Here is a 56997-nt window from a genome sequence, read left to right as displayed (position 1 = left end):
ATATATTCACGTTAACCATTTTTTTACAAATCCAAACAAAAAAGCCCACCTAAGTGAGCCTTCCTAACACATATTCCTACCAAATCTCCTCAGCCCACTCCGGGTGGTCAATGAATGGATTGCGGTTATGCTGGAACTGTTCATAAATGATGTTGTTTCGATTGCGTTCCCAGTTATCAACGGGATCCTCTAAGTGCCATTGCAGCAATACTGACATTTTTCCGTGATAAGGAGCGGTTCCGTTATTCACATTATTGTTCAGTTCAAGCTGAGGCTCACCGCTGTCTCCTTCATAGCGAACCGCCATGTAAAACAGCATACGCGCCACGTCACCTTTTACCGCATCACGAGGTTCCCATGAATCACTATCATAATAGTTGCCAAGAGCTTCAGAATGCTGTGTACCGCCGTTATCAAAATCAAGATTACCGCGGGAGCTGTTCACACTCACATCGGTTGGGCGAAGGTGATGAATGTCAGTGCCAGGACCCATCGTCGTTCCAAAATCACCATGAGATTTTGCCCACACGTGCTCACGGTTCCAATCGTTTACGTTGCCGCCGTTTGTTGTTTTGCTTTGTGAACGGCCAGTATAGAGCAGAATGACGTTATTGCTGTTGTTCGGATCTTGATCGGTTACTTTTAACGCTTCCCAAACTGCAGAATACGAAAGCTCTGTGTGGTCGTCGATGATGTTGTGAAGGGCGGTCTTTAATGCGGCACCCGTTTTCCCTTGAGCTGAATCATAATAGGACTCATCGTATGCTGGCGGATCGGTTGGATCAGTTGGTGGGTCAGTTGGTGTAGTACCCGATGTTTTTTCCATAGCTGTTGGATCTTTTAAACCAGCATGTGAAAAATAGGCAGTTAGATAACCTGTTACTTTAATTGATTGTCCTTTTAAACTAGGATTGGTTTTTAACCCAAACTGCGAACGGAAAGCAGACGGAATCTGAACGTAGACCATGTTTGCCGTGTTTGTTTCAGATGCACTGTCAGCCAAAGCCAATGCATAATCGTTAGGATAATTGCTCGTGACAACTGTTGTTGTCGCAGTTGGTTGTCCCACGACATAACCCTGTACGGTCTTTAAAGAATTGTTTTGATTGGAAATACTTTGAGAAACAGAATACGGACTCGACCAGGTACCGTCGCCAGCAGCCTGAAGAGTAGGGATGAATGCTAAAGAACTTACAACAAGAGCAATCACAACTGAAAAAAGCGAAAGGAAATTTTTGTTCTTGTGCCTTTTCATCATCAACGCCTCCATTATTTTATTTTTTATCCCTTGCAGCACAAACTACTAAATCCTGGTGAAACAGGTTTTATTCTACAATCTTTTTATTAACTTCATTTTACAGATATGTAAATCTACAAAACTAGCTACAAAGGGAGGAACTAATGAAGGCGCAAAAACAGTCGAAATGACCTAGAACATAATCTGATTTTTAATTTCCACTTACTTTCTTACTGCGTAGAACAGTAATAAAACCATCCAATATTTCATGGCTTACCGAAAATCCTTTACGTTGATAAAACTCCAGTGCATCATCATTCCCATTGGAAACATAGATAAAGTAATCTTCTACATCTTCAAATTTACGCAGCCAATTCATAGACATGTTAAAAAGGGTAGATCCGACACCATATTGTCTGTACTCTTTCTTGATATAAAACTGAGACAGGCAGCCGACCACTTCTTTATCAACTGAATTCATATCAAAAAAGGTAGCGAACTCACTCGAATACACTTCCTTCGGGGAAATGTTTGAATAGACATAACCCACAATTTCATCACCATCTTTTACAACTACAATAAAGTTATGCAGGGCCTTATATACAGAAGGAACCATGCGTGTTTCAAAGCTCATCGTGTCAAAGAGTTCAGGAGTTATGCTGGCTTTTGATTTTTGGTAAACCATTAGTTCATTGCAGAGGTCTCGACAAAGCTCCATGTCATGATCAGGAAGAATCTCATATTTTAAATCCATTTTCTTCACCCTCCTTGGAATTCGAATAGTTAATTACGCTATAATTTTATTACATAGAAAAGAGAAAACAAGTATGCAGTAATTTCTTACTAAGTCAGTAAAAACTGATTAAAGGAGTTTCGAGATGAATGATACAGGATACAAGAGGAAAGAAGATTGTCCGTTAACATTCGCACTTACCTTAATCGGGAGCAAATGGAGACTTCCGATCATATGGGCGTTGTGGAAAAATAAAACGCTGCGCTATAACGAACTGAAACGACATGTGGATGGTATCACCAACATGGTATTGTCTCAGTCATTAAAGGAAATGGAAAACCAGGGCTTGGTGATTCGTAAACAATACATGGAGATTCCGCCACGAGTGGAATATTCTTTAACAAAAGCTGGAGAGGATCTTGTTCCATCCCTCAAATCATTGGCAAAATGGGGGAAGAGAATGCAAGGGAAGGTGAAGAACGATGTCTGAATGTCCTCTGTGTAATGAAACGAACAATTGCGCGATTTCACTCGGCAACAAACCTGAGACATGCTGGTGTATGAACGTTACCATCGCTCCACAACTTCTTGAGAAAGCTGCTCCAGAAAGCAACACATGCATTTGCCAAAAATGTGTGGATGAATGGAATGAAAAGGGACGCTTCTGATAAAGAAGAGTCCCTTGTTCTCTATTAAAAATCTTTGTTTGTATTTCGTAATTTAATCATTTTTGACAATAACTCTTTTCCGATCTCCTCTTCAAATTCCCGATATAGGGGCTGCCACCGCTTTGCCCACTCTCGCTTTTCTTCATTTGTCAGGTAATGAATGTCAATAGAAGAGTTATCTTTAATCAAAGAAAGCTGTTCATCGTTCATTTTAAATGACTGTGTTTGATTCCAGCGTGTTGTTTCATCTAGAGCTTCTGAGATGATGGTTTGCTGATCATTCGTAAGTTTTGCCCAGAAATCTTCATTCATGATAACGGCATATCCTAGAAATCCATGATTGCTGATGGTGAGGTCACTTTGAACGTCAAAAAACTTTTTAGAATAAATGTTTGAGATAGTGTTTTCTTCACCGTTCAATTCTCTTGATTCCAACAATCGATATGTTTCATTAAAATCGAGTCCTATTGCTTTGGCACCTACTAACTCGAATTGTCTTTCAAGAACTGGACTTGGCATGATCCTTAGGCGTTGTCCTTTTAAATCAGAAGGTTGAACGATAGGGCCATCATTGGTAGTGATCTGTTTAAAACCATTTGTCCATAATGCTAGACCTTTCATGTTTCTCTCTTCTAAAGATCCAAGCAAAGTCTCACCAATTTCTCCGTTTAAAGCTTCGATAATGCTATCTCGCGTTGGCATCATATAAGGAAGGTCAAGCACTTGCCACTTGGAAGAAAAAGAACTTAGCTTTGTTGTTGCTGGAGCGATCATCTGAACATCACCACGCTGCAGCGCTTCAAGCTCTTCTTGGTCTGAATAAAGACCGCCATTTGGTATAACTTCTATCTTGATCTTGCCGGCTGATTTTTCGTTTACTCGTTGGGCAAACCGCTGTGCGGCAAGGCCTTTTGGGGTATTTTCAGCCACGACATGACTGAACTTAATTACCACTTGTTCACTTATGCCTTTTTGATCATCGTCATAGGGAAGCTTTCCTTCTGACAATTTTGTATGAAACCCGATCCAGACCGATGCTCCCAATCCGGCGAGCAGTATGAGCACAATCCCCATAAACGCTTTCATCATTCATACCCCATATCCGACACTTTTTTAATAGTCTAACATATTGAAGTTGGAATGATACAATAAGGACAAAAGGTATGCGAGGAGGTAAGTCTGAAGATGACGATGAAACGATTACCAATACGGACAAAAATCATGATACTCACATTTGGCATCGTATTTTATGCCATTATGATTGGCGGAATCGTTATTATCGGAAAAATCCTCGACATACAGGAAGAAGAGCTTGGCAAGCGGGCGATGATTACTGCCCGAACGATAGCACAGCTTCCAGAAGTGAAACAATACATACAGAAAAAAGAAGGCTGGAACGAAATAGAGCCAGCTGTTGAAAAAATACGCGTCATTAACGAAGCTGACTATATAGTGGCGATGAATATGGACCATGTTCGTTATTCCCATCCGGTGAAGGACATGCTTGGCACGAAGTCGGAAGGCAGTGACGAAGGAGCAGCATTTGCTGATCATACGTTTATATCAAAAGCGAAGGGTGAGATGGGGACAGCCGTCAGGGCATTTGTTCCTATAAAAAATGATAACTTGGAACAGATCGGCGTCGTAACAGTGGGTCATGTTATACCCGGTTTTAATGAAGTCGTGCATGACCTTATGGATGAGATGACTCTTATCTTTTTACTCGTCCTTTCATTCGGGGTGATCGGCTCATACTTGCTAGCACGTCACTTAAAACAGCAGATGTTTTATTTAGAACCTCACGAAATCGTTAGGATGCTTGAGGAGCGAACGGCTACCTTCAACTCTATGCATGAAGGTGTTATTGCAATAGATAATGGGGAACAGATCTCAATTTTTAATGAAAAAGCGAAAAGTATTTTTTCCGTAACTGGAGATGTGGTAGGAATGCCGATTCGAGAGGTCATACCAGATACACGTCTGCCTGAAATTATTGAACTTAGCCGTCCTGTGTACAATCAGGAAATACGGGTCAGCGGGAAAATTATAATGAGTAACCGAGTACCGATCAAAGTAAAAAACCAAATTGTTGGGGCTGTGGCTATCTTCCAAGACAGAACGGAAGTAGCGAAAATGGCAGAAGAACTGACGGGGGTAAAGGCGTTTGTAGAAGCTTTGCGTGTACAGAACCACGAACATATGAACAAGCTTCATACAATTGCTGGACTTCTACAGCTTGGTAAAATAAAAAAAGCGATGCAGTATGTTTTTCAAATATCAGAAGAAAAAGGTTCACTGACGCGTTTCCTCAATCAGCGTATCAAGAATGAAAGTTTAGCCGGTCTTTTATTAAGTAAAGTTGGCCGTGGGAAAGAACTTGGCATCAAAGTCGTAATCGACAGCGAGAGTCGGCTTGAACAATTTCCTGACCAGCTCGATCAGCATGACTTTGTGATGATTCTAGGGAATTTAATTGAGAACGCTTATGATGCTCTAAAAGGAATGGACGATGCAAGAATTGATGTTTCCATTGCGCAGGACTCAGAGATTTGTGCCATTCTTGTTGAAGACAACGGCAGCGGCATGAGTGAAGAAGTTCAAAATCATATCTTTGAAAGAGGATATACGACAAAAGGGAATTACGGATCAGGCATCGGTTTGTATTTGATTCAGCAGATTGTGGAAAAAGGAAAAGGGGGGATCGAAGTCACGTCTCATAAGAACCAAGGAACAAGCTTTGTGATTACGTTTCCGATGAATGACAGGGGTGAAGATGATGAGTGAGATTACGGTTCTGTTGATTGAAGACGATCCGATGGTACAGGAAATCAACAAGGCATTCATAGAAAAAGTAAAAGGATTCAAAGTGATAGCTACAGCATCAAACGGAACAGAAGGCCTTAAGCAAATTAAGAAGAAGAAACCAGAACTTGTCATGTTAGATATTTACATGCCTGAACAAGACGGGGTTGAAACACTGCAACAGATCAGAGTGGAAAAAATCCAAGTTGACGTGATTGTGATTACAGCTGCCAATGATCTTCAAACGATTCGATCGATGCTACAAAACGGTGCATTCGACTACATCATCAAACCGTTTAATTATGAGCGTATCCATAAGGCTTTGGAAAAATACCGAGCCTATCATTCAACCATTTCACCATCAGGCTCGGTTACACAAAAAGATTTAGACGATCTTTTCTTTTCTGAACAACAGCAGCTGAAGGCTTCCGTCGATCTTCCCAAAGGACTAAATGAACTTACTTTAAAACAAATTCAGAGCTTTTTACAAAATCAAACGGAAGAGAAATCGGCAGAGGAAGTAGCTGAAGGAATCGGAATCGCACGAGTCACTGCACGAAGATACCTGGATTATTTGGTGAAGAACGGAAGCATCACTATGGACATTCAATACGGGACAATCGGCAGGCCAGTCAACCGGTATCTCCTTAAAAAATAGTCGAGACCAAAAAGACCAAAACGTCCAATAAGTTCGTAATATTCTAACAATAGTATGAAAGCGTTATCATTATCTTACAAATGATAACGCTTTTTTATGTGTGAGCTGTGTGTAAATTGTGTGGGAATTGTATGGGGTCTGACCCCGGGTCAGACCCCATACAATTTAAGTTCATTTTCGAATTCGAAAGGAGAAGAATAATGAAAAGGATATTTAAGAACTTAACGTTTCAGGTATTAACGGCTATTGCAGTTGGTGTGCTTGTTGGACTCATCTGGCCGGAAGTAGGCAAACAGATGAAACCTGTAGGAGATACATTTATTAACGCTGTTAAGATGGTTATCGCTCCGATCATTTTCTTAACGATCGTACTCGGTATTGCAAAAATGGGTGATATGAAAAAAGTAGGTAAGGTCGGAGGAAAAGCATTTATTTATTTTGAAATTGTCACAACGCTTGCTCTCGTTATCGGTCTGATCGTTGTTAACGTGTTAAAACCAGGAGCTGGCTTAGACTTTGATAAGCTTGAAAAAGGGGATGTATCACAATACACATCTGAGGAAGGCGGAAAGATCGACTGGATTGAGTTTGTGACACACATCGTTCCGAGCAATATGGTAGATGCGTTCGCAAAAGGCGATATCCTTCAAGTTCTGTTCTTCTCCATTTTGTTCGGTGTAGGGCTTACTGCACTCGGGGCCAGCGGGAAGATCATTATTGAGTTCTTTGAAAAATTACTTAATGTCTTTTTCAAGATTGTCGGTTACATCATGAAAGCTGCTCCACTAGGCGCATTCGGAGCGATGGCGTTTACAATTGGAAACTATGGCCTTGAGTCACTTGTTCCGCTCGGTAAATTGATGATCGCTGTGTATACTACGATGTTTTTCTTCGTTTTCATCGTATTGAACTTGATTTGTAAGATGTACGGCTTTAGTCTTTGGAAGTATTTGAAGTTTATAAAAGATGAGCTTTTAATCGTTTTAGGGACAAGCTCTTCAGAATCTGTGCTGCCACGAATGATGAATAAGATGGAAAAGTTCGGCTGCTCGAAATCAGTTGTTGGTCTTGTTATTCCAACAGGATATTCATTCAACTTAGATGGAACATCGATTTACCTTTCGATGGCGGTTGTATTCTTAGCACAAGTTTTCGGCATTGACTTGAGTTTGACGCAGCAGCTAACGATCATCGCTGTATTGATGCTAACATCCAAAGGAGCTGCAGCTGTTACAGGTGGCGGATTCATAGTCCTCGCTTCAACCTTAACAGCCATGCAGGTTATTCCAGTTGAAGGATTGGCGCTGCTATTGGGAGTTGACCGTTTTATGAGTGAAGCCCGTGCGATTGTAAACTTGATCGGTAACGGAATCGCTACAATCGTTGTTTCAAAAAGTGAGAATGAATTTGATGAGGGTAAAAGTGAAGAAGCAATTCAGGAAATGTACGAAAACAGAAAGATTGCGGTCTAACACAAAACGAGCTTTGGTCAGAACAGACTAAAGCTCTTTCTTTTTGATATGATTTAGAAAAATGTAGGTGGAAGGAGATGACGTATGATTTGTAAAATGCTCAATATCAAGTATCCGATCATACAGGCTGGTATGGCAGGCGGGCCGACGACACCGGAATTAGTCGCGGCAGTCAGTGAGGCGGGTGCTCTAGGAACGCTCGGTGCTGGATACATGACTCCTCAACAAATAAGTGAAGCCATTCGTGATATTCAGGTGTTAACAGAGGCACCTTTTGCAGTAAATTTGTTTCTTCCACAGAGTTACGAAATGGATGAGGAATCTATTTTAAAGATGCAGCAACATTTGAATAAATACCGGTCGAGACTTGGAATTCCAGAATTGAACAAAGTCCCAAAAATAAAGGATCTCTTTGAAAAACAACTAGAAATAGTAGTGGCATCTGGTGTTAAGATTGTTAGTTTTACATTTGATGCACCACAAAAGAGTTTAGTAGATCAGCTTCACGCGTCAGGCATTACCGTGATTGCTACTGCAACAACAGTAAAAGAGGCGGTAGTGCTGGAATCTTGTGGGGTGGATGTAATCGTCGCGCAAGGAAGTGAAGCAGGTGGTCACAGAGGGACATTTTTAGATGTTAAAAATGAAGCAATGATTGGAACGATGGCCTTGGTCCCACAAGTTGTTGACGCGGTGAGCTGTCCTGTAGTTGCCGCTGGTGGCATTATGGATGGCAGGGGAATGGCAGCAGGACTGACGTTAGGTGCATCCGCCGTTCAACTCGGTACCGCATTTTTAACTGTAAAGGAAAGCGGTGCGAACGAGATTCATAGACAAGCGATTTTAGCGAGTTGTGACACAGACACGAAAATCACAAAAGCTTTTTCAGGCAAAAGTGCGAGAGGGTTTAAGAATGAGATGATGCTAGAGTTGGAGACTCATGGTGGTGTATTGCCGACGTATCCCGTCCAGCACGTTTTAACTTCTGATATTAGAAAAGAAGCTGGTCGGCAAGGAAATAAAGAGATGATCTCCATGTGGGCGGGGCAGGCATCGGCGTTAGCTCAAGTGAGATCAGCAGGTGAGTTGGTGGAAAGTCTTGTGGAAGAATTTGATGGTGCGCTCAGGAAAGGGGCATTGAAATTAAACCAAACATAAACTTAGCGATGTCGATTATGTCTGAATTTGTAGACTTGTGGATATTTCAATAAAACTTCTGGATATGTGCACCAATCTCGTGGAATGAAATGCGATTCATGTTGATTCAACAGAAAAACTTTTGTCTTCATTCTTTAGAGTTAAGCCAAACGGAGACAGATCTGGTCTTTATTCATCCATTTCAGAATAAGTTTTGTATAAGCCTTACAAAATTTAAGGAATGGGGTGGAAATCATGGATTTTATGACCGATTTTGCGCCGTATGTTGGTTTAGCTGTGATTTTATATGCGATTCGTCAGACAGAAAGATTTTCTAATAAGTATATTCCCATAGTGGCTGTCGTGCTGGGTGTCTTATACGCCTTTTGGGAAGCGGGCGGTGCAACACCAGAAGCTACATTGGTCGGATTGAAATATGCGTTGCTCGGGATAGGCACGGTCGCAGGGATTAAATATTCTATAGAAAACAAACTAACAAAGTAAGGAAATGTAAGGCAGTGCTGTTTTAATTGGCATTGCCTTTTGTTATACAATAAACGCAAAATACATAAACAAATATTATACAAGTGTTTAACATATATCATATAAGGGTACTGTAAAAATAATCTAGTATAAAGGGTGATGCTGTTATGAAATTGAAAAGAGACATTGAGGGAAATGTATTAGAACAAATATTAAAAAAAGATCCCAAAGCCTTAAAACAAATGGTCCATTCATACAGCACATTACTTTTTCAGGTTGCCTTCCGAATTACAGGGAATAAGCGAGCCGCTGAGCAAGTTTTATGCGAAGTATTTCGTGATCTTTGGGAGAACCCCGTTCATTATGAGAAATCGAAGGATAGTTTCCTATCAAGCTATTTAATAAAACTTTGCAAATTAAAGTGTGTAAATCGAGAAGAGTTACACATCACAAAATTATTATCTAAAAAGTCTAAAAATTATATTGCGAATAATGCAACCATCTGATAACATTAAAATCGCTTACAACTAATGCCCATAGGATAAATGGAAAATATGCATGATCTGCACATTTTCTATTTCAATATTAATGGTGAATGAACTCTCTGCACGAGTATGTAGAGATTTTAGGCAACATTCTTAAAGGACTTATTTAATGAATAAGTACTTTTGGATGTTGTCTTTTTATTTGGTTTACATTAGGGTAAGTTTCATGAAAGTTTAACCATATTAACTTTTTAGGGGGATGTACGGATGAGAAAGACAAAGAATCGCTGGCTCATTGCGTTATCAGCGGTTGGAATTCATATTTCCATCGGTTCTGTTTATGCATGGAGCAACTTCACGAATCCATTGATTGAAAAGTTCGGATGGTCCGCTTCACAAGTACAGATGACGTTCAGTATTGCAATTTTATTCTTAGGTTTATCGGCCGCCTTTCTAGGTCACTTTGTTGAAAAACATGGTCCAAGAAAAGCTGGTTTACTCGCAGCCATTTTCTTTGGACTTGGTATCGCGGGATCAGGAATAGCAGTCAACTTAGGCTCATTAACGATGCTGTACATATTTTATGGAGTGCTCGGCGGTATTGGTCTTGGTGTTGGTTATATCGCTCCCGTTTCCACACTTATAAAATGGTTCCCCGATCGACGTGGTTTAGCGACTGGACTTGCTATCATGGGGTTTGGGTTCGCAGCAGCAATCAGTTCTCCGATCATGGATGCATTGATTAAGTCAGTTGGAGTAGCAAACACGTTCTTCATTCTAGGTATTGCTTATTTTGCAGTCATGACATTATCATCACTTTATTTGGAAAAACCAGAAGAAGGCTGGCTGCCGGCTGGATTTAAAGAGAATGTAGAAAGCGGCAAGGTGAAGATTAAGAAAGATCTTTCACAGCTTACGGCAAATGAAGCCGTAAAAACAAGACGTTTCTATTATCTGTGGATCATGTTATTTATCAACGTAACGTGCGGTATTGCTATTCTTTCTGCAGCAAAACCACTTGCAGAAGAAAGTATAGGGCTAACAACAGCGGAAGCAGCAGCTCTTGTTGGGGTATTAGGTTTGTTTAACGGTTTTGGACGTATCGGCTGGGCATCAGTATCCGATTATATCGGACGGCCTAACACATACACAACGTTCTTCGTATTGCAGATCGCTCTATTTTTCTTTTTGCCGCAAACATCATCATCGATTCTTTTCCAAGTGATGCTAGCGGTCGTTTACACGTGCTATGGAGGAGGATTTGCCTCTATCCCAGCCTTTATCGGCGATTTGTTTGGAACGAAACAAGTTGGTGCGATTCATGGTTACATCTTAACGGCTTGGGCAGCAGCAGGTCTTGCGGGTCCACTTTTCGCTGCTTGGATTAAAGACACTACGGGTTCGTACGCAAACAGCTTAACGTTCTTCTCAGGCTTGTTTGTTGTCGCTCTTGTCGTCTCAATTTTAGTCCGCTTTGATATGAAACGGCTAGAAGCGAAACAAGAAAAGTCAGTGGCGTAACTTTTAATATGATGAAAATGCAGTGTCTTCATTAACGGGAAGGCGCTGTTTTTTATTAAAACCATATGATTTGATTTTTTATGGTAAAGTTAAAAATGGAACAAAAATACATATCCAAGGGGAAAACATGACAAACAAATCTGTAGAAATCACAGAATTAAACGCAGAAAATTGGTACGAATGCTGTTCATTAGAAGTTGAAGAAAATCAAGCGAGTCATATTGAACCTAATGCTGTTTCAATCGCACAATCAAAATTCGAGCCGAACTTAAAGCCTTATAGCATCCGTTATGGTGGCGAAACAGTAGGATTCCTTATGTTCAATACTGTGGAAGAAGAGCTCGATGGCTATTGGATCTACCGCATTATGATCGATAAGAACCACCAGCAAAAAGGTATTGGAAAAACGGCTGCACAGTTAATGATTGATGAAATGAAAACGAAGCTGAATGCTAAAAGAATTGTTGTTGGATATCACCCTGAAAATACAGGCGCTCACGAGTTGTATAGAAGTTTAGGATTTGTCGATAACGGAGACCGATTCGGAAAAGAAATGGCTGTTGTGCTTGAGGTTTAAAGCATATTTAATGATTTGACGAAAACTTCTGAAATCTTATGTTACCCACAAGTTTCTACTGTTGCTATTCGAATAATTAATGTTGAGTACAAGAGATATATGTAAATGATAGGACTTCATTTTATGAATGGAGTTCTTTTTGTTTGGTTTCATCCATAGAGGGAACGTTTGTTTAAGAAGGAGTGAATATACAGATGAGAAGATCAGAGCGCAACAAGTCAAAAAAGAGAAATGTAGTACTGTTCAGCGCATTAGGTGCCGTTCTTTTAGCTCTATTGTTTTTGCCGAAAGATGCATTACTAATGGGTAATGAAGAGGAACCTGTTAAAGAAAAAGTAAGTAAAGAACCAAAACATAAAGTCGTTAAGCTTCAGCCAGATAACGAGAGTGCATATGAAGAAGATGAGAAAGAAGCTAAAGAATCTGCTGAAGAGGAAACAACGGAGAAACAAGAGCCTTCTAAAGAAATTGGCATAGATCCTGATAAAGAAGCGGATAAAAAAGAAGCGGCAGAAAAAGCGAAGAAAGCTGAAGAAGCTGAAAAGAAAAAGCAGCAAGCTTCTGGTGGCGAGCCTGTTCTGAACAAGCCGATTGGAACATCTCAAAAAGGTCCACACACATCTAGCTATGATGAAGGCAGTGTGGACTGGAACGAAAAACTGAAGGCCATTCGTTTGGCAACTGGACTTGATGAAAATATGACTGTATGGAAAATCGCTAATGGCGGCGGACCACAGAAGTCAGTGGCAGAAGTGAGCCCGAACAAACAGCCAAATGAGAGATATACCGTTAACCTCGAGTGGGTAGATCAAAAGGGCTGGATGGTCACGAGTGTGCAGAAGTAAACTGGTGATATTCTCAAGTGGACAGTAACACTCTAATGTCCTGCAGATGACATCTTTACGAACAGAAAAGCTGGCCTGTATCGTTGCTTTACACGATTACATAGGCCAGCTTTTTTTAGTTTCGCTTATTTGATCCTCGCTTTTAAAAGAAAACGATGCTGTTTCACTTCAAAAAAACCCTTATCTTGAATCATCTTATGAATTGCATACAATTCATCTAGATAATCATCACTTTTAAAGTCGGAAACCTGCCAAGGGATTGCTTTTAAATAATAAAGAAGGGCACCGATATCGTAAAAACGCTGAACTGGATATTCTTCTTTCGCCTCCAATACCTCAAACCCATTTTCACAGAGTTCCTTTTCAGCAAAAGCTAAGCTCCAGTGTGAGAACTCACCATTGATGGGTGCTCCAAGCGCTTCATTTATATCCGTGCAATCCGAACCGCCAACTTGCTGCGTTACAAAAAGCCCATCTCTCGTTAAAACACGATTCACTTCAACAGGAGAATACGATTCGTGCTTATTAATGATGAGGTCAAACGTGTCATCTTCAAATGGAAGCAAGTCATCTTCACCGATTTGATACACCTTCACACCTAGCGGCTCAAGTCGTTCACGAGCGATTGGGACATTAGGCAAATATCCCTCTGTTGCACAAACCCTTGCTGGGAATGGCTGAAGTTTTGACAAAAGCTCTCCGCCGCCTGTACCCATATCCAACATGGACGACACTTTTCCAATCAGCGGAATCACTAAACTGCCATAAGACCATGAAAGCATCCCACTTGCCATACGACCCGAATCAGTAATATAAGAAAAATCCCATCCTGAAAAAGGCTTTTCAACATCATTTACATATACTTCAAATTCTAAATCATGTTTCATACGTGCACCTCCAAAATTTTTTTGACACTGAACGTACTTCTGTTTTGGAGGCCCTCTGCATGAAACGCGGTTTTATATGTCGTGTTCCAAATAATCCATGTTATATAAAATCTCCTTTAAACAAATCTGCATAACTATTTCTACGAGGAAGAATTAAATTCCTTTACCGAAAAGAGGGGTTACTACAATTTTGTCGAAAAGAGACATTTCATAGAATAGTGGAAAGGGATACGTAATATATGATTCTAACTGAAAAGCTAATGTCGTTACTTTTAATTGTGTTCCACCTATGTATCATATTTTGGTGGTTCAGTGACTCAGTTATTCTTCATTCACCATGGGGAATTACTCTTTGGTTTCTGAGTCCTATAATTGGGTTTATTGTCGCGAGAAAGATACCAACTACTCAGGGGAAATTGTTATTCTATACATGTATCATTGTGGTCGTATTAGGAATCTTGGCTTTGTTAATTACATTCATAACAAGTTCCATGCCGTAACTATTCTAGAGGAGACAAAATGAAAAAAATCATACTCTACATCATGATTATGCTAATTATTCTCATTGCTGCTGCTTACACGTTGTTTAAAATCAGCAGTTCAAGAGACTTTCAATTTTACGGTGGATTGGTAACAAAAGCGGAAACAACAGAAAAGGTTGTCGCGCTTACATTCGATGATGGTCCTACTGATAACACCGATGAAATTCTGTCCATTTTAAAAGAGGAAGACGTAAAAGCTACCTTTTTTGTGACAGGGAGAGAAGTCCAAGAAAACTTTGAAGAAGCACAAAAGCTGGTTGCTGCAGGACATGAATTAGGTAACCATTCGTATTCACATAAGCGGATGGTGTTGAAGACGCCATCTTTTATAAAAGAAGAAATTGAACAAACAGATGAACTCATTAGAAAAACGGGGTATGAAGGTACCATTCAATTTCGGCCGCCGTATGGCAAAAAGTTGATCGGGCTGCCTCGCTATCTAGACAAACATAATCGAAAGACCATTTTATGGGACATCGAACCTGAGACGTTTCCGGAGATTGCGGCAGATTCAGAAAATATCGTGAAACATGTCAATGATAACGTTCAGCCAGGCTCCATCATACTGCTGCATGTTATGTATGACAGCCGAGAGGAATCGATGAAATCAGTAAAAGGTATAATCACTGACTTGAAGGCAAAGGGATACACCTTTAAAACCGTATCTGAAATCGTGAAATAAAAAAGAGGAGAGCACTTTATCGAGTGCGCTCCTTTTATAAAATAATTGTTATTTAACAACGAGTACAGGTTGATGTGCGTTAGAAACAACCTTTTGACTAACGCTTCCTAGGAATAGTTTTTTGAATCCGCTATGGCCTCGGTTACCGATGACAATGAGATCGATGTTATGACTATCCGCATATCCACAAATTGTGGCCGGTGGGTCACCGTGCAGTATGGCTGTCGTAGTTTTTATATCAGGATCAACTCTTCCTAAAGCTCTGTTCATCGTCTCTTCACCATGACTTTGCTCCAGAATTTCGGCTTCTCTTATTTCTACAGTCGTGCTAGCTGCGACGCCTGGGTGAACACCGCCATACAATGGAAGAGTCACTTCGTTGGTTACATATAGCAATGTTAACTCGGCCCCCATGTACCGGGCAATCTCATTTCCATTGTGCAATGCCGTAAAACTTCCTTCTGAACCATCAACAGCAATCAGGATCTTGGAATATAACATCATTCGATCTCCTTTCATGCAGATTTGGCAACTTACATCACAAATAGTTACCTTATAAAAACATTACCCCTTGAAATTTTATGTAAACAAATTCCGTTTTACTGTCACAATACACACCCCTTTCTCGTCTTGTTTACAAATATAGAAAGTGGTGATTACATTGAAAAAATATGATGTGGCGATTATTGGTGGCGGAGTTTCTGGATTGGCAGCCGCAGTGTACCTGGCTAAAGCAGGACTATCTGTTGTTATTTTTGAAAAAGGAAAAGAACTTGGAGGTCGGGCTCAAACCGTTAATCGAAACGGTGCACTATTTAACCTTGGAGGTCATGCATTATATAGGGGCGGAGCAGCAGAAGAAATATTACAGGAACTTGAGATAAACGTTTCTGGAAATGTTCCCGATACTAAAGGATATGCCATATGGAGCAATGAACTCTTAGAACTGCCAGATTCGTTAACCAGTATGTTAAAGACAAAGTTATTATCGTGGTCTGGAAAAATGGAGCTTGGCAAATTAATGATGAAACTTCGGAAAATAAATGCCGCATCCATTAAACCGATGACATTGCGAAAATGGGCAGAAACAGAAGTTCAAGATCCCATGGTTAGACATGTGTTTTATGCACTATGCAGGACATCTACCTATGACATTGATCCGGATCAGCAAGCAGCAAGTGCTGTAATTAAACAAGTACAACTAGGAATGAAAGGTGTCTTGTATATAGATGGCGGCTGGCAAACGATAGTAGAACATTTAGGAATGAAAGCTGAAGAAATAGGTGTGGATATCCTGAAAAACAATACTGTTACATCTATAGACTTTAAAGAAAAGCACCATATCCAATTTACTGACGGCGAAAAGCTCGAAGTACCATACGTTATCGTGACAGCGGGTCCAGAACAAACGTTTAAACTTGTTAAAGGAGCTGAACAGAATATTCTACAGAAATGGAAGGAACAGGCCAGACCACTATATGCAGCATGTTTGGATGTAGCGTTAAATAAGCTTCCCAATCCAAACCATAACTTTGCAATAGCTGTCGATCAGCATATATTATTTTCTAACCATTCCAGAGCTTCAAAGTTAAATAATAATGGATCTTCAGTACTACAGCTAATTAAGTATCTGGGAACTGAAAAAAATAGCAATGCTAAGATCAACAAACAAGAGCTTGAAGTAGTCATGGATCTTATGCAGCCTGGGTGGAGAGAGAATGTAATTGCTCACCAATTTCTCCCTCAAATGACTGTAGTCCATGATACCTTCACAGTGAATGACAGCCATTATTTTGGTCCGTCTATTCCTGAGATTCCAGGACTCTATATAGCAGGAGATGGAACAGGACATGGAGAAATGTTGGTGGACGCAGCATTTGCCAGCAGTAAAAGGGCAGCTCATTCCATAATCGAGAAATATGGAGCTCAAAGGGTTCAGAGGGAGGCTTAACGATGAATGAAACGGAACAATTATTTACCGTGCATCGTCCTTTGTTATTTTCGTTGGCATACCGAATGTTAGGAAGTGTGCAGGATGCAGAGGATATTGTTCAAGAAGCCTTTATCACCCTGAGTGAGACAACAACGGAACATATACTAAATTCGAAAGCATATCTTTGTAAAATTGTGACGAACCGCTGTATCGATTTGCTAAAATCAGCAAGAAAACAGCGGGAAACATATACTGGTCCTTGGCTTCCTGAGCCGCTTTTAATAGATTCCAAGGAAGACCCAGCTCAAAATTATTTAATGAAGGAATCTCTTTCCACGGCTTATTTACTTTTATTAGAACAGCTATCAGAAACCGAACGTGCCGTATTTCTGCTGCGGGAGGTTCTTCAATATGACTATGATGCCATTGCGGATGTTGTAGGAAAGAGCCCGACAAACTGCAGACAGATTTTTCACCGTTCAAAAAAAGCGGTTGGGAATCATAGACGATCTGATCAATTAACGCCAGCTAAAGCGCACGCGCTCTCAGAACAGTTTGTTTCAGCGATTATTACAGGAAATGTTAGTAAACTATTAAGCTTGTTAGCGATCGATGCTGCTTTATTATCAGATGGTGGAGGGAAAACAAAAGCTGCTCTATTCCCGATACTTGGTGCAGAACGAATCTCCCGTTTTTATATGGGAATTTTGGCAAAAACAACAGAAGACTTCTCCTTCGAATTTACAACGGTTAACGGGGACCCCGGAATCGTGTTGTATATAGAAAGCAAAGTCTATGGAGTGCTTTCACTTCAAGTACAAGACGACTTGGTTCAAAAGATATATTGGGTAGTAAATCCAGATAAATTATCTCATATCAGCTGACATAAATGGAGGAACACAATGAAACCAATCCTACTTGACTTCCCAACAGAATTCACAACCGATCGCCTGCTTATCCGCATGCCAATGCCAGGAGACGGAAAAGAAATGTATGAATCCTTGACCTCTTCAATCGAAGACCTTAAGCCATGGCTGCCTTTTGCCCACATCGATCAAACTGAAGAGGATGTGGAAGCGAACATTCGCGAGGCACACCTAAAGTTTTTAAGCAGGGAAGATCTACGCCTTCTCGTGTTTTTAAAAGGAACAGGGAAACTGATTGCATCATCTGGATTACACCGTATTGATTGGGACATCCCAAAATTCGAGATTGGGTATTGGCTAGATTCCCGTCACACCGGTAAGGGATACATGACAGAAGCTGTTCAAGGAATCACGAATTTTGCTGTAAATGAATTAAAAGCTCGCCGCATCGAGATTCGTTGTGATACTCGCAACGTCAAAAGTGCAGCTATCCCCGAACGACTAGGATTCAAGCTAGAAGGTGTTCTGCGCAACGACTCATTAGAAATGGGTTCAACTACGAAGCTTCGAGATACAAGCGTTTATGCAAAGGTATTTTAATAGCAGGAGGTTTTCTCTTGATAAAAGCAGTGTTTTTCGATTTGTATGAAACACTCATTACAGAATGGAAAGATGGAAAGAAGAAAGCTACCTATTCTAACGAACTCCTGGGAATGGATTTGAAAATTTTCAAAAGGGAATGGGATAGCCGCAGAGAGCTTCGCATGGACGGAACTTTTCCTGATCACCAAAGTGTCTTGAGGGATATTTTAAGTTCACAAGGGATGTCACCCAATCCAGAGGTTATTGAAAAAGTCCACCAAGGAAGAATTTCAGCAAAGGCGGCCGCATTTCAAGAAATTGATGGAGAAGTGCTAGAAGTTCTCCAATCCTTAAAAGACAGAGGATTGAAGCTAGGTCTTATCTCTAACGCAGCGAGAGAAGAAGTTGTCGCTTGGCAATCGTGCAATCTAGCAAATTATTTTGATGCAGTGATCTTTTCGTATGAAGTAAGAGTTGCGAAGCCAAACAAACAAATCTACAGAATCGCTTGTGAAAAACTGGGTGTAATGCCGCGAGAATCTATTTTTATAGGTGATGGTGGAGCGAACGAATTAGTTGGTGCGGCCGCATGTGGTATGAACGCGTACCAAGCGATATGGTTTTTGCCGGATGCAATCAGTGAAAAGATTACTGGCTTTCCGAAACTAAAAAAACCTTTAGATCTTTTGAAACAAGACAGGGTAAAGTCTACTCTGCGGTAATAGATAGATACAGAAAACTAGCATAGGTCTTGGCCTGTGCTAGTTTTCTTTTTTTAGGTAAAAAAGAACTACAGTAAAAATATGCCATCAGACTCTATTATAATATTTTTCGTTTTTTGCTCTAGTAAGAACTCTTTAACTTTCTGAAAATTCGTATAAATAGTATTGGATAGGTGATAAGATGTTGCTTACTTAGAAGAAAAAAGGAAAATGGAGGAATAACGATGAGAAAAAAGAAGTGGGTTGCGATGGGGATTGCGGCATCATTGATCGCTGGTGCGTTTGGGTCGCCAGCTATGGCGTCATCAGAAAATACGAAGGTAAAAGTGAACAGCGAATCTGGAACACCAGCCTTCTTGGCAGGTAAATTATCAGCACCATCAAAAACATCAGCACAACAAGTACTCTTTGATTACATGAACGGTCATAAATCTCTTTTTAAACTAGGAAACAAAAAAGCAGAAGAGTCTTTCTCGATCTTAGAAAGTACGAAAGAAGACGATGGCAACACGGTGCTGAGACTTCAGCAGGAATACAACGGAGTTCCCGTTTGGGGTTACACGCAAGTGGCGCACATCAATAAAGAAGGAGAACTAACGGTCATCTCAGGTGAAGTGGCTCCTGAATTGGACAAGCAGGCCAATCTCACAAATACAAAACAAATTAGCGGTACAAAAGCTGTGGGAATTGCAAAAGCGGCACTCGGCTTCGATCCTCAATTCGAAAAAACACCAAAAGCCGAAAAAGTGGTGCTGATGAAGGATGGTACGGCGCATTATGCGTATTTCGTAAATCTAAATTTCCTCACACCTGAGCCAGGGAACTGGAATTATTTTATTGATGCAGCGTCTGGTAAAGTCCTGCACCGATACAATGACATGCACGAAGTAACGGGAACGAATACAACTGGAACGGGGAAGGGTGTTCTTGGCGATTCAAAAACACTGAACCTTACATTATCAAGCGGTAAGTACTATATGCAAGATAATACGCGAGGAAGCGGGATCTTTACATACGATATGAAGAACCGTACATTCTTGCCGGAGCTCTTCCTGCCAGGAACTCTTTACAGCGGCACAGACAATGTATTCGACAGTTCGTACGACCAAGCCGTTGTTGACGCTCATTACTTTGCCGGTTTAACGTATGATTATTATAAAAATACGCACGGACGAAACTCCTATGATAATAAGGGAGCGCAGATCAAATCATCTGTTCACTTTAATAAAAATTATAACAATGCGTTTTGGAACGGTTCGCAGATGGTTTACGGTGATGGTGATGGAACAAACTTTATCGCATTCTCTGGTGGTATCGATGTTGTAGCGCACGAACTGACACATGCTGTTACTGATACAAGTTCTGATCTTGTGTATCAAAATGAATCTGGGGCACTAAATGAAGCAATGTCTGATATTTTTGGAACATTAGTAGAGTACTATAACGGCAAGAATCCAGACTTTGAAATCGGGGAAGATGTGTACACACCTGCGATAGCGGGAGATGCACTTCGTTCGATGTCAGATCCAGCAAAATACCAAGATCCAGACCACTATTCGGTTCGTTATACAGGAACGGGTGACAATGGAGGCGTTCATATCAACAGCGGAATCATCAACAAAGCAGCGTATCTCTTAAGTGAAGGCGGCAGTCATTATGGCGTTTCCGTTACTGGAATTGGACGAGCAAAGCTAGGGGCGATCTTTTACCGCATGAACACGGTGTACTTAACGTCATCCTCTAACTTCAGCCAAGCGAGAGCAGCGGCTGTTCGTGCAGCATCTGATCTTTACGGCGCATCTTCACAAGAAGTAACATCTGTGAATCAGGCGTTTAATGCAGTGGGCATTCAATAAGTAGTAGTGAGCTAGAACCAGATTGTGGTTCTAGCTTTTTTCAATAGTTAGCTTTGGAAGAAGGTCGATGATTGTAGACTCGTGGATTGGAGGCTGAAACTCGTGGATTGAGGGCAAAAACTCGTGGATTGGCAGCCGAAACTTGTGGATTGAGGGCGGAAACTCGTGGATTGGCAGCCGAAACTCGTGGATTGCCTCTCATCAGAAGGGCTAATCAATCCGATATAGAATAAGTAAAAGCGATAACTTAGCAAAAAAGGTTAAGAACGAATGGATGTTCGTGGATATGATAGACGTAGGGTAGGTGATGAGATGGATTATGAAGTTTGCATACAGCGGACACTTGATTATATTGAGGAGAACTTGAACGAACGGATCACATTAGAGGGGCTTGCAGAGCTCGCTTGCTTCTCGCCTTTTCATTATCATCGGGTGTTTCAGTTTCTTGTTGGTGAATCCGTTATGGAATATGTGCGGAAGCGAAGACTCTCGCACGCGGCACAGCGTTTATTGCAATCCGAAGAAAAAGTGATTGATATCGCATTTGATCTAGGATTTCAGTATCACGAGTCGTTCAACCGTGCGTTTAAAAAACATTATGGCCGATCACCTCGGGAGTATCGCAGTGCAACGGTTCATCCTGTCTCTCTTCATCAGAAAGCTTACCTGAATATGAACCACTATATGGGAGGATTAAATATGGAAATGAAACTTATTAAAAAACCAGCACTCCACATCATCGGTTATGACTTACGCACACGCAACACAGACGGTGAAAACAATAGAGAGATCCCGAAGTTTTGGCAGCAGTATATTCAAAATAATCTCGGTGTTAAGATTCCTAATCCACTCTACAAAAACCAAGAACTCGGATTGTGCACAGAATACAACACAACAACAGGTGAGTTTGTTTACATGATCGGGATGGAAGTAGCTGAAGGAACACCAGCTCCAGAAGGCATGTCCTATCGAACGTTTCTTGAAATGGAGTATGCTGTATTCACAACACCGAAAGCATCAGAAGAAAACTTCGTACAATCCATTCAACAAACATGGGTGGAGATTTTCTCGAAATGGTTCCCGGACTCTGGCTATGAGCATGACGGCAAAGTCGAGTTTGAGCTGTATGACGAGCGCTGCTATGGGAAAGAAAACAAACAGATCGATATCTACATCCCTGTTGTTAAGAAAGCTGTAAAAGTAAAATAATGCCTTGAAACCCTTTTTGCTAAAGTGAGCAGAGAGGGTTTTTCACGTAAATCAAATGGAATTATGTGTTAAAATAATAGTCGGAAAATTAATAAAATTAATGTTTACAAAAGAGGATGGATACAACGTATGAAATTCACGATTAATCAACATGTTTTGAGTAAAGCACTCTCTGAAGTTGGAAAAGTAGTCACACAAAAATCGCTGATTCCCATTCTCTCAGGAATAAAAATCATAGCGGAAGATGATGGAATTACACTCATAGGAACAAACGCGGATATTATTATTGAGAGGTTCATTCCCATTTCTGAAGCGAGAAATAATGAAATCAACATACATCAAACTGGAAGCGCAGTTGTATCAGCCAAATCCTTTACAGAATTAATTAGAAAGCTTCCTGAATCTATACAATTAGAAGCAATCAATCATCAAAATATACAAATTAAATCTGGGGATATATTCACACAGTTTAATGGGTTTAGTGCGGAAGAATATCCGACGCTGCCCGTAATTGATCAAAGTAACACCATACATATTGATGCTGAAGATTTAAAAAATGCAATTAAACAAACGGTCTTTGCAACAGCCAAAAATGAAACTAGACCTGTACTAACAGGTACTCATTTCACTTTTTCAGGTAACAAGTTTATGGTGGTTGCAACTGATTCACAGCGTCTAGCCTCTATAGTGAAAGATGTGAATACAAAGGGAGAAACTACATTTATCGTTCCAAGTTCCAGTGCAAACGAACTTGTAAAACAAATTAGTGACTATTCAGGTGTAGTAGAGCTTCATTCAGCAGAAGGATATATTCTTTTTAAAACAGACAAGTTGTCACTTTATTCTAGATTAATTTCAGGAACATATCCGAATACATCAAAACTCATCCCAACTGAGCAAAGTACAACCTTGTTTTTGAATAGAGAATCTCTGGTTAAAGGAATAGATCGAGCGTGCTTGTTTGCAGGAGAATGGAAAAACAACAATATCACGTTAACTATTCAGGACAATAAACTTTGTATCTCATCAGGTTCGTCTGAAATGGGATCCATTCAAGAATTGCAAGAAATAAAAGATATGGATGGTGATTCTGATCTTAAGATCTCAATCGACGGTTATTTTCTGATGGACGCTATAAAGACTATAAAAGACGAAGAAATCAAAATAAAATTTAACGGTACAATGAGGCCGATTGTGATTGAATCAACACATGGGAAATCACCTTATCTCCATCTAATATCACCAGTTAGGTCTTACTAAATGGATGGATGCGTCCGTTTATTAACAGATGGTTATTTCTTTGGCACAATCACTGAAATTCTTGTACATCCTGACTATGAAGGAAAAGGAATTGGCAAAGAACTAATGGATCTGGCTTGGGAACTCAGTCCAACCTCGCTTTTTATAGGCGCACAGCCAGGAAAAGAAGCATTCTTTGAAAAGGCAGGTTTTACGAAATCGATCCAATCCTATCAAAAGAAAAAGGAACGCAGAACATAAAGGGGATTATCATGCAAAAACAATTGCCAAAAGTACAACTTAGAGAGCTGAAGATAGAAGATGCAAATGACCGTTATCAGTGGTGTTTAGATCAAGAAGTAACGAAGCATCTAAACATGCCAGATACATTTCCGCCATTTAGTTTAGAAGAAACAAGAAAATGGATTGAACTATGCATCACTAAAGAGAATGAGTATGACCAAAAAGCGATTGTAACTGAAACAGGTAAACATATCGGGTGGATTGACCTGAAAAATATGGATCGCTTAAACAATCATGCAGAATTAGGGATTGCCATTGGAGACAAATCGTATTGGGGCAAAGGTTATGGAATTGCTGCTATGCATGAAATGTTAAGATACGGTTTTTATGAACTTGCACTGAATAAAATATGGCTTAGGGTCGAGATAGATAATGAAAAAGCCATTTCTTCTTACAAAAAAGTTGGATATGTGGAAGAAGGTATTTTACGGCAAGATCGATTAAGAAAAGGCACTTATGTGGATCGCTTAAGAATGAGCGTTCTAAAAGATCAATATTTATCTGTAAATAGTATCTCGTGCACATAAATGACTTATACAAAATTAATACCTGTAAAATTTTTAAAGAAAAATGGAATAATTACTCAATTTGAGGTAAATCTAAAAACATACAAATAAAGGTTTGCCACTTGTTTCACACTAGGACGATTTTTATTAATCGTCCTTATTTTTTTATTAACAAATACTACCTATCTCTGTAACGCATAAGAACGATTCAATGTGGAATTATAATCTTAATTCAACTAGGAGGTGAAAACAAAATGGCTAACACAAACCAATTAGTAGTACCTGGTGCACAACAAGCTATCGACCAAATGAAGTATGAAATCGCTTCTGAGTTCGGTGTAAACCTTGGACCAGACAGCACTTCTCGTGCTAACGGATCTGTAGGTGGAGAAATCACAAAACGTCTAGTAGCTCAAGCTCTTGGCGGAAAGCGCTAATTAATTTAATATCATGGCTCGGCTATCTGTTAATAGCAGATAGCCTTTTTGTTTTTTACATAAAAAAGTTAAACAGTTGACATAAGTGATGCAGTGTTTTATATTAGTTGACGTATCAATGATTGACCTATCAATTAATAAAAGGAGGGGGATGTTATTGTCCAACTCAACTATAGAAGACGAGAAGATTATTACCAGATTGTACGAGATCCATCGCAGGACAGCGCCGAAGTTTGAAAGCTGTACCGGCATCAGCCAAACGCGCTTGGAACTTTTGCATGAATTGTATGAAGTAGAAGAGATCAGCCAAAGAGCTCTTCAGAAGAAAGTGAACATAGACCATGCTGCAGTTACCAGACATCTTAAACAGCTCGAAGAAAAAGGAATGATTATCCGACGGAAAGACCCTAAGGATCAGCGGTTTACGTATGTTTCTTTATCGGAAGATGGCCGAACGAGAATCGTTCATTACCGAGAAGAAAAAGAGCGGTTTATCTCAGGTGTTTTACATGACTTTTCAGCTGAGGAGAGAAACGTTCTTCTCGACATGCTAACGCGCATCCAGCACAACATCGAAAAATTTGAGTAACACCTCATACATCTAAGACTAAGACATAAAGGAGAATGTACCATGCAACAAACAAAAATTAATGACTTCAACGAAATTATCACAGGACGCCGTTCCATTCGTAATTATGATCCATCTGTAAAAATCTCAAGAGAAGAAATGAAGGAGATCCTGACAGAAGCATCTCTTGCACCATCTTCTGTTAACTTACAGCCTTGGCGTTTTGTAGTAATTGATACACCAGAAGGAAAAGAAACGTTAGCACCACTTGCTAAGTTCAACCAAAGACAAGTAGAGACTTCATCTGCTGTAATTGCTGTATTTGCTGACAACAACAGCTTGGATTATTTAGAAAGAATTTATGACAAAGCGGTAGACGAAGGACATATGCCGTCCGAAGTAAGAGATCAACAAGTCCCAGCAATTCGTGGGCTTTTAGAACAAATGACTCCAGAACAGTTCAAAGACATGAACTTGATTGATGCAGGACTTGTTTCTATGCAATTAATGCTCGTTGCTCGTGCACATGGATATGACACGAATCCGATCGGTGGATATGAAAAAGCTCAGATTGCTGAAGCTTTCGGTTTGGATAAAGAACGTTATTTCCCTGTAATGCTGCTTTCAATCGGAAAAGCTGCAGATCAAGGATATCAATCTGTTCGTCTATCTGTGGAAGAAACAACAGAGTGGAGATAAGAAAGGGGAGCCATTAATATGATTATTATTCATGCAGGTTTAACCGTACGTCCCGAAAAAGAAGAAGCATTTTTAGAAGAAGTAAAAACATTAGTTGAAGCTTCACGTGCTGAGAGTGGAAACATCCAATACGATTTAATGAAGGACAGTGAGAAAGAAGCCACTTACTTAATGGTGGAAGTATGGGAGAACCAAGAAGCGGTTCAAAAGCACAATACTAGTGAGCACTTTATCGCGTTCGGCCAAAAAGCACAAAGCTTTATGGCTGCACCAACAGATGTAAAGATCTATGCTGGTGAACAAGTAAAAAGATAATTAATGACAAAAGGAAGGCATGTAATGTGCCTTCCTTTTTTATTGCGGTTACGTTCTTGCTCAGCTATCAGCTCGTCATCTTCCGCATTATCACGTGTAACTTTTTGAGTAAGAATCGCACCAACTGCCACCAAAATCATAACAGAGATATAATACCCCTTTTCATTCAACTGGAGATTGTCAGCGTTAGTACCTTACCGTTTCCCTCTTTTTATCACCATATAGATGACAAAACTCAACCAACAAAAACAGACGATATAAATAACGATTGTCCACTTAAATAAGTCGATGTGGTATATTTTTTCTATTGAGTTTACAACGATCAGGATAAGGACTAACAAATTTGAGAAGTGAAGGGGCCAGTTTTCTCTTTTCAAAAGTTGAACACTCTATTCTAGTTTGAATGTACAAATGAAAGCTCACTTGCTTTCTTAAGAAGTGGAATCAGATAATCAACCGAGCTGCGGTTATCATTATTAATGAAGTTCTTAATGTATTCTGATTCGTTTTTAATCTTAACCATTTGTGCAAACTCTGGGACCTCACCTTTATCCATCATTTCCTCACAAAACGTCTTATACCTTTCTTCTAACTGGTGAAGTGTTAAGTCGAGCTGAATATAATAGAGCACCGTGATAAAATCATAATTTCCGCCTGTTTTCACAAAACAAGCAGAGCAACTTGTCACGTTCTCAGTATCGATACCCAGCTCTTCAGTCATTTCTCGCAATACACTATTTCTTATTTGAAATTGATTTCCTTGAAGATCTTCCCTGCTTAAGCCGCCGCCAACACACTGCAGCCTGCCTGGATAAGCAGTATGATCATTCATCTCACCAAAAACGAAGTAAGAATCTGAGGTTTCCACTAAGCCTGCTCCGTAAATGACTCTGCACCCCTCATCACCCACTGGTTCATTTTTAACAGAATAAAGATAATGGGCGTAATCAGTGCTTTTTAGGTTTAGCTTAAGTTCTTTTTCCGTTTCTTCAAGCGCATCCACATGAAAAACTTCGCCTCGGGTGAAACGGGAATCTGAGTTAAAACGGGTCCAGAAATTTTCAACTTCAGATTGGAATGTTGGTGATAACTGCATAGGATGATCATCTAATGTAATCTTTACGGGTTTCGTAACTGGTTTAAGTTTTACTAATTTCATATTGTGTATCCTCCAAATTTAAAACATATAAGGTCCAACAACTAAAGATAGGAAAAAGGTATTTAGGACAGCAAAATAACAAATAGATGTTAACATGCTCCAATCTTGTTTTTTACCGAACCAAACAGCTGCGCCGCTAAACAAAGCAAGCACAATCGGTATAGCAAATGAACTTCCCGAAAAGGTTAAGAAGTCAGGGGCATACATATAATAGTGAGTATTAAATAACTTCTGAATAAAGATGACCTGTACACCAAGAAACAGAGCAAGAATGGTGTACATCACGCGTTTATCCTCATCCTCCATGAGCTTTATTTTTGTCATATAGATAACTACCGTAAAAAGAACAGAAGGAGCAATCCAATAGATAGAGCTCATCGCAAAGATCATAGCTTGGAATAAAGAAAGTATTGTTGCAGATGCAGCTTGTTTAAAATCCTCTTTCGTTACCGCTTGGCTTTTTTCAATTACGTCCTGTTTTGTTGAAGCCGCACTAAACGAAAACTCTTTGTTGCCGACCATGTTCATCCACATGATGGATTCGTCACCAAGCCAATGTGCGTAAATGGACTGATGATTTGTTGTACTGCGAAGTTCTGTCATCCAAACATCCCCATCAGGACGAGCTTCGTAAACATTCACTGCCTCTTTTTCATTTGATTTAAGCGCTCGGGTAGTAAATAAAATTTTTGCGGAATTGTTTTCATCAACACCGTATTCAATATACTTCGGGTTTGCCAGCTTCACACCGTTCTTATCCATGAACGTCATCTTGTTAAATTTCCACTCTTTATTCGTCCCTAATTGATTCGTTCCTTGATAAACAGTATACGATTTTCCGCCAGAACTATTTTTAAAAAAGGTATAATAAATCGTTAAATTTTTACCGTTTTCAATAAAATAAAAGCCAAAACGACTCTCATTAAGTGCTTCATCTTTATTCAAAATGAGGTGAGTTCTGTACCCTGAGCGGCTATCTGCTTCATAAAAAATTACTTTAACATTCTTAGATTGTGCGGAAGTAATTCCGGTGGTCATAAAAGAATCGGATTGACTGTTTAATGCAATAGATTTTAAACGTTCATCTACTATATCAATGGATTTTACATCCCATGAGCCAATATTTACTTTAAGAATTTCATTTTCTTTAAAATAAATGATATTGTTCTGATTGGAATCTATTCCCATAACATCTTGATCCAATATGTTTTCTTTTTTACCGTCATAATGAATAAGCTGCTTGTTCTTTACAAAGACATAATCATTTCCATTAACCCAGAAATTTTGAGGACTTGGTATGGATACAGGCACTGTTTTTTTATCTGTTACCTGAAGGTTGTCTGTTACTTTAAAACTCAATACTTCATTTTCTTTCGGAACATAAACATGCTGTGCTCCATTCTTTTCTTGAAAAACAGGCTTTACTTCACCGACGCTTTCGGTTGCGAGTGGCAATGATCGACTCCAGCCCTCATCAGGAAGCATTAATTCTATCTCTAAATTTTTCATGGTGAAAGCTGAAAATATCAATACAAAAAAGATGAAAGGTATCAAAAGTGGTTTTATTTTAATAGCAAATTTTTTCATGAACCATTCCCCCTTACTGCAAAAATTCGACATCTGTCCATAATTTTCCTTTTTATTAAGAGTAGGAAGAGATACAATGTAAAAAAGTGAGGAGTGGTTGGATGGAGGTAAAGAAAATTTATGGTGACTTGCCATTGTTAGAAACGGAACGGCTATTCTTAAGAAAAATTACGTTAGATGATGCAGAGGATATGTTTCAATATGGATCAGATGACGATGTTTCAAAATATGTAACGTGGGATACACATCTATCGCTGGCAGACACGGAGAAGTTTATAGAGTTCATACTAGGCAAGTACGCTCGCGGTGAGATTGCGCCATGGGGAATTGAACGAAAAGAAAATGGAGAATTTATTGGAACGGTAGACTTTGTCTCGTGGCAGCCTCATCACCATACAGCTGAGATCGGATATGTTTTATCTAAAAAATATTGGGGACAGGGGATCATAACAGAAGCTGTAAGTGAACTTGTTGAGTTTGGATTTAAGTATATGGACCTTGTAAGAATTCAAGCTAGATGTTTTTTAGAGAACGCTGGATCCGAAGGGGTTATGAAAAAACTCGGTATGTCTTATGAAGGAATTCTTAGAAAAGCGATGTTCGCGAAAGGCCAACATCAGGATTTAAAATTATATTCGATTTTGAAAGAAGAGTGGTTATCATAGGCGCTGTTATCAGAAGGCTTAAATAGCACAGCATAGACTTTCTATCTATTCCATATTTACTATAAATTTCCTTTTAGCTGAGTGCAATCGGTATTCTTTTACATAATTAGGTACTTTACTTTATAAAATGACCATCCTTAAGTATGATTGAATTTTCTGATAATAAAGTTACACTTACCTTATGATTACATAGGAGGTGTGCTTTTTTATGTTAGGGAGGAAAAAATGGATCTCGTCAGCACTCGTATTATCCACGATAGCAGGCCTAACTCTTTCCACGCTAGAACCAGGATTTCATTCAGAAAGCGCTGAAGCATCAGCTCTAAAAATTCAACCTTTAGAATCAGTTTCTCTCGTTCAACTCTCAGTGCCAAACAACCAGAAAGCGTTGGACAAGCTGAGTGAACTTGGCATCGACCTCACCCACAGAGTGCATTACGAAAACGGGATGCTAGAGGTAGATGCAGTTGTAACCCCATCCGAAATGGCCATGCTTAAGCTTTATGGCATCACAGTAAAAGACACCCTCATCACAGAACGTCAGCTCAGTCAGCGGGCTGCAGAAAGAAGAACGGCAATACAACAAGAAAAACAACTGACCTCAGCCGAGGAAACAGTCACAATTCTCCGAGCAAATCACTTCACGAATCAATCCGACACATTTCTTTATGTAGAAGCAAAATCCACATCAGGTGCCACATCGAGTACGATCTTAACAGCAAAATGGACAGAAAATGGTGCTGAGAAAACAGCAACATTACAAAAAATTGAAGATGCAGGTGAATATCTGTATCACTCATTCATGCTACCCGTTACAGAAATTCCAAGTGAAGTGACAATTGAGAGCTCACTCGGAGGCACTTCAACATCTAAAGTAACAGAATGGCTAGGTGCAGATAAACCGGACAATCCGAAGAAACACTATGTAAAGAACTTTGTAGATCATTATATGGATCCTACCGAAATCAATGCACGAATTGAAAACTTAGTGAAAGAATACCCCGAACTTGCTGAGATTGTTGAAATGCCAAACAAAACGAACGGATACCGCCGTCAAGCTCAAGCAACAATTGGAACCATGCAGAATGCAGCAGTAGTTGTAACATCAAAAGCATGGGGGCATGAAGGTGGCAATGCGATTTCTCTTGAGCTGAAGAAAGCTGGTGCTGCAGATGCGCCACTATCCGTTGGAACAAGCGGAAGTAAAATAATCGTTACCCTTGCAACGGATGCAGACGGTAATGCAAGAAGTACGGCTAAAGAAGTGGTGGACGTATTAAATGCAGAAGCTAGCAATCTAGTAACGGCCACAACTTATCGTAATAACGCGGGTAATGGAATCGTCGAGCCAGCGACTGCTAATCTATCAGATAACTTAAAAGCGCCCGCTTCTGTTTCGCGTGAACCAGCTGCCGTAAAAGCGATTCGAATTGGGAAACACCGAGATGGATCAAAGCCAGGTGTTCTTGGCTATTCACAAGAACATGCGCGGGAATGGGTAACACCTCTAGTGTCGGTTGAAACAGCCGAACGATTGCTCAGAAACTATGCGCATGATAAGGACACTAGGAAACTCGTCGATAATCTCGACATCTTCATCATTCCGTCGATGAACCCAGACGGTGCACATTATAGCTTTTATGATTTCAATTCACAGCGTAAAAACATGACAAATCACTGTTCACCAGCTCAATCTGACAGTGGTTACCGAAATTCATGGGGCGTTGACTTAAACCGAAACCACAATGTAGGATCTGCCTTTGATGGATATGTTGGAGCATCTACAACGAACTGCTTAAGTGGAACATATGCAGGACCTAGTGAACACTCTGAACCAGAAAGCCGAAACCTTGTATGGCTGGCAAATCAAAATCCTAACATCAAGTTCGCGATGAATATTCACAGCTATGGCGGTTATTTCATGTGGTCACCAGGAGCGTATACACCAGAGCGAGAAACACTGCCGCGTCCGTCAGCTGGTGAAGAGGCGTACTACTGGCAAGCATCGGATCATATTTTAAAAGAAATCAAAAAGCACAGAGGAACAGTCATACTTCCGAGCCGTACCGGCCCAATACCAGATGTTCTTTATTCAGCTGCCGGAAATTCTGCAGACTTCCTTTGGTATGAAAAAGGGATCTACGCATGGAACTTTGAAGTAGGTGCAGATCTTTGGAACAAAGAGACACAGCGATGGGAGCTTGTTGGATTTCAACCGCCTTTTGAAGAAGGTCATGAAGAAGCGATGGAATTCTCGAACGGGTTATTGGGATTAATTGATGTGGCTTACGATTATTCAAGAGACAATAAGGCGCCAAAATCAAGCGTTACACCGAATGGCGGCAAGTATGATGATACAGTAGAAGTGAGTTTCCGAACAAGTGAACCTGCTACAATCTACTACACGCTTGATGGCAGCCGTCCGACGTATGAGTCTCAAAAGCTGCAGCTCAGCGGAACGCGTGAAGGAGCAGAGACATTGACCTTTAATAAGACTACGACCCTAAACTGGTTCTCGGTTGATGCAAGCAGAAACGTTGAGAATAAGTATGAACCTGGAAAGAACAAGAAGTACAACAGTAAGACTTTTATCATTAAATAACTTAAGGAGGGGAAGGTGCATCTTCATGTGTCTTCCTCTTGCACTTTAACGGTTTGGGGGTTGGGTGATGAGTAACATCGAATTTGTGTTGATGCTTTATTTAATTCCACTCTGTCTCGTTTCCTTCTTAGTAAGCGGTGTGCTGCAATATCTCTTTCCGCGCATAAAACTGTATATCATTATTCTAAGTTGTTATCTCGTCGTTTCACTCTATCTATGGTATCGTTCATGGATTGTTGATTGGACGCTGCTATCTTTTGTCGCTGGTTCGTCCATGATTGCTATATCTCTTGTTATGCTGTATATGAAGGTCTATCGAATGGCAGAAAAGAAAGCGAATGAAATGAATTGATTTTTACTGAAAGTTGATTGACATTTTTCGTTGGTAAAAATATACTAATACTGTAATTAGAAGTCATTTGGGAAAGGAACGGTACTACGCTGATGTGGAAAACTCTTATTTTCTTAGGCTAACTCTAAACTAGTGAGACCTGGAGAATAGGATAAGTCTGCCCATTTTGCGTACACACGTACCTTCAAATCCAATATGATTTCACACAAAGAACTTTTTGTTTTTGTGTTTATTTGGATACGTGTAAATGCATATTTGTGCTAACCAACCTCTCTGGGCTCCAGGGAGGTTTTTTGTTGACCTCCTGCATCCATACAGATAAAAGAGGTGAGCTGCATGACGATTGTATTACAAGTCAAAAAATTGCAGAAAAAATTTGGTGAACGAGAACTATTGAAAGAAATTTCATTTGATATACGGCAAGGCGAGAAGATCGGCCTTGTCGGATGGAACGGCAGCGGTAAAACAACGCTTGTCAATATGCTGATGGGGACTGTTGAATGGGATAAAGGATCGATTACAACATGGCCAGCCCATCTACACATGGGATATCTGCCGCAATCAACGGATTACATGCTGAATGTGGAAAACGAAATGCGTGAATCAGCTGAGGACCTGTTGAAAACGAGTAAACAGCTCGGACTGCAGAAACACTTGTTGGAAAAGGGAGAGTTTGGACGCTTAAGTGGCGGCGAACGACTGAAGGTATCTATTGCTAAGATCTGGGCGAATCACCCAGAATTCTTGATTTTAGATGAACCGACCAATCATCTAGATTTGCAAGGGATCAGCTGGCTGATAGAAGAAGTACAGCGTTACAGTGGTGCCAGCATCATCATCTCTCATGACCGTCATTTTCTAGATCAGACGGTCAATAAAATCTTTGAGCTTGAAGATGGAAAACTGACGATTTATGAAGGAAATTATTCAGCGTATCGAGCGGAGAAGCAGCGTCGTTATCAACAGCAAAAGCGAGATTATGATAAACAGCAAAGAAAGATTGAGATGATTGAGCACCAAGTAAATACGTTGAAAACATGGTCTGAAAAAGCACACCGAGAAGCTGGTAAGGGAGGGACAGCCTCGGAAAATAAACAGATGGGACTTCGTGAGTTCGAGCGGGCAAAAGCTAAGAAAAAAGATAATCAGGTGAAGTCGAAATTGAAGCGATTGAATCTGGAATTATCAAAGAGTGGCATTGATAAACCGAAAGAAGAGACAGATGTCTTTTTTCAGTTTGATGCTGCTGGTAAGAGAGGAAAAAGACTGATTGAGGTCCGCGGGTTAACAAAGCAATTTGGCGACCGCACGTTGTTTGATAAAAGTCACTTTTATATTAAGCATGGTGAAAGAATAGCGTTGCAAGGGGCAAACGGAGCGGGTAAGACTACTTTTATAAAAATGCTGCTTGATATAGAGCCGATAACGCAGGGTTCGATTTGGAAAAGTGATTCCATGAAAATCGCTTATCTTTCTCAAGATGTGAGTGATCTGCCAGAAGAAAAAACGGTGTATGAATACTTTGATTTAGAAGATAAGCATCAAGTAACACAGGCGAGGACGATCTTTGCGAACATGGGGATCGAGGATCGAAAACTCTCAAAACCGATCCGTTACTTAAGTTTAGGTGAGCGGACGCGCGTTAAACTGGTGCTGATGATCTTACAGGAATACGATGTGCTCATTTTGGATGAACCGACGAATCATCTGGACCTGCCAAGCCGCGAGCAGCTGGAGGAAACCTTGTCACAGTTTTCAGGAACACTCATCATCGTTTCTCATGACCGCTTTTTCGTTGAAAAGCTGTGTAATAAGCTGCTCGTTATTGAGAATCAGCAGATCAAAAGAATGGAGATGGGACTTGGGGATTACGAACAACGAAGGTTGCGTGTGTCAAATGACGATGATCAGAACCATGCAGAAGAATTAGCTTTAGTAGAGAACAAGATCACTGAACTCCTCGGGAAGATTAGTTTTTGTAAGACGGGGACAGATGAATACGTTCAGGTCGATCAAGATTTGCAGCAATTGATGAATAGAAAACGAGAGCTTATGCAATATTTTTATGGAACGCTAAAAGGGATGTTCACCGTGGAGAAAAGACGCGAACATATGGCGAAAGTGCCGCGATACAACTGGCTGGATGAGCATGAAAATGATTAATCACATAATTTTTAATGCGCATCACATAAAAAAGAGTAACGATCACATAAAAAAACGACCTCATCACATAAAAAAGGACAATAATCACATAATTTTAAATTTTTCATCAATAAACATTGAAATTTCAGATAATTAGTTTATACTCTCTTAAAAAGGAGAGTGAGAACCATGAGATTTCTCGAGAAAGTAAGTAAAGCAGCAGGCAACACCTTTGCGGTTTGGGTGATTCTTTTTGCCATTTTAGCATTTTTTGTTCCAGGAGGCTTCACATGGATCGCTCCCCACATTCCATTGTTACTCGGAATTATCATGTTCGGCATGGGGCTAACCCTGTCACTGAATGATTTTAAAGCGGTGTTCCAAGCCCCTAAAAGTGTATTGCTCGGTGTGGCGGCACAGTATACGGTCATGCCGCTCCTTGCATTTGGACTAGCCACAGCATTTCAATTGCAGCCGGAAGTAGCAGTTGGAGTGATCTTAGTAGGATGCTGTCCAGGCGGAACGGCATCGAACGTTATGACTTTTCTTGCAAAAGGAAACACAGCATTGTCGGTTGCGGTAACATCCGTAGCAACACTGCTCGCACCAATCTTAACACCAGCACTAACGTTGCTGTTTGCGAGCAAATGGCTCCCCGTATCTGCGGGCAACTTGCTGTTATCGATCGTTCAAATTGTACTCGTTCCCATTGTATTAGGTCTTGTTGTTAAACTTTTATTCCGTAAACAAGTGGAGAAAAGCGTTGCAGCACTTCCGCTCATCTCTGTTGTTGGAATTGTGGCAGTAGCATCTGCTGTTGTAGCAGCGAACGCAAAACAAATTGCAGAGACAGGATTATTGATCTTTTCCATTGTTGTTCTTCACAATGTATTAGGTCTATTAATTGGTTTCCTGATCGCAAAAGCACTAAAGCTGAACTTTGCTGATCAAAAAGCGATTTCTATTGAAGTTGGGATGCAGAATTCAGGTTTAGGTGCAGCACTTGCAATCGCTCACTTTTCACCATTGTCTGCCGTGCCAAGTGCGATCTTTAGTGTATGGCACAACATATCAGGACCACTGCTTGCGACATGGTGGGGGAAGAGGGCTGACCGTGATGCCGCACAAACTAGTACTCACACCACTCCATCTAAGGTGGTTTAAAGTTATTTATTCAATGTTTTCGGTCTTCATTCACGCAGTTTGCTAGCTTTTCAGTGCATTAGATAGCTTTTGCGCGCAGTCTGAAGTGTGGTGTCCATCTTCTTTAGATCTCAATCGAGGGATAAAAAGCTCTATTTGTAGTTAATGCCTACCAATAATATATTTGGGGAGTATTTATATATAAATACTCCCTTTAACACATCTCACTTTAGGAATTTCATTTTGAGGAAACTTCCATTAGACGAAACTCTTGTAGCCGCTTATTTTTAAGTTCTGCCACATACATGTTTCCCTTTTCATCAACAGCTATATCGTGAGGGATTTTAAGTTGTCCTTCTTCTTTCCCCCAAGACCCGAAGCGTTCTATAACATCACCATTCTTATTTAAAATAATAATCTGGCTAGTAAGATTGTCTCTTGAACCATTTAAATAATTACCGCCATCTACTACATATATCTTTTTATCCTTTCCTACTTCGACACCAAACGGTCTGCCAATCGCAACATTATCCCACTCATCAATAGCATTTCCTTGACTGTCGAACACTTGGATTCTGGCATTATTGCGGTCAGCTACATAAATATTACCTTCGTCATCACTACTAATTCCATGTGGTAAATTAAACTCACCAAGCTTATCACCAAGCTTATTTACTTGCCATTCTAATTTTCCATTTGAATCAAATTTGACTATTCTATGATTTCTGTAACCATCTGATACAACAAATGAACCATCATTCAAGACTGTTACATCTGTAGGTCTAGCGAATGTATTATCATTTATAAAAGTAGGGAAATGGGGCATTTTATTTCGAATCCGTAAACTCCATTCCAAGCCAAATGAATAATCATCGCCAAACGTTTGGAGAAGTTGCCCCTCTGGACTAAATTTAAATACCTTATTTAATGAGATATCTGTTACCCAAATTTGATTCTTGTTATCAATGTCGATACCATGAGGAGATTTGAACAAATGCTCTCCCCAAGTATTCTTAACCTTCTTCGTTTTTCCATCTAAAACAACTATTGTAGGTTCTGCAATGTAGTTGCTGTTTCCATATTGTCCACTCGCACGATGTAAATAGTATATGTCCCCCTTAGAGTTAACAGCAACTCCACTTCCTTCACCAGTAGCTTCTCGATCTGCTGCTAAAAGGATTGTTGCCTTATAAGATGCAGATTTTACGATCTCCTTAGGATGCGATTTATAAACTACAGCTGATTTTCCAAAATTGAAAATGAAAATAAGGGAAAAGATTACTAATGTGACCAAAAATGTGATTTTAAATTTTCTCATGCTAAAATCCTCCTGATTAATTAAGTTGCGTGATTTATCTTACCTACAATGAACTTCATATAAAATAGACTCAAGATATATTCTGTATACAACTTAAGGCGTATAGAGCATGTGAGTACGCAGATGAGCCAAGCAAGCGTTCTAAACGAAGCAGACGTCAAAGCTAACTCTTAAACGAAAAGGGTTAGCTTTCTCTCTTCCGCCTAGCCTCTTTTAAAAACCATGTCAGAAAATCTAACATGGGTGTAGAATCTGCGCTGAAACTGTATAGAATGAAAAGAAACAGTTAAGCAGGGGGCGTTCTTTATGGAAGAAATTATGTTTTCGCTAAACAGTGTCTGGCTTGTGCTAGGTGCACTTCTCGTCATTTTGATGCAAGGTGGGTTTATCTTACTTGAAGCAGGTTCGACACGAATGAAGAATGCCGGGCATATTGCAGGTAAAACGGTCTTTACGTTTGGATTGGCATCCATCGTATTCTGGGCTGTCGGTTATGGGTTTATTTTTGGAGGGAATTCTAATTTCTTTATCGGTTTGTCTGACTTTTTCTATTCTGGTGATCAAGCGGATGGTATGCCGTATTCAACAGCTGCATTTTTCTTATTTCAGCTTGCGTTTGCTGGCATCTCGTTAACCATTGCGTTCGGCGGATTTGCTGAACGTGCAAAATTGTCTGCATACCTTGTGTTTGCGGTTCTATTTTCAGTAATCGTTTATCCGGTTGTTGCTCACTGGATCTGGGGCGGCGGATGGTTAGCAGAACACGGCAAGCAAGATTTTGCTGGTTCGACGGTTGTTCACTTAACAGGTGCGATGGCTGCTTTCGCGGCAACGATCTTACTGAAACCGCGTATCGGAAAGTTCAATAAAAATGGGACATCGAACAATATCTTTGGTCACAATCAAGTGTACACAGCACTAGGTGTTATCGTTCTTTGGGTAGGTTGGTTTGGTTTTAATGGGGGAAGTACGTTTGTTGTTGATGATGGTTTCTTCGGGTTTGTTGCGCTGAATACCAACCTTGCTGCTGGAGCAGGAGCGGTTGCTGCACTTATTATTTCTTGGATGGTTCTCGGTAAATCGGATATCCCAACGATTTTGAACGGTGCGTTAGCAGGACTTGTTGCCATCACAGCATCATGCGCGTTTGTTGAAACGTGGGCAGCGGTTCTCATCGGATTTGTTGCAGGTATTCTAGTATTCTACTCTGTGAAGTTATTCGATAAATTAAAAGTAGATGATCCGATTTATGCGCTAAGCGTTCACGGAGCAGCGGGTGTTTGGGGTACATTATCAACGGGTCTTTTTGCAACACCAGAACTTGCAACAGTTGGTAAGCCTGGATTGTTTTATGGAGGCGGCTTCTCGCAGCTTGGTGTTCAAGCGATGGGTGTTTCCGTATCAGCGCTTTACGCGTTCGTTGTTTCTTTCGCTCTATTATACGGTATGAAAAAAGTGATGAAAGGACTTCGTGTATCTGAGGAAGAAGAGATTATTGGACTGGACGTGAGTGAACACGGAAACTACGGTTATCCAGAAGCGTTCATTACGAATGAAGAGAGAAACAGAATTGCAAATTAATCGTGATAAACAGCATTGGGGACCTTTCCTCAATGCTTTTGTCGCATAGGGTGTGTGGAAATGACTTATTCATCAATTAAAAAATATCGTGACAGTGAGTGGGACCATCATGATCGATCCTCACATGAGTTAAATGCGTTTCACGATGAGATCATGAAGAAAGTTTTTGACGCAGCATTAGATATACAATCAAATAATTTTGGAGCTCCGCCTTGCAACTATTCTTGGTTTGTTATGGGAAGTGCGGGCAGATTTGAGCAGGCCATTATCAGTGACCAAGATCACGGCTTGATTTATGAAAAAGATACCGAAGAAGCGTCTCGATATTTTATGAAGTTCGGAAAAGAACTGGCTGATGCTTTGAATGAAGTCGGCTATCCGTATTGTGATGGCAATGTGATGAGTTCAAATTCAGTGTGGTGCAAATCGAAAACAAAGTGGAACGAACAGCTCTCAAAGTGGTTAAGAGAAGAAAGCTTTGAAAGCATTCGATTCCTATTGATTTTTTATGATGCGCGTATGCTCAGAGGAGAAAAGGAATATATCGCTGAACTTAAACAGACGGTACATGACTATATTAAAAAGAATCCGCCTTTCCTGGAGAGGCTGTTAGAAAACACCCAGCACGTAAAGAAGGCGGTAGGATTTTTTCATCAATTTTTAACAGAAACACACGGCTCACATGCGGGCAGCATCGATCTGAAGCAATCAGGCTTTTTTCCGTACGTAAACAATGTCCGGCTCTTAGCGATGAAAGAAAGTGTCAATGCCACTTCAACGCTCTCAAGAATTGAGGAGCTTACAAAGCTTCCGAAATATCAGCAAGAGCTCAGTTGGTGCGCCGCAGAATTTAAAAAGCTTCTTCACTACAGACTTCAGTATCATAAGAAAATGACGGAAAACTATGATGATATTCACTATCTAAATATAAAAGAACTCAGCAAAGAAGAACGAAAAGACGTGAAACATATTTTGTTAAACGGTCAAAAACTACAAGACTATACACAGTCTGTCATTAAAGGAACGATGCACAGATGAGGATGAATCCGCTCATACAATTTATGAAACAAGTTCAGGGGAAAATAAACTCAAGCGTGTATGCATCGTTACAAGGACAATCGAGTCCGCAGCATGTCGCTTTTTTGAGACAGCTTGAAAAAGAGTTAAAAGTGGAAGAGAGCTTAGTTGTTCCGCTAAAAGAATTGAACGTCGTCGTGTTCGATCTCGAAACGACTGGATTTTTTCCGGAACAAGGTGATGAAATTCTATCAATCGGTGCTATAAAGGTGAGAGGCGGTGAGGTCCAGCAAGAGGATACCTTCTATTCTCTTGTACGTTGTACCCGTGAACTCACTCCAGAAATAAAGGAGCTTACAGGTATTGAAGAAAGTGATCTTGAGGCAGCGCCTGAACTATCAAAGGTACTGGTCGACTTTTATGATTTTGTAAAAGGCGCTGTGTTAGTAGCGCACCACGCCAGTCATGAAAAGAAGTTTCTGCAGCACTACAACTGGAAGCTTTTCCGCAGTCAGTTCAAACATCGAATCGTAGACACATCATTTTTATTAAAACTAGCAGAGCCCAATGTGAGCCTTGTTCGTTTAGAAGATTGCTGTGATCACTGCGGTATTCCGGCTGTTGATCGGCATCATGCATTAGGAGATGCGAAGATGACGGCGGAGCTATGGAGTATTTATGTTGAGAGAATACAAGCATTAGGTATGAAAAATTTAAGAGAAGTCTATGAACGGCTATCTCGATAAAACAGCTGGTACCTTAAGGTTAAGGAGCCAGCTGTTTTAGTTTCTCATATTAAATTGTGCGTTAATCTGACCACGAATCATCTTGTTTCGTTCGTCACGTTTCTGTTTCTTCGTCAATTCCTTTTTGATTTCATACGTTTGTACACCATCTTCAATCTGATCGGCAATCTCCATAAGCCGTTCAACGTCGGAAAACGAGTACTTACGGGTTCCTTTTCCTGTTCTTTCAGGAAAGATAAGCTTTCGCTCTTCGTAGTACCGGATCTTCCGCTCGGATAATCCGGTCAGCTCACTAATAATGCCGATCGACATGACTTTTTTATCTTTATAGGATGTTTTATCAACAGACATTCCACTCCTCCTAAACATGTGAATAAAGAACCTAACCGGACAATGATGAATATTGTTATTTATTGTATCACATTTATGTTAGGTTTTCTTACATATATTTTATTCCAGTTTAAAATGATGGTGAGCACAACTTTATTCTATTCACATCAGTCCCAGAATATCTGTTAGTAAGGGGAGGGTGAGAAATGGAAACGTTCGAGGCCATCATTAACAGAAGAAGTATCGGGAAAGTAAAAGACGATCCCGTCCCAAAAACCTTCATTGAAAAAATGTTAAAAGCCGCAACTTATGCTCCCAACCACTACCGAACAGAGCCATGGCGCTTTTTTGTGTTAACCGGGGATAGCAGAAAGAAACTGGGTGAAGTGTTAGAAGGAATTACAAGAGCAGATAACGCTGGTTTAGAGCCTGATGAACTGGAAAGGAAAGCGGAAAAAGCACGCAACAACCCGCTGCGCGCACCAGTTATTATCGCAGTCGCGGTAAAGCCGAGTGATAAGAAAAACGTGATTGAAATAGAAGAGTACGCTGCCGTTCATAGCGGTATCCAGAATTTGCTGCTTACCGCGCATGAGTTAGGTTTAGGAGCAATCTGGAGAACAGGTGCTTTAACCTATCGTACAAAGGTAAAAGAATTCTTTGGATTAAGTGCGAACGGCGCAATTGCGGGATTTATCTATGTTGGTTATCCAGATATGCCTATTAAAACGGTGAAGAAAAAGGGGTTTGAATCACATACGGTGTGGATGGATTGAGAGGGCTGCTATTAAAGCTGCTCTCTCTTTTTGAGATTAATAGGTATAAATAAAGTTGAATAAATATTCTGAACTATGACATAATAGACAAATGTTATTTTGAAAGCGTTTTATGTAATGAATAAGGAGGAGCTGCAATTGAACAATGAACTGAAATTAAACAACGAACTTAAACACGCATCAATAGGTAACAACGTGTCACCTCCGCAATCACTCGGACAAAAATTAAAAATGATCGGACCAGGTTTCGTGGTAGCTGCCACTGGAGTAGGGACAGCAGATATGATTACAGCGATCGTAATCGGTACTTCATTTGGTATGACGTTTGTTTGGGCAATCATACTTGGATCTATTCTAAAATATTATTTGAACGAAGGAGTTGGCCGCTGGTACCTTGCAACAGGACAAACCATCCTGCAAGGGTGGCATTCAATCGGAAAATGGGCAACTGGTTACTTCGGTGTTTACTCCGTTATATGGGGTTACATATATGGTGCGACGGCAGCCATGACATGCGGTTTAGGCATGCATGCGATGCTTCCGATTATGCCGATTTGGGCGTGGGCTATCGTACATTCATTATTAGGCTTTGCGCTAGTGTGGACAGGCCGTTACTTACTTTTTGAACGAATTATGACTGTCTTGATCGGCGTAATGTTTATTACGATTATTGGGACATCATTGCTCTTTTTACCTTCAATCGGTGAGTTTGCGGATGGATTTGTCCCTCAAATGCCAGACGGTTCACTCATGCTTGCTCTTGGATTGATTGGGGGAGTTGGTGGAACGATTACGATGGCCTCATATGGATATTGGCTTAGAGAAAAGAACTGGAAAGGAAATGGATTTATTCCGATTATGAGACTAGATACTAAAGCGGCTTATGTCATTACGGGTATTTTCACAATGGCTGCTCTTGTAATTGGAGCTAAGTTTTTATTCGGAACCGATGTGAAGCTTGAGGGGGACCAAGGACTCCTTAATCTAGCTGATCTGCTAGGTCAAGAGTTCGGAACACCTTTACGATGGCTCTTCTTAGTAGCTTTTTGGTCAGCGGCCTTTACTTCACTTCTCGGTGTTTGGAACGGGGTACCTTATTTGTTTGCTGATTTCTTAAGGACCATTCGGACAAAAAAGTCAGATTTAGATAACGTTAAACCTGTAACGGAAAAAGATAAGTCGTACCGTGCTTATCTGGCTTGGCTGACATTCCCTCCTATGCTAATTTTCTTTTTGGGAAAACCTGTTCAGCTTATCATCATTTACGGAGTATTAGGCGCATTGTTCATGCCTTTTCTAGCGCTCTCCCTTATTATTTTATTGAACTCTAAAAAAGTGGAAGAAGAATACCGCAACAAGTTGGTAACAAACGCTGTGTTAATTGGTTGTCTCTTAATGTTCGCTTATCTTGGAATAACAGAACTCCAAAAGCTGTTTTAAATGTATAAAGCCCTCGTGTTAAACGTAAAGGGTTCCGTTTTGAGGTGCTTTTCTAAAAATACTTACTGAAATGACAGTCGCTTTGGCATCGTTATTGGTATATAAAAAAGCAAAACTCGCCAAAGTAATTGGCGAGTTTCTTTATTAGGAATACCAAACCATTATTTAACTAAAGCCCCTTTTTGTTAAAAAAATTTCAACAAAAAAGCCGTTAATCCCCTAGTTCAACGCCCCACCATTAAAAAATTATATCTCTTCTTTTTTTACATCTTCTTTTCCTCTTAAGACTCATTAAATCTTGCCATCATATAAGTATTATAGTATTTTCCGTCTGAAAGGATTCTATCTTTTTTCATTAACCCTTCTATTTCAAAACCAAGTCTTTTATACAAATCAATGCCGTTTTGGTTTGTTTCAAGAACTCCATATAATACCATTTTTTTAATGCCGTTAAAGTCAGCCCAGGAAATTGTTTCTTTCATAAGATTTTTTCCAATCCCATAACCCCAGAAATCCTTCAGAACACCTAATCCAAATTCAGCTTTATGTAAGAATCTTTTTAAATCATAGCCTACACATCTTGAATAACCAATTATCTTACCATCCGATTCGGCAACTAAAAATAAGTTATTAGGGTGGTTCGTATCCGTTTCTATTATTTTTTCAAATCCTGCTGGGTCTATAAAGTCCTCTCCCTTTTCTCTGTCCATATTTTCGGTTTCTCCGTCAATCTGTAATCTTAATTCAGACAAGTTTTTTGCATCACTTTTAGAAGCAGTTCTAATAGTATAGTTTAATCCTTTAACAATAAAATCTTTTTGATTAATAATCATCAAACCCACTCCATTCATTAAAAAAACAATATTTGAGATAGCTATTATACTTCTAACTTCGAAAATGAAAAAGGAAAATTCACCATTTATTAAATACTTTGTTGTCAACCCTAATTGGGCTAAACTGCCCCGTTAGTTGAATAAGGATCAATAATATTGGTACTCAAAACGGCACTGAAATTGACAGCAGTTTGGGCTGTCTTTTTTATTCGAACAATACTTATTGTCCATCATAAAAAATGATGTCAATTGCTATATCAAAGTTAAATAAATTCCGCAGAAACTTTGATAAATAAAGTAAAAGACGTATGCCAATTCATACGTCAATTCTTTTGTCATTTATTAAGAAAGCACCCGAAAACGGAACCCTTTAGTGTTAAACGGGGGGCTTTTTGCTTTCTAGAACCTCTTTATTTGCAATTAGCTGTGGATTTCCATCGATAATAAAAGAGAGTATGTTATCCACACTCGTTGATAAGAACTTGTTAAACATATTGTCTGTTTTCCATCCGATGTGCGGACTGAGAATCACATTTTGAAGCTGAAGGAAAGGATGGTCGGGGCGGAGGGGTTCTTCTGAAAATACGTCCAATCCGGCTCCTGAAATCCACTTTTCACTTAACGCTTTTACGAGTGCCTCTTCATCAACCACTTCACCTCTTGATGTATTGATAAGGAAAGCATCATTACGCATGATTCTGAAATGTTTCTCCGTAAGCAGATTTTTTGTGGCTGGTACGAGTCTCACGGCAATACGTCATGAGCATGAGCGCGTTCTTCTGTTAGCCGAGGTCCCCAAGCCACAACGTTCATGTTAAATGCTTTAGCCATTTTCGCGACACCTGAACCGATTTTGCCGAGTCCGATAATGCCCACCGTTTTGTTTTCCAAACCTCCCCCAACCGACTCCACCCAATTGCCTTTTTTCAGCTCTTGATCCAAGTGTAATAGATTACGAGCGTATGCAATCATCATGCCGAAGATCAGTTCAACAACTGCTGCAGAACCTCCTGGAGTTGTAGCGACAGGAATGTTAAGCTTATTGGCTTCAGTCATATCGATGTGAGCAAGCCCTGAACCTGTCTGAGCAATCAGTTTAATATTTATAAGCTGCTGCAACACCTCTTTTGAAAACACAGTACGCTCTCTGATCGGTATGATGATGTCTGCGTGTTTAATGCGGTTAATTAGTTCATCCTGTGCTGGTTTGTCGTGATAGATTTTAACGGCAAAGTGCTTCTGCAAGCGTTCAATCTCAGGATTTGATGCAAAGCTTTTTTCCCAATCATCCAAAATGACAACGTTCACGGTTTTTCAACCCCTCACTTGTTTGATATTTCCATTTTATAATAAAAAAGCAGCTCTGCTTAGGTAAATTTATTTTTAAAATATGGTATTCAATAGCAGGCAACCTTGTTTAGATTTCTAGGGAGGACAACGATTGGAGGATAAGTGGATACTGCATATCAACATTCAAACCTTCATAGAATATCAAAGGCCTGATTATTATATAGTGTGCGGAGGAGACGTATGAAAATTCTTCTGTTATCTGGCGGTTCTGGAAGAAGACTATGGCCATTATCGAATCAGATCAGATCCAAGCAGTTTCTGAAACTCTTAAGTACAAAGAACAACAAATATGAATCCATGCTCCAAAGAGTATGCAGACACTTGGATTCTGTTGGCCTTCTTTCGTCTACTTCTATTATTACGTGTCAAGATCAAGTGGATATGATTTATAATCAGCTTGAAAATAAGGTGCCGCTAATTATTGAACCTGTACAAAAAGGGACGTTTTCTGCAATCTCACTAGCAGTCACTTCTTTTAACTCACAGCCGAAAACCAATGTTGAAGAATTGGTTTGTGTACTGCCTGTTGATACTTTTGCAGAAGTATCTTTTTATCATTTGTTAAAAAAAATACCTCATATTCTCCAGAAATCAAAAGCTGACCTTGCACATTTAGGTGTAGAGCCACAATTTCCTTCTGATCAATTCGGTTATATTGTTCCTGATAGTAATACGAATAAGACGGATGACAATTATCAAATTAGTCATTTTATTGAAAAGCCAAGTACCAATATAGCGTTACAACTGATTAAAAAGAATGCCTTGTGGAATTGCGGGGTCTATGTTTTTTCAATCAGGTATATGATTCAATTTTTAAAACATCTAAGTTTTCCTACAGACTACGACCAAATGCTAAAGATTTATCGTGAACTGCCTGATGTAAGTTTTGATCAAATGGTCGCACAACAAAGCAAGCGTTCAATAGTTATTCCTTATCAAGGACTATGGGATGATATTGGAACATGGGGTGCATTAAGTAAACATATGAAGTCACATGAAATAGGTCCATGCAAACTATCGCAAGACTCGGTAAATACACATATTATTAACGAGCTGCATCAACCCATCTATGTGATCGGTATATCAGATAGTATGATCGTAGCAGGACCTGATGGAATTCTCGTTGCAAATAAAACTCGAAGTTCTGATATTAAGAAGTTCATAACTGATGAACCTCCACGTTATGTGGAAAAACGGTGGGGAAATTATAGAGTTTTAGAAAAGTCGATAACGAATGAAGGCAAACAGTCTTTAACGAAAATGATAAACATCCTCCCAGGCTGCAACATAAGCTATCAATGGCACAAGGAAAGACAAGAGATTTGGACAATCGTTTCTGGTACAGGGGAATTTATATTCAATGATCAATTAACTACCATCAAAGCTGGGGATGTTCTTCAAATTGCTCAAGGTTCCAAACATGCTGTTAAGGCTGTTACACCTCTACAAATCATAGAAGTTCAACTCGGTTCCTTGCTATCCGAAGAGGACATTACACGAATTACTTATTCATGGGAAGAGGCAGTACAACTCTGTAATTAAGGCGGGTTGTTTATGATTTCAGTGATATGCTGCACGATGAGACCACAATTTATGGACAATGTGTTTCAAAACTATAGCAATCAAAAGTGGAGTGAAAAAGAACTTATCATTATTTTAAACAAAGATCATTTAAATATAAATAAATGGAAAAAGGAAGCAGAATCCTACAAACATGTCTCAGTCTATCAGCTGCCTGAATCTCACACATTAGGTGAATGCTTAAATGCAGCCATTCAAAAAGCAAAGTATGATTACGTGGCAAAATTTGATGATGATGATTATTATGCTCCGCTTTACCTCAATCACGCCATGGAAACATTGCATGAGACAAAAGCTGATGTTGTCGGAAAAAGAACAGTTTATATGTATTTCGAAAATGAAAAGCTACTCGTTGTAAACAATCCGGATCGGGAGAACATGTTCGTTAGACAAGGCTTGAAAGGAGCAACTCTTTTTTTTCATAAAAAGATATGCGAGAGTATCGAGTTTCCCAAATTAAACCTTGGCGAAGATACAGTTTTTTTGAATCAGTGTGTGAATAAAGATCTTAAATTGTATTCTGGGGACAAAAGACATTATGTATGTTTACGTTCTTCAAATTCAAATCATCACACCTGGAATGTCAGCAATACCGCACTCAAAAGAAAATCATCAAGCGTTTGCTTTACAGAAGATTACAAGTCCATCATTCACGAATAACAAGTAAACGAATCTACTAAAAAGGAGATTGCGATGAAAAGCTATCAAGTGGTGTGGAGAGGACCAGTGCTGGATGCCACAGGTTATGGAACGGCAAGCAGAGAATATGCCCTCGCTTTAGACAGGCAGGGAATCGATGTAAAAATTGAAACCTATACTTGGAATTTTCCTTATAACATGCAAGATGAAAAGAAAAAGAAAAGGCTGCAGCAACTCATTGATAAACCAATTTCAAACCAAAAACAAAAAATATTAATCTATCATTCTCCACCAGCAGTTATTTGTAAAAAAGAAAAAAAGGAATTTGACTTCTGCATTCTTAATACCGTTTGGGAAACCACTCGGATACCTGATACGTGGCTGCCTATCCTCTCCACATTTGATGCCATTTCTGTTCCATGTACGCATAATGTACATGCTCTGAAGAACAGCGGTGTTCGTATTCCGATATTCCTGGTGCCGCATGGAGCGGACACCAAGATGTTTAACCCAGACAATAATAGAATTACGCTGAATGAAGCAGAAAACAAATTTGTTTTTGTATCCATCTTTGATTTTCAGCATCGAAAGAATCCTGAAAGTTTACTCCGTGCTTATTGGGAAGAGTTCACAGCGAACGACCGTGTACTGCTAGTGATCAAAACATATGGCAGTTCACGTAAAAAAATAAGAACAGCCATTACGAACTATAAAAGGAAATTGGGGCTTGGTGATACTGCACCCATTTATATAATGACGGGAATATGCAGCGAGACTGAACTAAAAGGAATTTACACCGCAGCAAATGCGTTTGTCCTCCCAACAAGAGGGGAAGGTGTAGGATTGCCTTTTATTGAAGCATTATCAAGCGGCATACCTGTTATTGCAACTGGGTGGGGCGGACAGATGGATTTCTTAAACAAACACAACTCGTTTTTAATTGACTACGAGCTAATGAATCCTTCCACCAGCATGAATAGTGATCACGCCATCTCCACCATCTACAGAGAATTTGCAGAAGACGGACAGCTTTGGGCTGAAGCAAATGTTGATCATATTAAAAAGCAAATGAGATTCGCCTATGAAAACCCCGATCTTTGCAGACAAAAAGGAAGACAAGGCAGGAGAGATATGCAACACATGACATGGGATCGAGCAGGCATCTCACTAAAACAAATGGTTGAGAAGATAATAGGTTCCTAATTTATGAGCTTATCAATTTCGGTCTTCATATTTTGGACAATGCTGTTCCAAGAATAATTTCTGTTAATATAGTGCTGTCCTTGTGCAGCCACTTTTTTTAAGAAGTTTGGATCATTTGGATAACGATTCAGTTTATAAGCAAAGTCTTCTCTTTCTGTATGAATATAGTGTTTCATGTTAGTCAGATTTAAACCTCGCACACCGCAAAGAGTAGAGAATAGAGGTATTCCTGCAGATAAGTACTCTAATGTCTTTAAGTTTACGCCAGCTCCTGTAAACATGGGATTAATCGCTATATCAGACTCTGAAAAGAGTTTTATTTTCTGTTTGTGCCGAACTCTTCCTAAAAGTTTTATGTTAGGTTTGGCAGTTGAGTTTGAAAAAGGAGCACAGCATCCTCCAGCAATGACAAAGTTAATTTGAGTACACCTTTCAGCAAGGTGATGCACGATAAAATCTACAGATTCAATGTTTGGCGGATAATCTGCTCCAATAAAGAATGCAACAGGTTTTTTATTAAACTCTTCTTTTCTCGGAAGCCATTCATAAGGATTTATCCCATTAGGAGCGATTTTAACTTTGGCAGGGTTGGCTTGATACATCTTAGTGAAATGATTTTTTTCGTTTTCAGAAGTTGAGAAAACAAGTTCGGCACCCGTAACCAATTTCTTTTCAAGGTCGAAAAGGGTAGGTAGATAGTTTCGTGCATTCTCATTTTTCCAAATTTGTTCAGCTAGCCTATATTCGTGATTGTGGCTGTTATACATCCTTGGCTTATGGTCTTTTCCGATATACGAATCAACGCCTAATAAAAATGGTGACTCATGAACAATTAAATGACTTGAAGGATAAAGTGTATCAAAATGCTTTTTGAACAAAGTGGGGTATTTTGAAAGTTCGGTTTGTATAATCATTGCAAATTCATACGTTAATTCGTTATGTTGTAGCTTTTGGACAACCTTATTGTAGTAAGGGTCTTTAGGGACTTTATATTCTCTAAAAGTGGGAGAATGCTGAAAAACCCCCTGCTTGTGGCCAAATGTTTGTGAAAGAAGTGTAATATCAAAATGTTTGCTGAGTTCTTCATAAATGTGAAAATACCTTAGTGTGCCGCCGCTCGTCGGAGGTATGACAGTTGGAAAATGATTTAAAACCAAAAGTCTTTTCATCGTTTTTCATTCCTTTTCACAACACGCTGAAAAACATTCAGTGTCTCTTTTGCACAGTTTTCCCACGAAAAAATCTTTGAGCGCTCGATTCCTTGAATAATCATTTTTTTTCTGATCTCTGGACCTAAAATTTTCAACACTTTTAAAGCAATATCTTCAGGATCCTCTGGATTAAAATGGATGGCTGCATGACCTGCTATTTCTGGAATACTTCCTCTATCGGAACAAACAATAGGACACTGTGCTTTCATCGCTTCCACTAAAGGAATACCGAAACCTTCATAAAGAGAGGGGAAGATCATGAACGATGCGTTGGAATAAAGAGAGGGCATATCCTCTGGTGGGACGTAACCTAAGATATTTACTTGCCCTTTCAGTTCATTTTCTTGCAGGAAGTCTAGTACAGATTGATAAACACGGTTATCGCTAGATGCATATCCCGTAAGAACTAGAGGTATACGCTTTTTAAAGGTATCTCTGAGAACAACAAGTGCTTTAAGCAGGCTGATGTGATTTTTATGTGGATTATAGCTGGAAGGGTAGATCGCGTATCCTTCTTCAAGTGAGTATTTTTTCTTTATTTTCTCTTTAAGAACATCAGTAGGGAAATTGCGGAACACCATTGGAGCATCTTGATATACTGCATAAATTTTTTCCTTTGGGATGTGAAGGTTCTTTGCAATAGCATTTCTTGAAAACTCCGAAACAGTTAAAACTGCATCGAATGAAGATGCAAAATGTTGATAATAACGATTGTTATCAATGAGCCCACCGTGAACAAATTGTGGATAGGCGGTATGCAGAACATCATGAATAGTTGCTATTGAAGGAACAGGTACGTTTGGAATGTACGATTTGTGTATAGGTGAAAACCAAAGATCGAGTTGACACTCAGCAATTAATGGATAAATAGAGTCATGAACTTTGTATTCTTTTATCATCAATTTTTTTAATCGATCCTGATAATCAGGAAACAGGTCTCTGCATGGTCTTGTAAGAAATAAGAATAACTTTATATTCTTGTCCATCGTTAATAATTGTGAAATAAGATTGGTTACATATTGTTCAACCCCGCCAAATCTGTCATTGGTAAGTGATAACAAGTTCACACCTATTCTCATATGTATCCTCCTCATTACATATTTGCCTATTCAATTTCAAACTAATTATATGTTCAAGAATACGATGACGTGTGCATACATTGTTAAGAACGTAAAATACATTGCGCCCATTCATTCTAATCAGCACACTCATTAATCATGGTTGAAGGTTAAGACAGTCGGTGCAGAATAAATAAAGGAGTGAACATGGATGAGTGATAAGAAAGTAGAAAGAAGGAAAGTTAAAATTACAACAGGACCTTTTCTTGTTCCAGAAGAAGTGGATTCGGAACTACAAGGGGGCAGGGAAAACGACAGAATTATTATTATTCTTAAGAACCCAACAGACGAATACTTAAAAGTAAAAGTAAAACTGGGTATTTGCTTAGAACCTAAAAAAAGTCCCAACGGCTTATTTAATGTATATAAAGACATTGAAGAAAAAGAAGTAAGTTTAGGGTGGTTCAATTTAAAACCACATTCGTGCACAAGAATTGAAAGAAACAAACCGCGAGATCTTGGTGCAGGTAAAGATGAACGGAATGCCGTATTTCGAATAACAGCGAAAGGTGATTTCAATGTTTGCTCTCGTGGGGATACAGTGCTTTGTGGTCTAGCTGAAATTTCTGTAATTGGCGGAAGTGTTTTTAATTTTCAAGAGCCAGGACTTGAGCAAGCAGATGCAGCGCTGTTTTTTCCTTTCAGAAATTTTGTAGTATGTAAAAGTTACGATTAATATTTTCGTAATGCGCTTACAAAGTTGATTGGAATGTAAGGTGCGAGAATTCTGAAACGGAAATCACATACTTAGCAACAATGTATGTAAATAGTCTATGTAAATAAATCAGACAGCTCCTAATCAGGAGTTGTCTTTATTTATTTAATCAATTAAGGTAATTCCATTAGAGGGGATAAGAATGATTTGCAGAAAATAGAAAATAAAGAAGTCAATCGTTTAATAAAGGGAGTGCTATGTATGTACGAACAAAAGACAAAAGAAACCAATCATAGTGTTGTAGAGTTTATTGAAAATGTAGATAGTCAGAAAAAGAAAGAAGATGCCTATAAGCTTCTTGATATCTTTACGGAAACAACAGGTTTTGAAGCTAAGATGTGGGGGCCAAGTATTATTGGATTTGGCTCGTACCATTATAAGTACAAAACCGGGCATGAAGGGGACGCGCCACTAGTCGGGTTCTCGCCAAGAAAGGCGAAGATCAGCCTCTACTTTGCACCAGGAGATCCTAATCGTGAAGAGTTACTGAGTAAGTTTGGTAAACACACAACAGGTGCGGCATGTGTGTACATAAATAAGCTCGCAGATGTTGATGTGGATGTGTTAAAAGCGATGATCCAGCAATCCGTGGACTTTTTGCTAAGAACATACCCTCAGGAGTAGTGTAGAAAAGAAAAAGTAAGGAAAGGAGCCCGAAATGGACTCCTTTTTAAGTGGAATTATTATTTGTGTTTTTTCTTGCAGCCGCAGCTTTTTTTCTTCTTTTTCTTGCATTTCTTACATTTTAAATAGATATAGCTTGAAGAAGAAGATTCACATTTGTGTTTTTTCCAACAACCCATCGAAATCACCCCGTTTATTTTCACAACACGATTAACCTGTGCTGGTACTACATCATATGCACGGAGAGGACAAGTTGTTTAGACGCATGAACAAGTCATTTGTTTTTTTATGAAAATCCAACAATAGAATTTTAAAAACATGCTATCATTAAACAAAACAATAGGAGTTGAGTGAATATTGAAACAAGAGATTATGGAACGATTTATTACGTATGTGAAAGTAGATACGCAATCTAACGGAAGAAGTGAAACGACTCCTTCAACAGAAGGGCAGTGGACGCTAGCAAACATGCTGGTGGAAGAACTAAAGGAAATCGGCATGCAAGAAGTTACAGTCGATGAAAACGGCTATGTAATGGCAACTCTTCCATCCAATACGGAAAAAGACGTGCCTGTCATCGGTTTCTTAGCCCATGTCGACACAGCGACGGATTTTACAGGAACGAACGTAAAGCCGCAGATCGTCGAAAACTATGACGGGGAAACGATCACATTAAACAAAGACTTACATATTGAATTATCTCCAAGCGATTTTCCTAGCTTAAAAGATTACAAGGGACACACACTAATCACAACAGATGGCACAACACTGCTTGGTGCAGATAACAAAGCCGGAATCGCTGAGATCATGACCGCGATGAAGTACTTAATTCAACACCAAGAAATCAAGCATGGAAAATTAAGAGTAGCGTTCACACCTGACGAAGAAATCGGCCGTGGTCCGCATAAGTTTGATGTTGAAGCGTTCGGCGCGAAGTATGCGTATACGATGGACGGCGGGCCATTAGGTGAACTTGAATATGAAAGCTTTAATGCAGCTGATGCGAGGATTCGCATTCTGGGCAAAAACATTCACCCAGGATCTGCAAAGAATAAAATGGTGAACTCGGCTAAGATAGCGATCGAACTGCAAAGCAAATTGCCAGCAGAAGAAGCGCCGGAACACACAGAAGGCTATGAAGGGTTTTATCACCTGATTGGATTAAAAGGCGGCGTGGAACAAACGGACATGTATTACATCATACGTGATCATGACAAAGAGCTTTTCCAAAAAAGAAAGAACACCATTCAAACAATCGTGGATGAATTACGCGAAAAGTATGGTCAGGATAAAATTACGTTAGAAATGAATGACACGTATTACAACATGAAAGAGAAAATTGAGCCGGTAAAAGAAATCGTTGATCTTGCTTCAAAAGCAATGAAAAAGCTTGATATCGAACCAAACATCAAACCGATTCGCGGTGGTACAGACGGTTCGCAGTTATCATTCATGGGATTGCCGACGCCAAATATCTTTACAGGCGGGGAAAATTACCACGGCCGTCACGAATACATCTCGGTTGACAACATGATTAAAGCAACACATGTAATCATTGAACTTGTTCAGCTGTTTGAGCAGGAAGCATAAACGATACAAAGCTAGCCGATTCAGGTTAGCTTTTCCTGTTGTTTTTGCTGGGTGTTGGGTAGCGAATAGCTGAGATGAGGGGATAGGGCAGGTTCATGCTTGTCGAGTTATGTCGACTCGCCGATATATGGGGAAAAGTCGCCGGATTATAGCTGAAACTCGCCGGAAAAACTTCAAAATTTCTAGAATTCATTCAAAAATTTCTAGAATTATTGAAATATATACCCCACCTAGTATAAGAGGAGAGCGTTTTAAGAGCGTATCAACACCTACTGTTGAACTTACAAGAAAGAATAAGGAGGCACTGTAGATGAGCTATCCAATCCGAGTAAGAGCAGGCGCGTTGATTATCGAAAACGACGCGATTTTGTTGATTGAGTTTGATGATCAAAATGGACTTCATTACAACCTGCCTGCGGGTGGTGTTGAAGCACATGAATCCGTGAAGGAAGCGGTAAAACGAGAAGCGAAAGAAGAGGCATCTATTGATGTAACTGTCGGTCCACTCGCATTTGTTTATGAATATGCGCCACACTTGGCGGATTACCGATATGGAGAGACACACTCGTTAGGGCTCATGTTTAAATGCACGCGAGATGTGGACACAGAACCTTCTCTGCCAGGTCAGCCAGATCCGAACCAAACGGGAGTGAAATGGATTCCGTTATGTGAGCTGGATAGCATCGTGTTATATCCAAGAGTACAGAAACAGATTTTGGCGTACGTACAAGAAGAAGCGAATGGTAGTTACATTGTAGAACAAGATTTAGAAGAGTATCCAATTATCTTGTAAAGTTCAATTTATAAAATTCAGAAAAATAGCTGTCATTAACACAGCGAAATCTTTATACTATAGATACATAAATAAACTCATCAGTCGTTTTTAATATATTCTTAAGGAGGATACACATGGAGTCGTATTTTTTTGAACGAAACAGAAGCAGATTAAAAGAATTGCTGCCTGATGAATCATTAACCATTTTATTCGCTGGTAAAGCACCGCAAAAGTCGGCGGATGAACATTACCCCTTCGTGCCAAACCCTAACTTCTACTACTTAACGGGGATTACCGAGCAGAACGTAATGCTGTTGCTAAAGAAGAACGGCACAACATTTGAAGAAACGCTTTTTATTGAAAAAGCGGACCCTGTTATGGAAAAGTGGGTTGGTAAGACGGTTTCAAAAGAAGATGCTGAAAAGCTCTCAGGAATCAAAGACATCAAGTATGTGGATAGCTTTGAGTCAACGATTGATGGCAACTTTTTCACAAATCAAGCGAAGCACGTTTGTTTAGATTTAGAGCGCCGCGGCTGGAACGGTGAGCCAACAAGTACCTCACTATTTGCAAAACACATTCGTGAGCACTACCCGCACGTTACCATCCAGAACGTGTACCACGAGATCTCTGAACTTCGCGTGTTTAAAACAACAGAAGAGATTCAAAAGATTAAAGAAGCCATCGCGATTACGAAAGAGGGCATCTACAGCGTGCTGAAGCACGCAAAAGCTGGGATGATGGAATATCAGCTGGAAGCTCATTTCGATTTTACATTAAAGTCAAACGGGATCCGAGATTATGCGTTCAAGACCATTACGGCAAGCGGAAAAAATGCGACGGTTCTTCACTATGAGCACAACAATGCCCGTACGAATGAAGGAGAGCTTGTGCTGCTCGATCTTGGTGCACAGAAAGATTATTACAACGCCGACATCAGCTATACGTTTCCAGTAGACGGCAAGTTTTCTGACCGCCAAAAAGTACTGTACAATATTGTACTAAAAGCTTTAAAAGAAACAACAGCGATCATCAAGCCAGGTCTTGAGTTTGCAGAACTTAATAAGTTTGCAAAGAAAATTCTGGCAGATGAGTGCAAGAAAATTGGCTTGATCCAGGAAGACGAGGAGATTTCAAAATACTATTATCATGGTGTCGGCCATTTCCTAGGTCTCGACACGCATGACGTTGGTTCGTATAAAGATCGCATCTTAGAGCCAGGAATGGTGATTACGATCGAGCCTGGATTATATATTGAAGAAGAGTCGATTGGAATCCGTATCGAGGACGATATCTTAGTGACGGAAGACGGATTCGAAAACCTATCAAAAGATATCATACGTGAAGTGGAAGAGATTGAAGAGTTTATGGCGACAAAAGGTGTTCAGGCTGTTCAAGCATAAAAGAGGATGAGAAGAGGTTTAATAGCCTCTTCTTTTTTTTGCTCAAGAATAACAAATGACAAAAATAAATATTTGTCATTTGTTATTTTGTGAGGTATGATGTAAGCAACATGATATGGAGGGAACAATAATGAAAACAAGAAAAATTGGAACAAATGGTCCTGAGGTTTCATCAATCGGATTAGGTTGCATGGGAATGTCTGATCTTTATGGGAATACGGATCGAACGGAAAGCATCGCAACCATTCATGAAGCACTTGAGAAAGGCGTCACGCTTTTTGATACGGGTGATTTTTACGGAGTGGGCCACAACGAACTGCTTTTGCGTGAAGCTCTCCAAGGAACAAAACGTGAAAATGCTTTTATTGCGGTTAAAACAGGGGTGCTTCGATCTCCAGATGGCGGCTGGATTGGAATGGATAACCGTCCGCAAGCGATTAAAAATGCATTAGCTTACACCCTTCAACGTATAGGAACAGACTATATCGACCTTTATCAACCAGCGCGTGTCGACCCAAACGTACCAATTGAAGAAACGATCGGCGCGATGAGTGATTTGGTTAAAGCAGGTTATGTGAAGCACATTGGCCTTTCTGAAGCGAATGCAGAAACGGTTCGTAAAGCACACGGAGTTCATCCAATCAGCTGGCTTCAGATCGAGTACTCACTGTTTAGCCGCGGAATCGAAGCTGAAATCCTTCCAACATTACGTGAGTTAGGCATTTCACTTTCTGCATACGGCGTGCTTTCTAGAGGATTATTAAGTGGAAAGTGGACGAAAGAGCGTCAAGGTCAAATCGACTTCCGCTCGTTCGCACCTCGTTTTATGGGTGAAAATCTGGATCAAAACTTAGCATTAGTTGAAGCGTTGCGTCAGATTGCCGAGGAAAAACAAGCAACAGTAGCGGAGATTGCGATTAGCTGGGTATTGTCTCAAGGCGAAGATGTGATTCCATTGATTGGAGCACGCAAACGCACACATTTAGCAGATGCGTTTGGTGCGCTGAATTTAGTGCTGTCCACATCAGACCTTGAAAAAATCGAAGCAGCTGTTCCGGCTGACAAAGTAGCGGGAACACGTTATGCTAAAGAACAGATGGCAATGTTAGGAGTAGAATAAAGAATGGCAGAAC

At 39.9% G+C, this 56997-nt stretch carries 59 protein-coding genes and 1 pseudogene (1 of these 60 only partly in view); 45 read left to right on the top strand and 15 right to left on the bottom strand.

The features are described 5' to 3' along the window. Window positions 1-76: 76 nt before the first annotated feature. Window positions 77-1255, bottom strand: coding sequence for an endonuclease (locus QUF49_RS15355; RefSeq protein WP_425590500.1), 1179 nt, complete (start codon window positions 1253-1255; stop codon window positions 77-79). Between the two features lie 193 nt (window positions 1256-1448). Then, a complete protein-coding gene (locus tag QUF49_RS15350; protein WP_289496522.1) occupies window positions 1449-1991 on the bottom strand; it encodes a GNAT family N-acetyltransferase in 543 nt (180 codons plus the stop codon). A gap of 124 nt (window positions 1992-2115) precedes the next feature. On the opposite strand from QUF49_RS15350, the gene QUF49_RS15345 reads away from it, so the two are divergent. After that, window positions 2116-2460 (top strand): winged helix-turn-helix transcriptional regulator, encoded by a 345-nt coding sequence (locus QUF49_RS15345; RefSeq protein WP_289496521.1) that lies wholly within the window; start codon window positions 2116-2118, stop codon window positions 2458-2460. After that, complete coding sequence (locus tag QUF49_RS20820) at window positions 2453-2638, top strand: cysteine-rich CWC family protein (RefSeq protein ID WP_353958310.1); 186 nt, start codon at window positions 2453-2455, stop codon at window positions 2636-2638. The genes QUF49_RS15345 and QUF49_RS20820 overlap by 8 nt, the downstream gene beginning before the upstream one ends. Before the next feature lie 24 nt (window positions 2639-2662). Here the strand turns inward: QUF49_RS20820 and QUF49_RS15340 are convergent, their stop codons facing one another. Next, window positions 2663-3724, bottom strand: coding sequence for a DctP family TRAP transporter solute-binding subunit (locus QUF49_RS15340; protein ID WP_289497674.1), 1062 nt, complete (start codon window positions 3722-3724; stop codon window positions 2663-2665). Between the two features lie 99 nt (window positions 3725-3823). Here QUF49_RS15340 and QUF49_RS15335 point away from each other — a divergent pair, with 99 nt between their 5' ends. From QUF49_RS15335 to QUF49_RS15295, 9 genes are all read left to right on the top strand, one after another. Next, window positions 3824-5422: an ATP-binding protein gene (locus tag QUF49_RS15335; RefSeq protein WP_289496520.1), complete on the top strand. Its 1599-nt coding sequence runs from the start codon at window positions 3824-3826 to the stop codon at window positions 5420-5422. Continuing rightward, window positions 5415-6098, top strand: a complete 684-nt coding sequence (locus QUF49_RS15330) for a response regulator (protein WP_289496519.1) — start codon at window positions 5415-5417, stop codon at window positions 6096-6098. Before QUF49_RS15335 ends, QUF49_RS15330 begins: the two co-directional genes overlap by 8 nt. Before the next feature lie 200 nt (window positions 6099-6298). Next, window positions 6299-7570 carry a C4-dicarboxylate transporter DctP gene (gene dctP, locus QUF49_RS15325; protein ID WP_289496518.1) on the top strand — a complete coding sequence of 424 codons (1272 nt, stop codon included), beginning with the start codon at window positions 6299-6301 and terminating at the stop codon, window positions 7568-7570. A gap of 84 nt (window positions 7571-7654) precedes the next feature. After that, window positions 7655-8728 carry an NAD(P)H-dependent flavin oxidoreductase gene (locus QUF49_RS15320; protein WP_289496517.1) on the top strand — a complete coding sequence of 358 codons (1074 nt, stop codon included), beginning with the start codon at window positions 7655-7657 and terminating at the stop codon, window positions 8726-8728. Between the two features lie 234 nt (window positions 8729-8962). Beyond that, a complete protein-coding gene (locus tag QUF49_RS15315) occupies window positions 8963-9211 on the top strand; it encodes a phage holin family protein (RefSeq protein WP_066236325.1) in 249 nt (82 codons plus the stop codon). A gap of 146 nt (window positions 9212-9357) precedes the next feature. Next, window positions 9358-9696 carry an RNA polymerase sigma factor gene (locus QUF49_RS15310; protein ID WP_289496516.1) on the top strand — a complete coding sequence of 113 codons (339 nt, stop codon included), beginning with the start codon at window positions 9358-9360 and terminating at the stop codon, window positions 9694-9696. 246 nt (window positions 9697-9942) lie between these two features. Further along, window positions 9943-11196 carry an L-lactate MFS transporter gene (locus QUF49_RS15305; protein ID WP_289496515.1) on the top strand — a complete coding sequence of 418 codons (1254 nt, stop codon included), beginning with the start codon at window positions 9943-9945 and terminating at the stop codon, window positions 11194-11196. Window positions 11197-11323: 127 nt separating this feature from the next. Further along, window positions 11324-11773, top strand: coding sequence for a GNAT family N-acetyltransferase (locus tag QUF49_RS15300; protein WP_289496513.1), 450 nt, complete (start codon window positions 11324-11326; stop codon window positions 11771-11773). A 194-nt stretch (window positions 11774-11967) separates the two neighbouring features. Next, window positions 11968-12618 (top strand): YrrS family protein, encoded by a 651-nt coding sequence (locus tag QUF49_RS15295; RefSeq protein ID WP_289496512.1) that lies wholly within the window; start codon window positions 11968-11970, stop codon window positions 12616-12618. Between the two features lie 125 nt (window positions 12619-12743). Here the strand turns inward: QUF49_RS15295 and QUF49_RS15290 are convergent, their stop codons facing one another. Further along, on the bottom strand, window positions 12744-13505 hold the full coding sequence (locus tag QUF49_RS15290; protein ID WP_289496511.1) for a class I SAM-dependent methyltransferase: 762 nt from the start codon (window positions 13503-13505) through the stop codon (window positions 12744-12746). A 519-nt stretch (window positions 13506-14024) separates the two neighbouring features. Between QUF49_RS15290 and QUF49_RS15285 the strand changes: the two genes are divergently transcribed. Continuing rightward, entirely contained in the window at window positions 14025-14729 is a 705-nt protein-coding gene (locus QUF49_RS15285; protein ID WP_289496510.1) for a polysaccharide deacetylase family protein, read from the top strand. 48 nt (window positions 14730-14777) lie between these two features. Here QUF49_RS15285 and QUF49_RS15280 read toward each other — a convergent pair whose 3' ends face one another. Continuing rightward, a complete protein-coding gene (locus QUF49_RS15280; RefSeq protein ID WP_289496509.1) occupies window positions 14778-15230 on the bottom strand; it encodes a universal stress protein in 453 nt (150 codons plus the stop codon). Between the two features lie 160 nt (window positions 15231-15390). Between QUF49_RS15280 and QUF49_RS15275 the strand changes: the two genes are divergently transcribed. The 13 genes from QUF49_RS15275 (at window position 15391) to QUF49_RS15215 (ending at window position 25964) form a co-directional block, all read left to right on the top strand. Continuing rightward, complete coding sequence (locus tag QUF49_RS15275) at window positions 15391-16680, top strand: phytoene desaturase family protein (protein WP_289496508.1); 1290 nt, start codon at window positions 15391-15393, stop codon at window positions 16678-16680. 2 nt (window positions 16681-16682) lie between these two features. After that, window positions 16683-17546: an RNA polymerase sigma-70 factor gene (locus QUF49_RS15270; protein ID WP_289496507.1), complete on the top strand. Its 864-nt coding sequence runs from the start codon at window positions 16683-16685 to the stop codon at window positions 17544-17546. 18 nt (window positions 17547-17564) lie between these two features. Further along, window positions 17565-18128, top strand: a complete 564-nt coding sequence (locus QUF49_RS15265; RefSeq protein WP_289496506.1) for a GNAT family N-acetyltransferase — start codon at window positions 17565-17567, stop codon at window positions 18126-18128. Window positions 18129-18145: 17 nt separating this feature from the next. Beyond that, window positions 18146-18832, top strand: coding sequence for an HAD family hydrolase (locus QUF49_RS15260; protein ID WP_289496505.1), 687 nt, complete (start codon window positions 18146-18148; stop codon window positions 18830-18832). A gap of 224 nt (window positions 18833-19056) precedes the next feature. Then, window positions 19057-20688 (top strand): M4 family metallopeptidase, encoded by a 1632-nt coding sequence (locus tag QUF49_RS15255; protein WP_289496504.1) that lies wholly within the window; start codon window positions 19057-19059, stop codon window positions 20686-20688. A gap of 270 nt (window positions 20689-20958) precedes the next feature. Further along, entirely contained in the window at window positions 20959-21897 is a 939-nt protein-coding gene (locus QUF49_RS15250) for an AraC family transcriptional regulator (RefSeq protein ID WP_425590472.1), read from the top strand. A gap of 129 nt (window positions 21898-22026) precedes the next feature. Continuing rightward, window positions 22027-23157, top strand: coding sequence for a DNA polymerase III subunit beta (gene dnaN / locus QUF49_RS15245; protein ID WP_289496503.1), 1131 nt, complete (start codon window positions 22027-22029; stop codon window positions 23155-23157). After that, window positions 23158-23397, top strand: coding sequence for a GNAT family N-acetyltransferase (locus QUF49_RS15240; RefSeq protein WP_289496502.1), 240 nt, complete (start codon window positions 23158-23160; stop codon window positions 23395-23397). It begins immediately after the preceding gene. Window positions 23398-23408: 11 nt separating this feature from the next. Next, window positions 23409-23966 (top strand): GNAT family N-acetyltransferase, encoded by a 558-nt coding sequence (locus tag QUF49_RS15235; RefSeq protein WP_289496501.1) that lies wholly within the window; start codon window positions 23409-23411, stop codon window positions 23964-23966. A 233-nt stretch (window positions 23967-24199) separates the two neighbouring features. Continuing rightward, window positions 24200-24382 (top strand): alpha/beta-type small acid-soluble spore protein, encoded by a 183-nt coding sequence (locus QUF49_RS15230; protein WP_066392178.1) that lies wholly within the window; start codon window positions 24200-24202, stop codon window positions 24380-24382. A gap of 151 nt (window positions 24383-24533) precedes the next feature. After that, window positions 24534-24971 (top strand): MarR family winged helix-turn-helix transcriptional regulator, encoded by a 438-nt coding sequence (locus tag QUF49_RS15225; RefSeq protein ID WP_425590471.1) that lies wholly within the window; start codon window positions 24534-24536, stop codon window positions 24969-24971. 42 nt (window positions 24972-25013) lie between these two features. Continuing rightward, window positions 25014-25649, top strand: a complete 636-nt coding sequence (locus QUF49_RS15220; RefSeq protein WP_289496498.1) for a nitroreductase family protein — start codon at window positions 25014-25016, stop codon at window positions 25647-25649. A gap of 18 nt (window positions 25650-25667) precedes the next feature. Next, window positions 25668-25964: a putative quinol monooxygenase gene (locus QUF49_RS15215; protein WP_289496497.1), complete on the top strand. Its 297-nt coding sequence runs from the start codon at window positions 25668-25670 to the stop codon at window positions 25962-25964. Here the strand turns inward: QUF49_RS15215 and QUF49_RS15210 are convergent. The 3 genes and pseudogenes from QUF49_RS15210 to QUF49_RS15200 all read right to left on the bottom strand — a co-directional run. After that, window positions 25937-26152 (bottom strand): annotated as a pseudogene (locus QUF49_RS15210) (YiaA/YiaB family inner membrane protein); the annotation flags it as partial. The gene QUF49_RS15215 and the pseudogene QUF49_RS15210 sit on opposite strands and share 28 nt — an antisense overlap. Window positions 26153-26358: 206 nt before the next feature. Further along, the gene (locus tag QUF49_RS15205) at window positions 26359-27123 is read right to left on the bottom strand and encodes a hypothetical protein (protein WP_289496495.1); all 765 of its coding nucleotides are present in this window, start codon (window positions 27121-27123) and stop codon (window positions 26359-26361) included. A gap of 18 nt (window positions 27124-27141) precedes the next feature. Continuing rightward, window positions 27142-28710, bottom strand: a complete 1569-nt coding sequence (locus tag QUF49_RS15200; protein WP_289496494.1) for a hypothetical protein — start codon at window positions 28708-28710, stop codon at window positions 27142-27144. Between the two features lie 101 nt (window positions 28711-28811). Between QUF49_RS15200 and QUF49_RS15195 the strand changes: the two genes are divergently transcribed. From QUF49_RS15195 to QUF49_RS15175, 5 genes are all read left to right on the top strand, one after another. Beyond that, window positions 28812-29375, top strand: coding sequence for a GNAT family N-acetyltransferase (locus QUF49_RS15195; RefSeq protein ID WP_289496493.1), 564 nt, complete (start codon window positions 28812-28814; stop codon window positions 29373-29375). A gap of 208 nt (window positions 29376-29583) precedes the next feature. Further along, window positions 29584-31977 carry a M14 family metallopeptidase gene (locus QUF49_RS15190; protein ID WP_289496492.1) on the top strand — a complete coding sequence of 798 codons (2394 nt, stop codon included), beginning with the start codon at window positions 29584-29586 and terminating at the stop codon, window positions 31975-31977. Window positions 31978-32044: 67 nt separating this feature from the next. Continuing rightward, complete coding sequence (locus tag QUF49_RS15185) at window positions 32045-32329, top strand: hypothetical protein (RefSeq protein ID WP_289496491.1); 285 nt, start codon at window positions 32045-32047, stop codon at window positions 32327-32329. A 336-nt stretch (window positions 32330-32665) separates the two neighbouring features. Continuing rightward, the gene (gene abc-f / locus QUF49_RS15180; protein WP_289496490.1) at window positions 32666-34492 is read left to right on the top strand and encodes a ribosomal protection-like ABC-F family protein; all 1827 of its coding nucleotides are present in this window, start codon (window positions 32666-32668) and stop codon (window positions 34490-34492) included. A gap of 168 nt (window positions 34493-34660) precedes the next feature. Next, a complete protein-coding gene (locus tag QUF49_RS15175) occupies window positions 34661-35635 on the top strand; it encodes a bile acid:sodium symporter family protein (RefSeq protein WP_289496489.1) in 975 nt (324 codons plus the stop codon). Window positions 35636-35852: 217 nt separating this feature from the next. Here QUF49_RS15175 and QUF49_RS15170 read toward each other — a convergent pair whose 3' ends face one another. Beyond that, window positions 35853-36932, bottom strand: coding sequence for a peptidyl-alpha-hydroxyglycine alpha-amidating lyase family protein (locus tag QUF49_RS15170; protein ID WP_289496488.1), 1080 nt, complete (start codon window positions 36930-36932; stop codon window positions 35853-35855). 306 nt (window positions 36933-37238) lie between these two features. Between QUF49_RS15170 and QUF49_RS15165 the strand changes: the two genes are divergently transcribed. Genes QUF49_RS15165 through QUF49_RS15155 form a run of 3 tightly spaced genes read left to right on the top strand, consistent with a single transcriptional unit; the run spans window position 37239 to window position 40276 of the window. After that, complete coding sequence (locus QUF49_RS15165) at window positions 37239-38513, top strand: ammonium transporter (protein ID WP_289496487.1); 1275 nt, start codon at window positions 37239-37241, stop codon at window positions 38511-38513. A gap of 60 nt (window positions 38514-38573) precedes the next feature. Beyond that, complete coding sequence (locus QUF49_RS15160; RefSeq protein WP_289496486.1) at window positions 38574-39551, top strand: DUF294 nucleotidyltransferase-like domain-containing protein; 978 nt, start codon at window positions 38574-38576, stop codon at window positions 39549-39551. A 23-nt stretch (window positions 39552-39574) separates the two neighbouring features. Beyond that, window positions 39575-40276 carry an exonuclease domain-containing protein gene (locus QUF49_RS15155; RefSeq protein WP_289496485.1) on the top strand — a complete coding sequence of 234 codons (702 nt, stop codon included), beginning with the start codon at window positions 39575-39577 and terminating at the stop codon, window positions 40274-40276. A gap of 36 nt (window positions 40277-40312) precedes the next feature. Here QUF49_RS15155 and QUF49_RS15150 read toward each other — a convergent pair whose 3' ends face one another. Continuing rightward, window positions 40313-40627: a MerR family transcriptional regulator gene (locus tag QUF49_RS15150; protein WP_289496484.1), complete on the bottom strand. Its 315-nt coding sequence runs from the start codon at window positions 40625-40627 to the stop codon at window positions 40313-40315. 185 nt (window positions 40628-40812) lie between these two features. On the opposite strand from QUF49_RS15150, the gene QUF49_RS15145 reads away from it, so the two are divergent. Together QUF49_RS15145 and QUF49_RS15140 are read left to right on the top strand one after the other, a co-directional pair. Next, a complete protein-coding gene (locus QUF49_RS15145; protein WP_289496483.1) occupies window positions 40813-41382 on the top strand; it encodes a nitroreductase family protein in 570 nt (189 codons plus the stop codon). Window positions 41383-41520: 138 nt separating this feature from the next. Then, a complete protein-coding gene (locus QUF49_RS15140) occupies window positions 41521-42822 on the top strand; it encodes an Nramp family divalent metal transporter (protein ID WP_289496482.1) in 1302 nt (433 codons plus the stop codon). A 281-nt stretch (window positions 42823-43103) separates the two neighbouring features. Here the strand turns inward: QUF49_RS15140 and QUF49_RS15135 are convergent, their stop codons facing one another. From QUF49_RS15135 to QUF49_RS15125, 3 genes are all read right to left on the bottom strand, one after another. Beyond that, window positions 43104-43655: a GNAT family N-acetyltransferase gene (locus tag QUF49_RS15135; protein ID WP_289496481.1), complete on the bottom strand. Its 552-nt coding sequence runs from the start codon at window positions 43653-43655 to the stop codon at window positions 43104-43106. 376 nt (window positions 43656-44031) lie between these two features. Then, the gene (locus QUF49_RS15130) at window positions 44032-44349 is read right to left on the bottom strand and encodes an NAD(P)-dependent oxidoreductase (protein ID WP_289496480.1); all 318 of its coding nucleotides are present in this window, start codon (window positions 44347-44349) and stop codon (window positions 44032-44034) included. 50 nt (window positions 44350-44399) lie between these two features. After that, a complete protein-coding gene (locus QUF49_RS15125) occupies window positions 44400-44963 on the bottom strand; it encodes an NAD(P)-dependent oxidoreductase (protein ID WP_289496479.1) in 564 nt (187 codons plus the stop codon). A 222-nt stretch (window positions 44964-45185) separates the two neighbouring features. Here QUF49_RS15125 and QUF49_RS15120 point away from each other — a divergent pair, with 222 nt between their 5' ends. From QUF49_RS15120 to QUF49_RS15110, 3 genes are read left to right on the top strand one after another with little or no spacing between them, the layout of a single operon-like run. Then, window positions 45186-46547 (top strand): sugar phosphate nucleotidyltransferase, encoded by a 1362-nt coding sequence (locus tag QUF49_RS15120; protein ID WP_289496478.1) that lies wholly within the window; start codon window positions 45186-45188, stop codon window positions 46545-46547. Window positions 46548-46559: 12 nt separating this feature from the next. Beyond that, window positions 46560-47246 (top strand): glycosyltransferase family 2 protein, encoded by a 687-nt coding sequence (locus tag QUF49_RS15115; protein WP_289496476.1) that lies wholly within the window; start codon window positions 46560-46562, stop codon window positions 47244-47246. 33 nt (window positions 47247-47279) lie between these two features. Continuing rightward, window positions 47280-48428, top strand: a complete 1149-nt coding sequence (locus QUF49_RS15110; RefSeq protein WP_289496475.1) for a glycosyltransferase — start codon at window positions 47280-47282, stop codon at window positions 48426-48428. Here the strand turns inward: QUF49_RS15110 and QUF49_RS15105 are convergent. Both QUF49_RS15105 and QUF49_RS15100 read right to left on the bottom strand, forming a co-directional pair. Continuing rightward, complete coding sequence (locus QUF49_RS15105; protein ID WP_289496474.1) at window positions 48425-49597, bottom strand: glycosyltransferase family 4 protein; 1173 nt, start codon at window positions 49595-49597, stop codon at window positions 48425-48427. The genes QUF49_RS15110 and QUF49_RS15105 overlap by 4 nt on opposite strands. Next, complete coding sequence (locus tag QUF49_RS15100) at window positions 49594-50718, bottom strand: glycosyltransferase family 4 protein (RefSeq protein WP_289496472.1); 1125 nt, start codon at window positions 50716-50718, stop codon at window positions 49594-49596. Before QUF49_RS15100 ends, QUF49_RS15105 begins: the two co-directional genes overlap by 4 nt. A 190-nt stretch (window positions 50719-50908) precedes the next feature. On the opposite strand from QUF49_RS15100, the gene QUF49_RS15095 reads away from it, so the two are divergent. The 7 genes from QUF49_RS15095 to QUF49_RS15065 form a co-directional block, all read left to right on the top strand. Next, window positions 50909-51433, top strand: a complete 525-nt coding sequence (locus QUF49_RS15095; RefSeq protein ID WP_289496471.1) for a hypothetical protein — start codon at window positions 50909-50911, stop codon at window positions 51431-51433. A 240-nt stretch (window positions 51434-51673) separates the two neighbouring features. Continuing rightward, complete coding sequence (locus QUF49_RS15090) at window positions 51674-52096, top strand: DUF1801 domain-containing protein (protein ID WP_289496470.1); 423 nt, start codon at window positions 51674-51676, stop codon at window positions 52094-52096. A gap of 357 nt (window positions 52097-52453) precedes the next feature. Further along, entirely contained in the window at window positions 52454-53686 is a 1233-nt protein-coding gene (pepT, locus tag QUF49_RS15085; RefSeq protein ID WP_289496469.1) for a peptidase T, read from the top strand. Window positions 53687-53996: 310 nt separating this feature from the next. Continuing rightward, window positions 53997-54479: an NUDIX domain-containing protein gene (locus tag QUF49_RS15080; RefSeq protein ID WP_289496468.1), complete on the top strand. Its 483-nt coding sequence runs from the start codon at window positions 53997-53999 to the stop codon at window positions 54477-54479. 116 nt (window positions 54480-54595) lie between these two features. Beyond that, window positions 54596-55864, top strand: coding sequence for an aminopeptidase P family protein (locus QUF49_RS15075; RefSeq protein WP_289496467.1), 1269 nt, complete (start codon window positions 54596-54598; stop codon window positions 55862-55864). 130 nt (window positions 55865-55994) lie between these two features. After that, on the top strand, window positions 55995-56984 hold the full coding sequence (locus tag QUF49_RS15070) for an aldo/keto reductase (protein ID WP_289496466.1): 990 nt from the start codon (window positions 55995-55997) through the stop codon (window positions 56982-56984). Window positions 56985-56987: 3 nt separating this feature from the next. Continuing rightward, window positions 56988-56997: the beginning of a TetR family transcriptional regulator gene (locus QUF49_RS15065; RefSeq protein WP_289496465.1), read on the top strand. Its footprint extends 575 nt past the window's final position; 10 of the gene's 585 nt are visible here — the first part of the coding sequence; the start codon lies at window positions 56988-56990; the stop codon falls past the right edge of the window.

It is taken from the genome of Fictibacillus sp. b24 (assembly GCF_030348825.1).
Classification (GTDB): domain Bacteria; phylum Bacillota; class Bacilli; order Bacillales; family Fictibacillaceae; genus Fictibacillus.
Note: the sequence above shows the minus strand (reverse complement) of the source record. Positions and strands in the feature narration are given on the sequence as shown.

What these genes read in the sequence shown, in the direction of transcription:
- QUF49_RS15135 (WP_289496481.1), bottom strand. Translation starts at nt 43,655, where the DNA reads ATGATTATTAATCAAAAAGATTTTATTGTTAAAGGATTAAACTATACT.
- QUF49_RS15200 (WP_289496494.1), bottom strand. Translation starts at nt 28,710, where the DNA reads ATGAAAAAATTTGCTATTAAAATAAAACCACTTTTGATACCTTTCATC.
- QUF49_RS15205 (WP_289496495.1), bottom strand. Translation starts at nt 27,123, where the DNA reads ATGAAATTAGTAAAACTTAAACCAGTTACGAAACCCGTAAAGATTACA.
- QUF49_RS15330 (WP_289496519.1), top strand. Translation starts at nt 5,415, where the DNA reads ATGAGTGAGATTACGGTTCTGTTGATTGAAGACGATCCGATGGTACAG.
- QUF49_RS15350 (WP_289496522.1), bottom strand. Translation starts at nt 1,991, where the DNA reads ATGGATTTAAAATATGAGATTCTTCCTGATCATGACATGGAGCTTTGT.
- QUF49_RS15225 (WP_425590471.1), top strand. Translation starts at nt 24,534, where the DNA reads ATGTTATTGTCCAACTCAACTATAGAAGACGAGAAGATTATTACCAGA.
- QUF49_RS15075 (WP_289496467.1), top strand. Translation starts at nt 54,596, where the DNA reads ATGGAGTCGTATTTTTTTGAACGAAACAGAAGCAGATTAAAAGAATTG.
- QUF49_RS15310 (WP_289496516.1), top strand. Translation starts at nt 9,358, where the DNA reads ATGAAATTGAAAAGAGACATTGAGGGAAATGTATTAGAACAAATATTA.
- QUF49_RS15070 (WP_289496466.1), top strand. Translation starts at nt 55,995, where the DNA reads ATGAAAACAAGAAAAATTGGAACAAATGGTCCTGAGGTTTCATCAATC.
- QUF49_RS15160 (WP_289496486.1), top strand. Translation starts at nt 38,574, where the DNA reads ATGACTTATTCATCAATTAAAAAATATCGTGACAGTGAGTGGGACCAT.
- QUF49_RS15165 (WP_289496487.1), top strand. Translation starts at nt 37,239, where the DNA reads ATGGAAGAAATTATGTTTTCGCTAAACAGTGTCTGGCTTGTGCTAGGT.
- QUF49_RS15220 (WP_289496498.1), top strand. Translation starts at nt 25,014, where the DNA reads ATGCAACAAACAAAAATTAATGACTTCAACGAAATTATCACAGGACGC.
- QUF49_RS15175 (WP_289496489.1), top strand. Translation starts at nt 34,661, where the DNA reads ATGAGATTTCTCGAGAAAGTAAGTAAAGCAGCAGGCAACACCTTTGCG.
- QUF49_RS15195 (WP_289496493.1), top strand. Translation starts at nt 28,812, where the DNA reads ATGGAGGTAAAGAAAATTTATGGTGACTTGCCATTGTTAGAAACGGAA.
- QUF49_RS15190 (WP_289496492.1), top strand. Translation starts at nt 29,584, where the DNA reads ATGTTAGGGAGGAAAAAATGGATCTCGTCAGCACTCGTATTATCCACG.
- QUF49_RS15270 (WP_289496507.1), top strand. Translation starts at nt 16,683, where the DNA reads ATGAATGAAACGGAACAATTATTTACCGTGCATCGTCCTTTGTTATTT.
- QUF49_RS15290 (WP_289496511.1), bottom strand. Translation starts at nt 13,505, where the DNA reads ATGAAACATGATTTAGAATTTGAAGTATATGTAAATGATGTTGAAAAG.
- QUF49_RS15235 (WP_289496501.1), top strand. Translation starts at nt 23,409, where the DNA reads ATGCAAAAACAATTGCCAAAAGTACAACTTAGAGAGCTGAAGATAGAA.
- QUF49_RS15285 (WP_289496510.1), top strand. Translation starts at nt 14,025, where the DNA reads ATGAAAAAAATCATACTCTACATCATGATTATGCTAATTATTCTCATT.
- QUF49_RS15095 (WP_289496471.1), top strand. Translation starts at nt 50,909, where the DNA reads ATGAGTGATAAGAAAGTAGAAAGAAGGAAAGTTAAAATTACAACAGGA.
- QUF49_RS15250 (WP_425590472.1), top strand. Translation starts at nt 20,959, where the DNA reads ATGGATGTTCGTGGATATGATAGACGTAGGGTAGGTGATGAGATGGAT.
- QUF49_RS15265 (WP_289496506.1), top strand. Translation starts at nt 17,565, where the DNA reads ATGAAACCAATCCTACTTGACTTCCCAACAGAATTCACAACCGATCGC.
- QUF49_RS15280 (WP_289496509.1), bottom strand. Translation starts at nt 15,230, where the DNA reads ATGTTATATTCCAAGATCCTGATTGCTGTTGATGGTTCAGAAGGAAGT.
- QUF49_RS15105 (WP_289496474.1), bottom strand. Translation starts at nt 49,597, where the DNA reads ATGAAAAGACTTTTGGTTTTAAATCATTTTCCAACTGTCATACCTCCG.
- QUF49_RS15340 (WP_289497674.1), bottom strand. Translation starts at nt 3,724, where the DNA reads ATGAAAGCGTTTATGGGGATTGTGCTCATACTGCTCGCCGGATTGGGA.
- QUF49_RS20820 (WP_353958310.1), top strand. Translation starts at nt 2,453, where the DNA reads ATGTCTGAATGTCCTCTGTGTAATGAAACGAACAATTGCGCGATTTCA.
- QUF49_RS15215 (WP_289496497.1), top strand. Translation starts at nt 25,668, where the DNA reads ATGATTATTATTCATGCAGGTTTAACCGTACGTCCCGAAAAAGAAGAA.
- QUF49_RS15315 (WP_066236325.1), top strand. Translation starts at nt 8,963, where the DNA reads ATGGATTTTATGACCGATTTTGCGCCGTATGTTGGTTTAGCTGTGATT.
- QUF49_RS15090 (WP_289496470.1), top strand. Translation starts at nt 51,674, where the DNA reads ATGTACGAACAAAAGACAAAAGAAACCAATCATAGTGTTGTAGAGTTT.
- QUF49_RS15255 (WP_289496504.1), top strand. Translation starts at nt 19,057, where the DNA reads ATGAGAAAAAAGAAGTGGGTTGCGATGGGGATTGCGGCATCATTGATC.
- QUF49_RS15345 (WP_289496521.1), top strand. Translation starts at nt 2,116, where the DNA reads ATGAATGATACAGGATACAAGAGGAAAGAAGATTGTCCGTTAACATTC.
- QUF49_RS15150 (WP_289496484.1), bottom strand. Translation starts at nt 40,627, where the DNA reads ATGTCTGTTGATAAAACATCCTATAAAGATAAAAAAGTCATGTCGATC.
- QUF49_RS15300 (WP_289496513.1), top strand. Translation starts at nt 11,324, where the DNA reads ATGACAAACAAATCTGTAGAAATCACAGAATTAAACGCAGAAAATTGG.
- QUF49_RS15230 (WP_066392178.1), top strand. Translation starts at nt 24,200, where the DNA reads ATGGCTAACACAAACCAATTAGTAGTACCTGGTGCACAACAAGCTATC.
- QUF49_RS15240 (WP_289496502.1), top strand. Translation starts at nt 23,158, where the DNA reads ATGGATGGATGCGTCCGTTTATTAACAGATGGTTATTTCTTTGGCACA.
- QUF49_RS15335 (WP_289496520.1), top strand. Translation starts at nt 3,824, where the DNA reads ATGACGATGAAACGATTACCAATACGGACAAAAATCATGATACTCACA.
- QUF49_RS15305 (WP_289496515.1), top strand. Translation starts at nt 9,943, where the DNA reads ATGAGAAAGACAAAGAATCGCTGGCTCATTGCGTTATCAGCGGTTGGA.
- QUF49_RS15130 (WP_289496480.1), bottom strand. Translation starts at nt 44,349, where the DNA reads ATGCGTAATGATGCTTTCCTTATCAATACATCAAGAGGTGAAGTGGTT.
- QUF49_RS15100 (WP_289496472.1), bottom strand. Translation starts at nt 50,718, where the DNA reads ATGAGAATAGGTGTGAACTTGTTATCACTTACCAATGACAGATTTGGC.
- QUF49_RS15145 (WP_289496483.1), top strand. Translation starts at nt 40,813, where the DNA reads ATGGAAACGTTCGAGGCCATCATTAACAGAAGAAGTATCGGGAAAGTA.
- QUF49_RS15320 (WP_289496517.1), top strand. Translation starts at nt 7,655, where the DNA reads ATGATTTGTAAAATGCTCAATATCAAGTATCCGATCATACAGGCTGGT.
- QUF49_RS15170 (WP_289496488.1), bottom strand. Translation starts at nt 36,932, where the DNA reads ATGAGAAAATTTAAAATCACATTTTTGGTCACATTAGTAATCTTTTCC.
- QUF49_RS15080 (WP_289496468.1), top strand. Translation starts at nt 53,997, where the DNA reads ATGAGCTATCCAATCCGAGTAAGAGCAGGCGCGTTGATTATCGAAAAC.
- QUF49_RS15295 (WP_289496512.1), top strand. Translation starts at nt 11,968, where the DNA reads ATGAGAAGATCAGAGCGCAACAAGTCAAAAAAGAGAAATGTAGTACTG.
- QUF49_RS15120 (WP_289496478.1), top strand. Translation starts at nt 45,186, where the DNA reads ATGAAAATTCTTCTGTTATCTGGCGGTTCTGGAAGAAGACTATGGCCA.
- QUF49_RS15110 (WP_289496475.1), top strand. Translation starts at nt 47,280, where the DNA reads ATGAAAAGCTATCAAGTGGTGTGGAGAGGACCAGTGCTGGATGCCACA.
- dctP (WP_289496518.1), top strand. Translation starts at nt 6,299, where the DNA reads ATGAAAAGGATATTTAAGAACTTAACGTTTCAGGTATTAACGGCTATT.
- QUF49_RS15185 (WP_289496491.1), top strand. Translation starts at nt 32,045, where the DNA reads ATGAGTAACATCGAATTTGTGTTGATGCTTTATTTAATTCCACTCTGT.
- QUF49_RS15155 (WP_289496485.1), top strand. Translation starts at nt 39,575, where the DNA reads ATGAAACAAGTTCAGGGGAAAATAAACTCAAGCGTGTATGCATCGTTA.
- QUF49_RS15115 (WP_289496476.1), top strand. Translation starts at nt 46,560, where the DNA reads ATGATTTCAGTGATATGCTGCACGATGAGACCACAATTTATGGACAAT.
- dnaN (WP_289496503.1), top strand. Translation starts at nt 22,027, where the DNA reads ATGAAATTCACGATTAATCAACATGTTTTGAGTAAAGCACTCTCTGAA.
- QUF49_RS15355 (WP_425590500.1), bottom strand. Translation starts at nt 1,255, where the DNA reads ATGAAAAGGCACAAGAACAAAAATTTCCTTTCGCTTTTTTCAGTTGTG.
- abc-f (WP_289496490.1), top strand. Translation starts at nt 32,666, where the DNA reads ATGACGATTGTATTACAAGTCAAAAAATTGCAGAAAAAATTTGGTGAA.